This window comes from Yoonia sp. (assembly GCF_046292185.1).
Taxonomy (GTDB): Bacteria; Pseudomonadota; Alphaproteobacteria; order Rhodobacterales; family Rhodobacteraceae; genus Yoonia.
Map to the genome: position 1 here is coordinate 1 of NZ_JBKBQY010000008.1, position 56314 is coordinate 56314.

Below are 56314 nucleotides of genomic sequence, written 5' to 3' on the forward strand. Positions count from 1 at the left end.
CCAACCGCGTCCTGCACCATGCGACGCACATGGACCACGTCACCGGGGGCGAAAATATCGGCGAAATTGCCGCGCATCCATTCGATGACATTGCGCCTCACGACAAAGTGTTCTGCCTCGGTTTCGTCCACGCCTTCGATACCGATGCGTAGCTGATTTTCACCGACTTCCAGCACCACGGCAGGATGCCATTGCGCCACCAGATCGATATCGCGCGCCACCTGTGTAGATGCGAGCGCCGCGCGCCATACGGTTTCATCCGACAGCGTATCTTCGGGGATGGTCACGCTGGTGCCACGCCAGACGCCGTTACTGCGGTCGAATTCTTCCAGCGCCTGCTGCAGCGACTGCGCGGCAGTCACCTGCAATTCGGGGTCCACCGTCGCGCGGATCGACAGGCCGCCGGAAAAGAATTCATCCTGTCCGAAATCCTGGCTGAGCTGGCGACGGATTTCGTCGGTAAAATAATCCCGGTCCGGCAGGGTAGATCGGAAATCCTCATAATCGCCGCCCTGCACCGACAAAAGCGGTGCTGCGGTTTCCGCCAAAAGCGTGGCTTCGTCGATATAGCCATTCTGCGCCATCAGCCGCAAAGTGTTGTTGCGCCAGAACACCGCGATGTCGCGGTCGCGCACCGGGTGACGGTTGCTGGGGGATTTGGGTAACGACGCCAGATAAGCTGCCTCGCCCACTGTCAGTTCGGTCAGCGGCTTGTTGAAATAGGTCAGCGCAGCGGCGGTCACACCAAATGAATTCTGACCCAGAAAAATCTCATTGAGGTAAAGTTCAAGGATACGTTCCTTGGACATCGCCTGTTCGATCCGCACGGCAAGGATGATCTCTTTGATCTTGCGTTCGGCGGTGACCGACCCGTCCAGCAGGAAGTTTTTCATCACCTGCTGCGTGATTGTCGAGGCCCCGCGCAGGTCTTCGCCGCGCGATTCAATCGCGTCGACCACGGCAGACACCATGCTGGTCGCGTCAAAGCCTTGGTGGGTATAGAAATTGCGATCCTCGGCGGAAATGAACGCCTGTTTCACCAGATCGGGAATATCCTCTGCCGGGGTGAACAGACGTCGCTCGGTGGCGAATTCGTCGATGATCAGTCCTTCGCGTGAATAGACCCGGCTGATCGTCTTGGGGGTATATTGCGACAGTGTTTCATAGCTGGGCAGATCGCGGCCATAAAGATAGACGACACCGCCCAGCACGACAGCCCCCATGATCAGCGACATGGTGATAAAGGTGAAGATGCCACCAAAGAAAGAGAGGATAAAGCGCAGCACGGGGAGGGATTGTCCTTTCAGAATTCCAGCCGCTTATACGCCGTGACCTGCAAATGGTCAAAACCGCAAATCCCGCCAAAGCGCGCTATCACCAGGCAATTGATCACAATCCGCTTATCTGGCGACTGGTATCCTAGTCCCGGGCGGCGCGGTAAAGCCCCACTGCCGTCGTGATCGCTGTGACCAACTGCCCCCGGCGCAACGGGTCAGTCAGGTTTGCGCGGTCTTCAGCGTTGGACAGAAACCCCGCCTCGATCAACACACTGGGGAAATCGGCGGCAAGCAGTACCGAAAACCGGCCCGTCCGTCTCGGGTGTGAATTCAACCGCACGCCCTGTGCGCGCATCTCTGCCACGATCAGATCGGCAAAACTGGCCGCACGCGGCGCTGTGGACCGGCGCGCCATATCCATCAGCACACCGGCGACGCGGTCATCGGTCACCGAAAGATCGACCCCCGCCAGCAGATCCCCCCGTTCATGCCGTTCCACCAGCCGCCGCACGGCCAGATCGCCGCTATCCTCTGACAAGGTATAGACCGACGCGCCCCAGGCATCGTCCTCTTCCAGCGCATCGGCGTGCAGCGAGATGAACAGATCCGCCCCCGCCGCCCGCGCGATCGACATCCGCGTGTAAAGCGGCACAAAGCTGTCGTCTGACCGGGTCAGCACCACGGCCACCCCGTCCAGCGCGCGCAGGCTGCCCGCGATCTCATTGGCGAAACGCAGCATCAGATGCGCCTCGGTGATGCCGCCGCGCTGCGCGCCAGGGTCGATGCCGCCATGGCCGGGGTCAAGCACGACGACAAAGGCATCATCCGCCGCCTGCGCCAGACCTGCCAGCGCCTGTTGCGTCAGCGCGTCCCAACCTGGATCGGGCGGCGCGCCCGCGCTTTGCGAAAATTCACTGGCCGTCACGCGATGCAATCTGACCGAAAGAACAGCGCCCTGCGGCCCTCGCGTCATGCCCGCGCTTGTCAGCGTCAGCGGCTGGGCGATATCCAGCACCATCCGCGTCCAGCCGGGCTTGTAAGGCCCGAACCGCACCGCTGTCACGGCGCGCGCGCTGTTGATCGCCTCTGCGCTGATCCCGCCGGTATCAAGGCCCTGAAAATCGAGCACCAGACGACGCGGTTCATCCAGTGTGAAAATCCGGTAAGGCACAATATCGGACAGGCCAAGGTCGATCTGCAACGACCGCCAGCCATCGGAGATGGCGGAACGTTCAGGGTCGAATTGCGCCTGTCCCATGGCGCTGGTCGCCAGCATGACGAAAGCGGCTAGCCAACGGATCATGCCTGCCGTGCCTGCATGAAACGGGCAATGCGCGCCAATCCTTCAGTGATATCCGCCGTGGACCTTGCATATGAAAACCGCAGCCAGTGATGCCCGCGCGCGGCATCGAAATCCAGACCGGGTGTCACGGCGACCCCCGCCTGATCCAGAATTTCGGCGGCGAATGCGCGTGCATCATCGGTATAGGCCGACACATCGACATAGATATAGAACGCCCCGTCAGGCGGCGCGAAGGCCCCCATCCCCACCGCGCGCAGCCCATCCATCATCAAGGCGCGGTTGGCGGCATAGACAGCCTTGTTGGCGTCCAGTTCGGGCGCGCAATCCATCGCATGCAGAGCAAGGCGCTGCGCGGCATGGGGCGCGCAGATGAACATATTTTGCGCCAGCCGTTCGATCCGGCGGACATGATCTTCCGGCACCACCATCCAGCCGACGCGCCAGCCGGTCATCGAAAAATATTTGGAAAAGGAATTGACGACATAAACCTCGTCCGTGACTTCCAGCGCGGACACCGGGCGCAGATCATAATCGATCCCGTGGTAAATCTCGTCCGAGATGAAGGCCGCGTCGCGCGCGGCACAGGCATCGGCCAGCGCCTTGATCTGCGCGGCATCCAGCATCGTCCCGGTCGGGTTGGCCGGTGACGCAACGATCAGTCCGGCCAGATCATATGCCGCGACATGATGTGGCTGCGGCTGGAAACGGTCGGTCAGATCGGTGGGAATATCGACCGGCGTCAGCCCCACGGCACGCAGGATCTGGCGATAGGACGGATAGCAGGGCGTACCCAGCCCGACCCTTTCGTCATTGTCAAACAGCGCCGAAAAGGCGAGCAGAAAGGCACCGGACGCACCAGAGGTGATCACGACGCGGGCCGGATCAAGGTCAAGCCCGTACCAATCGCCGTAATGCCGCGCGATGCGCACGCGCAATTCCGGCAGGCCGAGGCCGACGGTATAACCCAAAGGCTCCGCCATATCCGCGATCAGCTTTTCACGCGCGGCGGATGGTGCGCCGGTGCCGGGCTGGCCCACCTCCATATGGATGATGTGGCGGCCTGCGGCCTCTGCCTGCCTTGCCGCTTCCATCACATCCATCACGATGAAAGGGTCCACGTCGCCGCGGTTTGCATGTCGCATCTGCTGCCTCGTTCTTGCTAGGGGCCCCGGCTTATTCAGCAGCCAGATCGTCCCTTGCGGCGATCTCTGCCGCCTTCTTCTCGACCTGTTCGACAATATGTTCGATCATATCTTCGTTGGATTGCTTATGGCTTTGCTTGCCCGCCAGATAGACCATGCCGGACCCTGCCCCGCCGCCGGTGAAACCGACATCGGTCATCAGCGCCTCACCCGGCCCATTGACCACACAGCCGATGATCGACAGCGACATCGGCGTCTTGATATGTTCCAGTCGTTTTTCCAGCGCTTCCACCGTCTTGATCACATCGAACCCTTGGCGCGCGCAGGACGGGCAAGAAATGATATTCACGCCCCGGTGGCGCAGGCCAAGGGATTTGAGGATCTCGAACCCCATCTTGACCTCTTCCACCGGATCAGCCGACAGGCTGACGCGGATCGTGTCACCGATCCCGGCCCAGAGAAGATTGCCCATCCCGATGGCGGATTTCACCGTGCCGCTGATCAGACCGCCGGCCTCGGTAATGCCCAGATGGATCGGGGCATCGGTGGCGTCGGCCAGTTGCTGATAGGCGGCGGCGGCCATGAACACATCGGATGCTTTGCAGGAAATCTTGAATTCGTGGAAATCGTTGTCCTGCAGGATCTTGATATGATCCAGCCCGCTTTCGACCATGGCATCGGGGCAAGGTTCGCCGTATTTTTCCAGCAGATGCCGTTCCAGCGACCCAGCATTCACGCCGATGCGGATCGAACAATTGTTGTCGCGCGCGGCGCGGATCACTTCCTTGACGCGTTTTTCATCGCCGATATTGCCGGGGTTGATGCGCAGGCAGGCAGCGCCCGCCTCTGCTGCCTCAATCCCGCGTTTATAGTGGAAATGAATGTCAGCAACGATCGGCACCGAGACATTGGGCACGATCTGCCGCAGCGCGCGCGACGAATCCTCATCCGGGACCGAAATCCGCACGATATCGGCCCCGGCGTCAGCGGCGGCCTGCACCTGCGCGATGGTGCCTTTGATATCGGTGGTCAGGGTGTTGGTCATCGTCTGCACCGTGATCGGCGCATCGCCCCCGACCGGCACATTGCCGACCATGATCTGACGGGATTTGCGGCGTTCGATATTCCGCCAGGGGCGGATATGGTTCAGTGACATCGGATCGCTTTCAGCAGATTGCGGTTCATGCGCAACCTAAGCCGCCGACCCGCGCGGGGCAAGCGGCGGCTTGTTATTGATCCGTCACAGCCTCGGCGACGCGGACAATGGCGGCAAGGTCATTGTCGCTGTCCAGATCGGCAATGGCATAGGATTCGGTCAGGTTATCCGCCGACAAGACAACGTTGGACGTGACCACCCCGCGCTGCCCGACAGGGCCGTAATGCACGCCGTTCACCGCGAAATACATCGCACCGCTTTCGCCGACCCGCAGGGTGGCTGGTTCTTCGGTGGCGGGCAGGACGAAATTCTGACCGGGTTCCATGATCCCTTCCAGCAGGATCACACCGTCAGCCGCCTGCACCCGCACCCATGCGGGCCGCGCTGCGACCAATTGCACCTCTGGCACCGGATCTTCGACGACCTGAATGCTCGGCATGGCCAGGTCGTCGGGGATGACAGAGGTTTCACGCGCCATGGTGACATTATCCTGCGATGTCAGCGCGCCGATCATCTGCGGCGTCAGCGTGGAAATCGGTGTATCGCGCGCGACCAGCACCGGCACATCCAGCGCCTGGGGACGGTAAAGCCTGTCCAATGCCTCTGGCGAAGGTAGCGACATGGCATCAAGGCTGGTCGCATCGCTGACGTCGATTGCATTGCTGCTGCCCGAAAGAGGGTCCAGATCGGACACAACGACGGGGGCCTGTTCGACCGGCGCGAATTGAACGCGCTGCACCTCTTGCAACACGGTCCAGCCGCCATAGCCCAGCCCGCCCATCATCGCGACCAGCACCATGGCTGATCCGATGGCGCGCAGTTCGACCTGCGCGAAAATGCTTTGCTTGGCGGGAATGAAAGGCGTGCGCGACGACAGAAAGATATCCTTGCCCGCAGGCATCCGGCTGGTATCCGCAGTGCGGTTCTTTAGCGACGATGCTTCTGCGGACATGCCATGCGCGGTGGTAAATCCGCTTTCCTTGCAAAACGCGGCAAAGGCAGTGTCAGGGTCCATCCCCAGATAGCGCGAATAGGACCGCACATAACCCGCGATAAATCCGGGCGTATCAAAAGCGGACGGATCGGCATTTTCAATCGCCGCAATATAGGCGGCCTTGATTTTCAATTCACGCTGTACATCCAAAAGGCTTTTGCCAAGCGTCGCGCGTTCGCCGCGCATAAGATCACCCAGACGCAGATCGTAGTCGTCAAACCCTTTGGTCTGAACGTCCTCAACCGCGCTGACACGCCTGAAGGTTTTACCGATCATCGACTGTCCCGTCGCTCAATGCCCCAAAAAGCGCCCCGATGTCCGAATCAACCTGAGCGGAACGCCTTTGAAAGCAATAGCATGTCAGTGCCGCGCTTGCACATCGGCAATAGGCGTTAACCCGCCAATTCGGCCCGGTTTAACGCGCAATGTGACCACAAACCGTCCAAAGCGCCGACCAGTGCATCCATTTCACGCGGCCCATGCACCGGCGACGGAGTGAACCGCAGCCGTTCGGTGCCGCGCGGCACGGTGGGAAAATTGATTGGCTGCACATAAATACCGAATTCCGAAAGCAGCATATCAGACAACTTTTTGGTGTGTTTCGGATCGCCCACGATCAGCGGCACGATATGGCTGCCATGATCGATAATCGGCAGGCCCAGTCCCTTGAGCCGCAGTTTCAGGATTTTCGCCTGCGTCTGGTGACGTTCGCGCAATAGTTGATCGGTCTTCAGATGTGCCACCGATGCCGCAGCGGCTGCCGCCACCGCCGGTGGCAGGCTGGAGGTAAAGATAAAACCGGGCGCATAAGACCGCACCGCATCGCACATCTTGGCCGATGCGGCGATATAGCCGCCCACGACGCCATACGCCTTGGCCAGCGTTCCGTTGAAGATATCGATCCGGTGCATCAGGCCGTCGCGTTCGGCCACTCCGCCGCCGCGCGGGCCATACATGCCGACGGCATGGACTTCATCGCAATAGGTCAGCGCGCCGAATTCATCTGCCAGATCGCAGATTGCCCTGATCGGGCCGAAATCGCCATCCATAGAATAGATCGATTCAAAGGCGATCAGCTTTGGCGCCGCAGGATCGTCTGCCGCCAGCAATTCGCGCAGATGCGCCACATCGTTATGCCGGAAAATCCGCTTGGCCCCGCCGTTGCGCCGCACACCTTCGATCATCGACGCGTGGTTCAGTGCATCCGAATAGATGATCAGACCCGGAAAAAGTTTCGGCAGGGTGCTGAGCGTGGCGTCATTGGCATTATAGGCGCTGGTGAACAAAAGCGCGGATTGCTTGCCGTGCAGATCGGCCAGTTCAACCTCCAGCCGCTTGTGATATACGGTCGTGCCGGAAATATTGCGCGTGCCGCCGGACCCCGCCCCTGTCGCATCAATCGCCTCGTGCATCGCGGCCAGAACCACCGGGTGCTGCCCCATGCCCAGATAGTCATTGCCGCACCAGACCGTCACCGGGGTCTCTGTTCCGTCGGGCTTGAGCCAGGTTGCATGCGGAAAATGGCCCCGTTTGCGTTCAATCTCGATAAAGGTCCGATAGCGGCCTTCGTCATGCAAGCGGTTGATTGCGGTATCCAATTGGGCGTTATAATCCACCAATTCGTCCTTTTCTTCGGTCAGAGCGCATATCCAGCCGCGCCTTGAATCGTTCTAAACTGCATATAGGGCAGATCGCGTCCGGGCAAGACGCTACAAACTGTCGCCCCTGCCCCGGACCGTCTAAACCCGGGCACGCGGGCAGGCCATGATCTGGATCAATAGATTGCAGCCATGGGCATTGACCTTGCGCCTGAACAGGTCAACCCTGCGCGCAAATTCAAATGAAAGGCCCATCCATGACCCTTGATCCCGTCCTTGCCCGTATCGATGATGACCTGACGCAATCCGTCGAAAGATTGAAAGAATTGCTGCGGATTCCGTCGATTTCCACCGATCCGGCCTATAAAGCCGATTGTGACACGGCGGCTGACTGGCTGGTGGCGGATCTGATCTCGATCGGCTTCACCGCGTCGAAACGCGAAACACCCGGCCATCCGATGGTGGTGGCGCATAGCGGCGGCGACGGTCCGCATGTGCTGTTTTACGGCCATTATGACGTGCAACCGGTTGATCCGCTGAACCTGTGGGACCGCGACCCATTCGATCCGCAGGTCGAAGAAACCGCCAACGGAAAAGTGATCCGCGGCCGTGGCACATCGGATGACAAGGGCCAACTGATGACCTTTGTCGAGGCATGCCGCGCCTGGAAAGCCGTCCACGGCACCCTGCCCGCCAATATCACGCTGTTTTTCGAGGGAGAAGAGGAATCAGGGTCCCCATCACTGGTCCCTTTCATGAAGGACAATATCAAGGAACTGACCGCCGATCTCGCGCTGATCTGCGATACAGGGCTTTATGGCGACGCAACGCCTGCGATCATCACCCAGTTGCGCGGCCTTCTGGGCGAGGAAATCACCATCACCGGCCCGAAGAAAGATCTGCATTCGGGGATGTATGGCGGATTGGCGATGAACCCGGCCCGCGTTCTGGCCCGCGTGATTGCCGCGCTGCATGATGATGACGGGCGGATCACGGTGCCCGGTTTCTATGACGGCGTGCCAGAATTGTCGAATGAGCTTGCCGCCGCCTGGGACGATCTGAAATTCGACGAAAAGGCATTTCTGGGCGAGGTCGGCCTGTCTGTCCCTGCCGGCGAAAAGGGTCGTCGCCCACTGGAAATGATCTGGTCGCGCCCGACCTGCGAGGTCAATGGCATATGGTCCGGCTATACCGGCGATGGGTTCAAGACTGTGCTGCCATCAGAAGCACATGCCAAGATTTCGTTCCGCCTTGTCGGCACGCAGGACCCGCTGGCGATCCGCGACGCGTTCCGCAAGATGGTGCAGGATATGATCCCCGCCGATTGCAGCGTATCGTTCCATCCGCATGGGGCCAGTGCCGCCGGACAGATGAGCACGACCCACCCCGCCTTCGACCAAGCGCGCAAGGCACTGTCGGATGAATGGCCCAATGCGGCGGCCTATGTTGGTTGCGGCGGGTCGATCCCGATTGCGGCGTATTTCAAGGATATCCTCGGGATGGATGCGATGCTGATCGGGTTCGGCAAGGATGACGACCAAATCCATTCACCAAATGAGAAATATGACTTGGCGTCGTTTCACAAAGGCATCAGGTCATGGGCGCGAATCTTGCATGAGATGACGATTTGAATCGAAGGGGGTGCGTGCGGGCACGCACCTTACATCCGTACCGTCCGGATGATGCCGGAACCAACGCGTAGGGTGCGTGCGAGCACGCACCGCACAAAAAACAATCTTCCTGAATCAAATGGCGCGGTTGACGGGGCTCGAACCCGCGACCCCCGGCGTGACAGGCCGGTACTCTAACCAACTGAGCTACAACCGCGCGTGAGGGGCGGGATAATCGCGCAAGCATGGGGCGTCAATTGCAAAAAGACGAAATGCCGCGCTTTTTGGCGCGGCATGTTCTTGTCGTCTTTGGTGGGAATGCAGTGGCGCGGTTGACGGGGCTCGAACCCGCGACCCCCGGCGTGACAGGCCGGTACTCTAACCAACTGAGCTACAACCGCGCATCTGCTTTGCCAGCGTTTCGGCTGGTGTGGTGCTTCTATGCATGGGCGCGAGTGGCGTCAAGCGGCTACCTGTCCGGCAGCGGAATAAATTCCGCATCATCGCCGGGCGGCAGTTGAAAGCGCCCATTTTCCCAGTCGCCCGCGCGCCAGGCTTCTTTTGCCTCGTTGATCCTTTCGCGGGAAGAGGCCACAAAATTCCACCAAATATAGCGCGGCCCTTCCATCGTGGCCCCGCCCAGCAGCATCACCCGCGCCCCTTGATCGCCTGCTTTCATGCTGACCCTGTCGCCGGGGCGAAAGATCATCATCCTGCCCGCAGGGAAGGTTTGCCCCGCAATCCTGACGGCACCTTCCAGCACATAGGCACCGCGATCCTCATGGTTGTCCGGCAATGGAATCGCGGCGCCCGGTTGCAGGATCGCATCAAGGTAGAACATGTCAGACGGCGTCGCGACGGGCGCGCGTTCGCCGTAGGCATCGCCCAGAATCAGGCGCACCTCCTTGCCCTCGCCCAGCAGCACCGGCAGATCGGCGGCCGGTGCATGGATAAAGGCGGCTGCACCATCCTCGGCCCCTTTGGGCAGGGCGATCCAGCTTTGGATGCCGAACAGGGTGTGGTCGGCCGCCCCGTCGGTGCGTTCGGAATGCGTGATGCCGTGCCCGGCCTGCATCAGGTTCACGGCACCGGGGTTGATCCATTGATCGGTGCCCAGGCTGTCGCGGTGGTGGATCGTGCCGCTGTGCAGATAGGTCACTGTCGCCAGCCCGATATGCGGGTGCGGACGCACGTCAATCCCCTGCCCGGTCACGAATTCCGCCGGACCCATCTGGTCAAAAAATATGAACGGCCCAACCATCTGCCGGCGGGGTGCTGGCAAAGCGCGGCGGACCTCGAACCCGCCGATATCGCGGGCGCGCGGGACGATGACGGTTTCGATCGCGTCAACGGCGTCGCCTGTGGGGCAATCGGGATCAAGGGCGGGGTTCCAGCTCATGTCATCTCTCCTGCGGTGATGTCGCGAGACTAGCTGCAAAAGAGATATATGAAACCATACATTGCGGACAGTGTCTGTGCATGGATGAGCAGGATGGTGGGTGATGAGAGGCTCGAACTCCCGACATCTTCCGTGTAAAGGAAGCGCTCTACCAACTGAGCTAATCACCCGCTTGCGCCGCTTTAGAGGATCGTGTCGCGCGATGCAAGGGGCCGCATATCCAGCGCACCGCCCTGATATGTCCGCAGGCAGGATGACAGGGGCGCGCTATTCCAGCAATGTCTGCTGGCCGTCCTTGAGGTGATAGATGCAGCCCTGCCCGCCATGTGCGGTGACCTCTGCCAAGGCGGCATCGCCGATGACGATGCGGCGCAGCACGCGGCTGGTGATGCCATGGGTGACCAGCACGGCGGGTCCTGTCAATTCCGCCAGAAAGGCGCGCGCGCGGATTTCCACCGCGTTCAGCCCTTCGCCATTGGGGGCCATGTCATATTGCAGCGCATAGGGATCGGGGCCGTCGGGCATGGGCAGCGTATCGCGCAGCAGGCCCGACCAGTCGCCGACCTTGATTTCACGCAGACGGTCGTCGGTGTGGATATCATCTGCGATCCGGGCCAGCGCGATGCCGGCGGTCTGGATCGCGCGGCCCTGCGGGCTGGTCCAGAACCGGAAACCGGTCAGATCGCGGCTGGCGAGGATGGCGGCCTGCCGCGCGGCATCCGCTTCGCCCTTGGCTGTCAGCGGCGAATTCAGCGCGCCTTGCATCCGGTTCTCGGCGTTCCATTCGGTTTCGCCATGGCGCAGGATGTAAAGCTCTGGAAAGGGCATCGGGGCTCCGGCGTCATGTGACATATCCCGCCCCGATAACCCGAGCCGCCGACCCGGTCTAGGGTCATGGGTGATCGGCGATGCGAATTCCGTCGGCCCCAGCATCTGTGCGACAATACGCCTTCGCTTCTGATCAAGTCTCCTAGGCATGAAGATAGACGTATTCGTATCTCAGCGTTCGCGATAGCCGCTCGATGAAGATGTTGTCGAGAAAGCGACCCTTGCCATCCATCCACTGCCCGGCAGTGAATGTTTACATTCATGCGAGCGGAGATGCGCGCTGATCTGCATTTTCCTAATTCTTGAATACAGCGTGGTTGGCTGCATGCCCAGCAACTGCGCCGCGCCGTCTTTGCCTGCGACCTTTCCATTTGTGCGACGTAATGCCGAGATCAAGTTAGCGCGCTGCGCAGCTGTCATTGCCGGGAAATGCAAGGCCATCCGCTTCTGACCTCGTGCCGCGAAAGCGACGTTGTTGCACTGGCCGAACGATGTGGTCAGGCAAAAGCGGAGAACAACATCCGGTTCGATGTAACGAACAGAAAGACTGCAAATGCCCGCTTGATCCAGACAGGTTCCAACGCATGGGCCAGCCGCGCGCCAAGTGGTGCACAGGCAACCGACAAAGGCAGGATCAGGGCGACTGCTACAAGATTGACATAGCCCAGCGACAATGGCGGTCTGCGGTCAACGTCCCAACCCGCAACTATCATTGCCAGTGATGCTGGCACGCCAATCACCAGGCCCAAGGCTGCAGCCGTGCCAACCGCCCGATGCACCGGCACCGAAAATGCGGTCAGCAACGGCACGCCCAAGGTGCCGGACCCTATCCCCATCATTGCTGATATCAAGCCGACGCTGCCGGCCATCGCCGGTTGCACGCCGGTCTTTGCGGGCAGCGCGGTTGCAAGGATGCGGGTTCTGGGCCGCGCCATGTTCCACGCAACCAACAGCGCGATGGTGCCGAACAAGGCAAGCAATGCCCGCCCCGACACGATCCCCGCCAGCGCACCGCCTGCCAAAGCACCTGCGGCCATGAAAGGTGCCCAAAGCTTGAGGATGCCGATATCGACAGAACCGCGCTTGTGATACGCACGTGCAGACGAATAGGCCGTCACCGCCACAGTCACCAGTGATGTGGCGACCGCCACCTGCATGCCCAGTCCGGCGGGCAAGCCGATAAACCCGAAGACCCAGAACAGCACCGGCACTACAACGATGCCGCCGCCTACGCCCAGCAATCCCGACAGGATACCTGCTAAAGCACCGGTTGCCATGATCCCCGCGATCAGTGGGATTAGCTCTGCCCAATTCAGATCCATCCTCAAAACCCGAGCGCTGCACCGTCAGAACGGGGATCGGCAGCAACCTCAATCTGGCCATCGGGCCAAACCGCGACGCCGCCGGCATGACCGGCGAGATCGCTGTATGCGGGGATGATCTCGACCTCATGGCCCGCTGCTCGCAGATCAGCGACCAAGGTGGGGTCAAAACGATCTTCCAGCTTCAGGCTGGTCGTCGCATCGCCCCATGTCTTGCCCAGCAACCAACGCGGCGCTGTGATCGCTTGCTGCAAATCCTGCCCGAACATCGCGTAGCGGCTAAAGATTGCCGCCTGCGTCTGTGGCTGACCTTCGCCCCCCATCGTGCCGTAGGCCAGCACGCGCCCGTCGTCCAAATGCGCCAAGGCGGGGTTCAGCGTGTGGAAAGGCCGCGCATGTGGGCGCAATTGGTTCGGACCTGCGGTCAGGCTGAAACCTGCACCACGGTTCTGGAAGAACACGCCGGTATCGGGGCAAACAAGGCCAGACCCAAATTCCCAGAACACCGATTGGATAAAACTGACGACGCAGCCATCTTTATCTGCGGCACCCATCCAGATCGTGTCACCGGGTTTGGCCACTTCTGGCCAAGGCCGTGCTTTTGCGGTGTCGATCTGCCCCGCCAGCACACCGAGTTTCGCAGGGTCCAGCCAGTCCTGTGCAGGGCCTGCCATGTAATTGGGATCGCCCAGTTCAGCGTTGCGTTGTATAAACGCGAGTTTGGTGGCTTCAATCAAACCGTGCAAATGGTCAAAGCGGTCAGCCTTTGTCACGCCCAGCCGGTCAAACAGCGCGAGGATCATCAGCGACGACACGCCTTGTGTCGGAGGGTTGCTGTTGAACAACCGGCCTGCGCTAATCTGCGTGGTCAACGGCGCGGCAACCCCTGCTGCAAAGCGCGTGAAGTCATCAACGCGCAGCGGGCTGCCCGCGCTTTCCAGAAACGCCGCATGGGTCTGCGCCAGATCACCACGGTAATAATCATCCAATCCCGCCTCGGCCAGTTGCGCCAACGTCTGGCCAAGGGCGGCCTGCACCAGACGGTGGCCCGCCTTTGGCACCGCACCATCATGCAAGAACGTATCCGCAAAGCCCGGCACATCGCGCAGACCGTCCAGTTTTTCATGCGTCGTGCTTGCTTGGTTCTCTGTCACGGCCACGCCGTCACGCGCCAGCGCAATCGCAGGGGCCAGCAGATCGGCCAGTGGCAAGCGGTTTCCCTTGGGGCAAAGCTTCAACGCCTCTGTCCAGCCAGCAATCGTGCCCGGCACGGTCAAGGCGGCCAGCGGTCCGCGTGCAGGCAACGCATCGGTGATACCTTGTCCCGCATACCAATCGACAGACGCCAACCCAGCGGCACGCCCGCAGCCGGACACAGCGACAGGCGCTTGGCCGGGGCGGTGGATGATCCAGAACCCGTCCCCGCCAATGCCGTTCATATGCGGATAGGCGACCGCGATTGTGGCGGCGGCGGCGACCATCGCCTCGACAGCACTGCCACCTGCGGCAAGAATATCGCGTCCGGCCAAGGATGCGGCACGGTGCGGTGCGGAAAACCCGCCGTTAAATCCATAAGCAGAGCTGCGCATATTACCATCCTATCGCATTGGGTAACCAAGTCGCGAGACCGGGCATGAAGAACACCATCGTCAATGCAACGAATTGCAGGCCGATGAAAGGGATCGCGCCTTTGTAGATATCCATCGTGGTCACACCGGGCGGTGCCACACCTTTGAGAAAGAAGAGCGACCAGCCGAAAGGTGGCGTCAGGAAACTGGTCTGCAGGTTCAGACAGATCAGAATGCCCAACCAGACGGGATCAACCCCTGCCTGCATGAAAAACGGCAGGAATAGGGGCAACGCGATATAGCTGATCTCGATCCATTCAAGGAAAAAGCCCAGCACGAAGATCAGCAGCATCAAGAACACCAGCGCCCCCGTCACACCGCCCGGCACCCAGTCAAACATGCGTTCTACCAGATGTTCCCCGCCCAATCCGCGAAAGGCGAGGCCGAAGACCTGCGCGCAGATCAGGATGAAAAATACCATCGCGGATATTAGCAAGGTGGACCGCGCCACCGCAAACAGCATTGCGCCCGTCAGCCTGCCGGACAAAGCGACAAAGGCCAAGGCACCGACAGCGCCCATTGATGCGGCTTCAGTCGGGGCGGCGATACCGCCGATGATGCTGCCCAGCACTGCGACGACCAAGCCTACAGGCGGGCCGACGACCAGCACCACCTTGCGCAGCAGTGCCAGACGCGACAGCGCGCGGCGTTCCTCGATCGGAATTGGCGGCATCGACCCCGGCACCCACCACGCATAGGCAAGGATCGCGACGATATACACTCCGGCAAGCGTCAGGCCCGGCACCATCGCGGCAGCAAACATCGTGCCTACGGATTCCTGCAAGATATCAGCCAGCAGGATCAGCACCAGCGATGGCGGGATGATCTGCCCCAACGTGCCCGAGGCGGCGATCATCCCCGTGGCCACGGTCTTGGGATAACCGCGCCGCAGCAGGGTCGGCAAGGTCAGCAACCCCAGCGTGACAATTGTCGCCCCCACGATCCCCGTCGCGGCACCCAGCAACACGCCGACAAAGATGATCGCGACGCCCATGCCGCCCTGGATATTGCCAAACAGATGCCCGACCACATCAATCAATTCTTCAGCTAATCGGGACTTCTCAAGCATCACCCCCATGAACACGAACAGCGGTATCGCCATCAGCGTGTAGTTCGTCACCACACCATAGACTCGCGACGGCAGCAGGCTGAACAGCGATGAACCAAAGCCAAGATAGCCAAAGAAAAACGCCGAACCGGCCAGCGCGATCCCGACCGGGATGCCGATGATCAGCAGCACGAAAAAGGCGGCGATCATCGAAATCGCCAGAAGTTCCATAGGTGACATGGGTATTTACCTTGAAAGGGGGCGTTTAAGCAGCGTCGCGAGGTGGCAAGGCAAAGGCATGGCGCAGCACATGCGCCACGCCTTGCAGCGCCAGTAAGGCAAACCCGAGCGGGATCATCGCCTTGAGCACGTAGCGAAATGGCAGTCCGCCCGGATTGGGCGATCCTTCGCCGCGCGCATAAGACATGCCGACCCAACCCCAAGAGAGTTTGACCAGCAACATGCCAAGAACGATGATCAACACCCCGCCAATAACCTCGATCACTTGCTGGACGCGGGGCGGGAAGCGTTCGTAAAGCACATCCACCCGCACCTGTTCACCCGCAAACAGCGCATAGGACATGCCGAACAACGCGATGGGTGAAATCAGGTGCCATTGCAGCTCTTGCGCCCAGACAGCACCGGTGTTGAACAGGTAGCGCGCGAAAACATCGCCCGCGACCAAAAGCACCAGCACCAGACAAAGCCAGGCCGCGATGATACCAAACAGCCTGACTGTGGCCTCAAGCCCCAGAACAATGCGCAAGAGTGCCGGTTGCATCGGGGTCAAAACTCCAGAATGTCTTTGAACCAGGACACTTCGCTGATCTGCGCCCAGCCGTCGTGATCGGCTTTGAAGGCGAAATAGCTGTCATGGACCTTTTTGGTGATCTCGGAAGCGGCCGCTTCGGTTTCCAACGTGTCCAGCGTGGCTTCGCGCAGGGCGGCGATCACCTCAGCAGGGAGCGGGGCAGCCGTGACGCCGTGATTGGTGACCAGATCGGTCAAGGCGGCACCATTTACCGATTCCGACCACAGCAGGCTGTCCAGACAGGCGGCTTGGCTCGCGAGGCGCACCATCATTTGCAAATCTTCGGGCAGGCTGTCCCACGCGGTTTTGGAAATCAGCAATTCACCCGTTGTCGCAGGTTCGTGCCAACCAGAGGTGTGATAGAATTTAGCCGCCTGATGCAGACCCAGTGCGCGGTCCTGATAGGGGCCGACGAATTCCGCTGCGTCAATCACGCCGCGTTCAAGCGCCGGGAAAATCTCGCCCCCCGGAAGCAGGCGGGTATCAACACCAAGCGATGCATAAACGCGGCCAGCAAGGCCCGGAATACGCATCCGCAGCCCGTTCAACTGGCTGAGCGTTTCAACAGGTTCGCGGAACCATCCCGTCATCTGCACGCCAGTCGAGTTCATCGGGAAAGCGACAAGGCCGAAGGGTTCATAGACTTCCTGCCACAATTCCAAGCCACCGCCATGAAACAGCCACGCCATATGACCCATATAGGACATGCCGAACGGCACGGTCGTGAAATATTGCGCGGCAAAGACGTTGCCGGACCAGAAATAGCTGTTCGATGCATTCATCTCGACCACGCCCTGCTGGACGGCGTCGAACCCTTCAAACGCGGGGATCAATTCGCCAGCGGCGTAATGCTCGATATTCAACCTACCACCCGACATGATGCGGATCTTTTCGATCATATCGGTCGGGCTGCCGGGACCCACTGCATAGAACGGCGCGGTGGGGCCATAGCTATTGGTCATGCGCCAGTTGAAACTATCCTGCGCGCGGGCAATCGTCGGGGCGGCCATACCAGCACCTGCAGCGAGGGCGGTGGCGGAAAGAAACTTGCGTCGGTCCACGGTATCTTCCTTTCGAAGGTTAAGACGGTCTGCTGCGATGTAGCGCCGTGTCTGACAGGTAAGGCTTTTAATGATTAATGTCCTTGAGAGAGCCAAATGGTCTGGTGGCTTTTATAGATATTTGTATACAATTTGGGCAGCCAAGTTCATTCTTGGATACATTATAAGCGTAAATAGTGCACCGTTCTGCAGGTTGCTCCACAGCTTGTCCAAGGTGGGCTTTGCTTTCGATGCCTCCCACTTGGTGTTCAACACTCAGCGGAGTGAACCGCTGCCGAATCTGCTGTTCTCTGAATTCGCAATGGCTTTCCCATATCCGCGAGCAGGACATGGTCCTGCGCCGACTCGCAACACGCAGGGCGGTCGGCATGATCGGTGCAAGTCCAAGGCCGACAAGGAAATCGCCCATCAGCGCAACCTGGTGACCCGTCGCGAAACCTGCGATCAGGTATCCAAATGCGCCCTACCCCGCTCCCGCGAGCATCACCGTGCTGTCGCCCATTCGCCGCGTCAAGCCATCACCAAAGAACCGCACTACGGCCATCGCACCTGCGAATGCGGCCACACACAAGCTGCCGACGGAGGGCGGCGCTTCCAAAACGTTGCTCAGAGTTCCTGAGCCGTTGGCCGGAAAAGGATCTCGTTGATGTCCACGTCCTCGGGCTGGCTGATGGCGAAATCGACCAGGCGTGCGAATGTCTCGGCTGGAACACCGATTTCGCCGACATAGTCCTGGTTGGCCTTTTGCACATCCTGCTCGGTGATATGGTCAAGCAGTTCTGTCTTCACCGCACCGGGCGAGATGATCGTCGTGCGGATGTTATAGGGTTTTACCTCCTGCCGAAGCCCCTCGCTGATGGCCCGCACGCCGAACTTCGTCGCGGAATAGACTGCGGACCCGCCAAAGAGCTTGTGACCCGCGACCGACGACAGGTTGATGATGTGACCCGCCATTTGTTCCTTCATGTGAGGCAGCGCAGCTGCGATGCCGTAGAGAACGCCTTTCAGATTGACGTCGATCATCTGGTCCCATTCGTCGACCTTCAGGCGTTCAAGCGGTGACAGCGGCATCACGCCGGCATTGTTGATGAGCACATCGATCCGACCATAGGTCTCGACCGCCGTGTCCACCAGTTTCTGCACGTCCGCCCGTTTGGTAACGTCGGTGGCGACGGCTGTTGCCTTACCGCCGGCGCTGGTGATTTCAGAGACAAGCGCATTCAGCCGCTCTGCGCGCCGCGCACCAAGCACGACGCTTGCGCCCTTCGCTGCAAGATGCCGCGCTGCGGCTTCGCCCATGCCGCTGGACGCGCCTGTGATGACGATGACTTTTCCGGTGATGTTGTCATTCATTTCTCATTTCCTTTGTAAATCTTTGGACTGCTGATTGCTGTCGAGACCTGCGCTTGCAATATGTCTGCGGTAAGCCGCTGAGAACAGCAACGGAATGATGCCGCCCGCCGTCATGCTAATCGAGACGCGTAAGTTCGACGGTGATGGTGCCAGGCCGATCAAAAATCGAAACATCGCCGGTCACCTCGCCGAGGATGATAATCCCCGGATTTGGGACGCTGCCTGAACTGTAGTAGATCACGAAATGATTGGAGCTCCAGAGGCCGAGCGTGCCCGTCTCGAAACCGCGCTGCCGGGGTAGTTCCGGCAATGACGAAGGCAGGAACCCTGTCTTCTCCTGACGCAGATGGTCGCGCATGTCGATGGTCAGCGGCAGCATCTCCAGCAGCGCATCGGCAGCATCGTTATCGGCAAGCGTGGCGGTCACCTCGCCCCACTCGGACGAAATGAGAATCTTTTCTTGTGCCATCGCAGCAGCTCCAGATATGCCAAGGGCGAGACTGGCAGCGCCCAATATTGATTTCCACATGTGACGTTCCTCCGTTCACTGTCTTCTGGTGGTCAGTGGCCTGCACTTGCGCACAGGCCACCATAGCACCGCTTAAGCGGCGAGATGTTCGCCAAAGAATTCGTCCAGCCGGTCGAAGGGGATCACATCCATCCGATCATACAGATCGACATGGTCCGCGCCGTCGATGATCATCAGCTCTTTCGGCTCGGCGGCGGCGGCATAGGCATCCTCGCTGAAGTAAAGCGAATGCGCCTCGGACCCCGCGATCACCAGCATGGGCCGCGGCGAGATTTCCGCAATGTTGGTCAGCAGCGGCATGTTCATGAACGACAGCGGATTGGTCACTGTCCAGCCGCTGTTTGAATTGACCGAGCGCGGGTGATAGCCACGATCTGTCTTGTAATAGGCGTGATACATGCTGATAATGGGATTATCGATGCCATCAAGGCTGTCGGGCAGCCCGCCTGCCATAGCGGGGTCGCCAGCCTCGGCATCCGTCCAGCGCTGACGGCTCATCTGGGCAAGGCCTTCGGCGCGCTCTTCGTCAGTCATGCTGCCATAATAGCCCTCCGCCATGACGCGCGACATATCGTACATGCTGGTAACGGCGACTGCCCTGACGCGTTTGTCTGCGGCCACGGCGTTCAGCGCCATGCCGCCAAAGCCACATATGCCGATGACGCCGACCCGCTCGCGGTCCACTGCGTCATGGACGCCAAGGAAGTCAACGGCAGCCATGAAATCCTCGGTGTTGATGTCGGGCGACGCCACGTCGCGCGCGTCGCCACCACTTTCACCGACAAAGGAGGGGTCGAAGGCAAGCGTGACATAGCCACGCTCCGCCATTGTCTGGGCATAAAGACCTGCCGACTGCTCTTTGACGGCGCCGAACGGCCCGGCGACGGCAAGCGCTGGCAAGCTGGCGTCATCGCGATCAGCCGGAATATAGAGATCGCCGCTCAGCGTGATGCCGTAGCGGTTGGTGAATGTGACCTTTTTATGGGTCACATTTTCGCTAAGGGGAAATGTCTTGTCCCATTCACCGCTGGCTTGCGCCTTAGCGGGCGCGCTGCTCATTGAGACCAGTCCTGTGGCGGCAATGCTCGCCCCGGTCATCATCAGCAGCGTCCGGCGGCCCGCATCGGGCTGGTCGATCGATGTGTGAGTCTTTTCTTCAGTCATGTCATTTGCTCCTTCAAGTGGGTGTCGACAGGTGGTTGTGGTTGGCCGCGCAGCAGATATGCGCGTAGACTGACGCCAGTCATTGCAGGCTCCTCTGGTGGAACCAGGCCAGTAGGGCGCATACCGATGAGCCACCCAGCAGCATGACGGACAGGCCAAAGGTGAATTGCCAGCCAAGCGCATCGAAAAGCAGACCGCCGATGGCTGCGCCAGCCATAATGGCCAGCTGGATCACCGCGACCTGAAGACCGCCGCCCGCCTCGGCTTCGGGACCGAGCGTCCGGGCCAGCCAGGTGCCCCAACCGACAGGGGCTGCCGTCGCGAAGAACCCCCAAAGGAGGATCAGCGCGCCGACACCTGCCGGTAGTTGCGCTGAGACAATCATCAGGAGCGCAAGCCCCGCCATGACCGCCGGGATCGCGATCAACAGGCCATAGAGGTGGGTTCGCAGCAGGCGGCTGATTACCCAGGTTCCGGCAAGACCGGCAAGCCCGAGAACCAGAAAGCCGCCGGTGAGCATGGGGACGGAAAAGCCTGCCACGCCCTCCAGGTATGGCCGTAGATAGGTAAAGAGCGCGAACTGGCCCATGAACAGCAGAAAGATCGACGCCATGCCGAGTGCCACCTGAGGCTGGAAAAGCAAACCAAGCGGACTGGTGCGGCGGATACCGCGCGGCGGGAGAGACGGCATGTGAACCCGTTGCCAGGCAAGCGCCAGCACCGCGACCGGAACGATAAGCGCGAAGGCACCGCGCCAGCCGATGATATCGCCGAGCCAAGCGCCAAGGGGTGCCGAGATTGTCGCCGCAATCGCATTGCCCGCATTCAGCGCGGCAAGCCCTTGCGGCACCTGCTCCGCTGGCAAAAGGCGCATGACGATAGCGGTCGACATCGACCAGAACCCGCCGATGGCGATGCCCAGCAGCGCACGACCGATCATCAGAACGTTATAGGTCGGCGCAAATGCTACAATCAGGGCGGAGACGATCAGGAGCACCGAGAAAGAGGACAACACCAGTTTGCGGTCCAGACGCCGGGTCAATCCGGCAATCGTGAGGCTGGTGATGACGGCGAACAGCCCGGAGATCGAGATCATCTGCCCAGCTTGACCCTCGCTGACACCAAGCTCGGCTGCAATCGGGGTCAGCAGACTCACCGGCATGAATTCGGATGCGATGAGGACTGCAACGCAGAGCGCCATCGACATGACCGCACCCCAGGCGGAGCGCGTGTCGGTCGTAGCGGTTGAAACTGTTGTGGACATTCTGCGCCTCGCTTCCGGCTAACGCGCCAGCTTTTGATGAGGCAGAGATAGCAGCAACCGCACAGATAGATTAGACGCGCAAATACGATTGCATTAATCGATCAGACGCATGAATATGGTCTTGATCAGGGAGTCCCGCACATGGCGAGAGGACAGTTCAACCATCTGCTGTGGTTCCTCGCTGTTGCCGAGGAGCGTAGCTTCACGCGCGCTGCGGCCAAGCTCGGCATTGCCCAGTCCACGCTCAGCCATACCATCAAGCGCCTCGAAACGCAGATGGGCATCCGGCTCCTGACCCGGACGACACGGAACGTCGCGCCGACCGAGGCCGGAGAGCGCCTGCGTCAATCACTCGCACCGCGCGTGCAAGAGATCGAAACAGAGATTGCCTCGCTCATGGAGTTTCGGGACAAGCCTGCGGGAACGATCCGCATCACATTGTCCGATCACGCGTTCGACAGTGTGGTTTGGCCAAAGTTGCGCCCTGTGCTGATCGATTATCCCGACATCAAGCTCGAACTGAACGTCGACAACGGCTTTCGCAATATCATCGAGGACGGTTTCGATGCTGGCATCCGCCTTGGCGAAAGCGTCGAAAAGGACATGATTGCCGTCAGGATAAATCCTGATTGGCGATTGGTCGCAGTCGCGTCTTCCGGATACCTGAAGATGCATCCTGCGCCCGTTCACCCAGAGGAACTGATCGGCCACAATTGCATCAACCACCGGCATCTCAGCGCAGGCGGGCTCTATGCTTGGGAGTTCGAAAAAGATGGGCAGGAGCTTCGCGTCCGGGTCGAAGGCCAGCTTGCCTTAAACTCGTCGCATGCGATGATCGATGCCGCTCTGAACAATTATGGCATCGCCTACATTCCCGAAAATACGGTTGAGCAGCACATCGCAACGGGGGACCTCGTGCAAGTTCTCGACGACTGGTCGCCCTTCTTCTCAGGCTACTACATCTATTATCCCAGTCGGAGGCAAAACCTCCCAGCTTTCAAGGTAATCGTCGACGCCCTGCGATACTCGGGAAACTGACCGATTTGCGAGGTCAAAGATGTTGCAGATGTCACCAAGCGCTTCAAACAGGGCTTCTGGCCCCGATCCGTCGCAAATGGGCGTTGAGTTTTGAGAAGGCTATCTCGATAGGGTTAAGGTCGGGGAAGTAGGCTAGCAGGAACAAAAAGCAGCAATCGCCCTTTCAGGGCCTGTGCAGCGCGGGGCTTGTGGGTGTGGAAGATTGTCAAGGATGACGACAGTGCCGGTTCTAGCACCGGCGCAGTACTGTTGCGATGTAGGTGTCAAACGCCGCCGCGTTCATTGCGCCCGTGATGACCCAAGGAGTGCATTTACGTCAGCCCGGCGATGAATGTCTGGTGCCTGGCTTACCAAACGGTGCCGTAGAGCCGCTTCGCCACCGGCGGGCGCGCCCGAAGGCGGGTGAGGTTGGTTTTGACGTAATCCTACGGTGAGGGCGACCTGATGAACAGGCGGTGGAAAATGATGGCGGCGAACAGGCGGAGGGACACGAAACCAGAAATGCTTGTTCGCAAATATCTCCACGCGCGGGGGTGTCGCTTCGCCACGACACCGAAGGCGGAGATGGCCTTCTGAAAGGAGAAATTTGCTCAGAATGTCGAACGCGATAGGAGGTCGACGTCGAACCTTCTGGCTAGCACTCCGCGTGGGGGTGGTGTGGGAGTGCGCGCTGAGAGATCAGTTTCTTGCCGACAACCTACTGCTCTTGCAGTCTTGGATTCACGACACCGAAGCCCTCTTGGAGTTGCCCGATCCGAGTAAAAGGAATCCGAAAATAGAGTGGCTTTCCAGCAGCATCCAATCCTTGGGCGCAAAAGCGTCATTGAACGCATCGCGGCAAAGCTATTGCGTTTGGTCGCCACGTTTGATGAGGGGTTGGGTTGATTTAATATCGAAGTGTAACATTGGATAACTGCGAAACTACAATCCAACTCAAGAACTGTAGGCTGTTGATTTGAAGTAATTAAATGGTGGGTGATAAGAGATTTGAACTCCTGACATCTTCGATGTGAACGAAGCGCTCTACCACTGAGCTAATCACCCGCTGGGCTGGGATTTAATCGTCTGCGTCAGGACTTGCAAGAGCGGTTTGGTCACTTTGCCCCGCATCTTTCGCCGCATCCTTCATCGTGCGCAGTTTCAGCGTCAGCGCCTGTGCGCCCTCGCCCAGATCCTTGGTTTTGATCACCCGTATCTTGCCAAGCGGTGGCAGCACCAGGTCTTCACCACGCGCCAGCGCTTCACCGATAACGGCCAATGCGGCCTCTACCGCGGGTTTGACATCGCGCTTTTTGAGGTTGCTGCGCGCGACCACCTGATCGAACAGGTCCGCCTTTATGAGTTGGACCACCTCGGCGGCGGTTTCTTCCGTATCGTTAACCATAGCACATTCCTGAATTAAGCTGCCATGATCCTAACAGCTTTCCCGCGCAGGGAAAGCAAAAGGCGCGCCCCGAGGGACGCGCCTTGGTATCGATGGCACACGCTTAATGTGCGCGCGCCGCTTCCTGGGTGCTGCCAGATTTCAGGGCGGCGGCGGCGGCTTCTTCTGCGGCCTCGTCCCATTCGATGGGTTCAGGTTTACGCACAAGGGCGTGTTCCAACACCTCTGATACATGGCTGACGGGGATGATCGTCAGCCCTGCCTTCACATTGTCGGGGATATCAGGCAGATCGCGTGCGTTTTCCTGCGGGATCAGCACGGTCTTGATACCGCCACGCAACGCGGCAAGCAGTTTTTCCTTCAGCCCGCCGATGGGCATCGCATTGCCGCGCAACGACACCTCGCCAGTCATGGCGATATCCTTGCGCACCGGGATCTGGGTCAGCACCGATACGATCGAAGTGACCATGGCAAGGCCTGCCGATGGCCCGTCCTTGGGTGTTGCCCCATCCGGCACGTGGACGTGGATATCGATGGTGTCGAATTTCGGGGGTTTCACCCCGATTTCCGGCGCAATCGACCGCACATAGCTGGAGGCCGCATCAATCGATTCCTTCATCACATCGCCCAGCTTGCCGGTGGTTTTCATCCGGCCCTTGCCGGGCAGGCGCAATGCTTCGATGTTCAGCAATTCGCCGCCCACCGATGTCCATGCCAGCCCCGTGACAACACCGATCTGGTCCTTTTCCTCGGCCAGACCGAAACGGTGTTTTTCCACGCCAAGGAAATCGTTGAGGTTCGCCGCATTCACGGTGATGACCTCAGCCTCTTTCTTGACGATCTTGGTGACGGCTTTCCGTGCAACCTTGGCCAGTTCACGTTCCAGATTCCGCACGCCCGCTTCACGGGTATAGACCCGCACCATCGCCAACAGCGCATCATCGGCCACGCTGAATTCCTTGGCACGCAGCCCGTGGTTTTTCATGACCTTGGGCAGCAGATGCTGTTTGGCGATCTCGACCTTTTCATCCTCGGTGTAGCCCGACAGGGTGATGATCTCCATCCGGTCCAACAGAGGCCCGGGCATGTTATAGCTGTTGGCCGTCGTCAGGAACATCACGTTCGACAGGTCGTACTCCACTTCGAGATAGTGGTCCACGAATGTCGCGTTCTGTTCGGGATCAAGCACCTCCAGCATGGCAGATGCGGGATCGCCACGGAAATCCTGTCCCATCTTGTCGATTTCATCGAGCAGGATCAGCGGGTTGGTGGTTTTCGCCTTTTTCAGCGCTTGAATGATCTTCCCAGGCATAGAGCCGATATAGGTCCGGCGGTGGCCACGGATTTCGCTCTCATCGCGCACGCCGCCAAGGCTGATACGGATGAATTCGCGCCCCGTGGCTTTGGCCACCGATTTGCCAAGGCTGGTTTTCCCCACGCCGGGAGGGCCGACCAGACACATGATCGGGCCTTTCAGCTTGGCAGATCGTTGCTGCACGGCGAGATATTCGACGATGCGTTCCTTGACCCGTTCCAGACCATAGTGATCGGCGTCCAGCACGGCCTGCGCCTTGTGCAGGTCTTTCTTGGTGCGCGATTTCACGTTCCATGGCAGGCCCAGAATCCAATCCATGTAGTTGCGCACCACGGTCGCCTCGGCGGACATGGGGGACATGGATTTGAGTTTCTTCAGCTCTGCGTCGACCTTTTCGCGGGCCTCTTTGCTCAGCTTGGTTTCCGCGATGCGCGCTTCGAGTTCGGCGACCTCGTTCTGGCCGTCTTCGCCGTCGCCCAATTCCTTCTGGATCGCCTTCATCTGTTCGTTCAGATAATATTCGCGCTGAGTGCGTTCCATCTGCGATTTGACGCGGGTCTTGATCTTGCGTTCAACCTGCAGCACGGACATTTCGCCCTGCATCAGGCCGTAAACCTTTTCCAGCCGTTCCGCGACGGACAGCGTTTCCAGCAAGCCCTGTTTCTGGCCCACTTCGATGCCAAGATGTCCAGCCACCAGATCGGCCAGTTTCGCAGGCTCGGTCGCGTCGCTGACAGCGGCCATGGCTTCTTCGGGGATGTTCTTCTTGACCTTGGCGTAGCGTTCGAATTCGGACGCAACATTGCGCACCAGGGCTTCGACCTCGGTCGCGTCACCGGGTTCTTCGGTCAGGTATTCGGCGGTGGCTTCAAAAAACGACTCGTTCGGCAGAAAGCCGGTGATCTGCACACGGCTGCGCCCTTCGACCAGCACCTTGACGGTGCCGTCGGGCAGTTTCAGCAATTGCAACACATTGGCCAGCACACCGGACTTATAGATACCGTCCTGATCGGGGTCATCCTGACCGGGGTCGATCTGGCTCGACAGCAGGATCTGCTTGTCGTCCTGCATCACCTCTTCCAGCGCGCGGACAGATTTGTCGCGGCCCACAAAAAGCGGCACGATCATGTGGGGGAAAACCACGATATCGCGCAGCGGCAGGACGGGGTAGGATGCACTCAATTGGTCTTGCATGGATTTTTTCCTTTACTGGCAGAACGCCCCTGCCCCGAGATATCGGCAGCGTGGCGCGTCCCCTCTTAGATGTAACAAATGGGGCTGACATAGTGGGGTGTCAACCTGCGCCGCGTTCAGAGCGGATCAATATCCCCTTGGGCGCGGGTGGCGTGAAAATCCGCCTCCCAGGCGGCAAAGGTGCCGGCGGCGATGGCGTCGCGCATCCCGGCCATGATTTCCTGAAAGTAATGCAGGTTGTGCCAGGTCAGCAGCATGCCCGATATCATTTCCTGCGACCGGAACACGTGATGCAGATAGGCGCGCGAATAATTGGCGCAAGCCGGGCAAGTGCAGTTTTCGTCCAAGGGCCGCGGGTCATCGGCATGGCGGGCGTTCTTGATATTCACAACACCGTGCCGGGTAAACACCTGCCCTGTCCGGCCAGAGCGGGAAGGCAGCACGCAATCCATCATATCAATGCCTCGTTTGACAGCACCGACGATATCGTCCGGCTTGCCCACGCCCATCAGATAGCGGGGTTTGTCGGTTGGTAATTGATCGGGGGCGAAATCCAGCACATTGAACATCGCCTCCTGCCCCTCACCTACGGCGAGGCCGCCGACAGCATAGCCGTCAAATTCGATGGCGCGCAGGGCTTGGGCGGATTCGTCGCGCAGGTCCTGTTCAAGGCCCCCTTGCTGGATACCGAACAATGCATGGCCAGGACGGTCACCAAAGGCATCGCGCGACCGCCTCGCCCATCGCATCGACAAATCCATGCTTGATTTGATCCGGTCCCGGTCGGCGGGCAAGGCCGGGCATTCATCGAAACACATCACGATGTCTGACCCCAGCAGCGCCTGAATTTCCATCGACCGTTCCGGCGTCAGGTGGTGGCTGGACCCGTCGATATGGCTTTTGAAGGTCACGCCTTGTTCGGTCAGTTTGCGCAGCCCTGCCAGGGACATGACCTGAAATCCGCCGCTGTCGGTCAGGATCGGCTTGTCCCAGTTCATGAATTTATGCAGCCCACCAAGACGCGCGATCCGTTCCGCCGTGGGCCGCAGCATCAGATGATAGGTATTGCCCAGCAGGATATCCGCACCCGTCGCCGCCACGCTTTCGGGCAACATCGCCTTGACGGTAGCGGCCGTGCCGACGGGCATGAAGGCCGGTGTGCGGATCACGCCACGCGGCGTGCTGATCGCACCTGTGCGGGCCTTGCCGTCTGTGGCGGCCAGTTGAAATGAAAAGCGGTCTGTCATCGCATGGTCCTTTTACTGGCAAGTCCTATGCCGCAAGGGCGCGGCTTTGGAAAGCCCGCCCCTTTACGCGCGTGGCTGCAAACCCTATATGTTTGCTCAGGAATACGAGGGGAATTCGATGACCAACGCCAATGCCCAGCTTGAAGGTACACCGCTGATCGTGCCATCGACCACGGATCATCCGCTATACGAGGATATCGTGCAGGCCTGCCGTTCGGTCTATGACCCTGAAATCCCTGTGAATATCTTTGATCTTGGGCTGATCTACACGATTGACATCAAGGAAGACAACGCCGTCAGCGTGATCATGACCCTGACAGCGCCCGGCTGTCCTGTCGCGGGGGAAATGCCCGGCTGGGTCGCCGATGCGATCGAGCCCCTGCCCGGCGTCAAGCAGGTCGATGTCGAAATGACGTTCGAACCGCAATGGGGCATGGAAATGATGTCCGACGAGGCACGGCTGGAACTGGGCTTCATGTAAATAGCAAATAAATTCCTTTGCTGTGGTGCATAGCAAAGAAATATAATTGCTTTAGTCCAAGGCAAAGCCTATTCTTTGCTTATGCCCAATCTCATCGCCGCCCTGACCGGGGATATCATCAAATCCCGCAAAGCACCGCCACAGGCGCTGGAACAGACCTTTGCCCTGTTGCAGCAAGCGGCGGCCGATTTCGGCGGGCAACGCGGGCTTGACCTGCGCTTTACCCGCAATCGCGGCGATGGCTGGCAGGTGGTGCTGACCGACCCGACCCAATGTTTCGACGCCATCCTGTTTGTTATCGCTAGCCTGCGCGCCGGGCGCACCGGGCTCGACACGCGGATATCTGCGGCGATTGCGCCGGTGGATACGCTGGGTACCCGAGATCTGGCCGATGCCAGCGGGGATGCGTTCTTTATCGCCGGGGATCAGCTTGATCAGATGCCGCGCGCAGATCAGATCGCGCTGGCAGGTGTCAGCGACGCGCATAGCGCCCTTGTCGATCTGGCCGTGCAGATCGCCTCGCGCTGGACCGCCGCACAGGCGCAGGCCGTGGCCATGGCGCTGCTGGACCCGGCCAAAACCCATGACGATATCGCCGCACGTCTTGGCATTACGCGGCAAGCGGTGCAAAACCGTCTGGCGAGTGCCGGTTTCGGCACCTTTAACAAAGCCCGCGCCGCGATGCGCAACCTGACCCCGGATACCACGCCATGATGGAAACCTTCGCCGCCTTGCTGTTCGCCCATATGCTGGCCGATTTCGTGATCCAGACCAAATGGATGGTCGAAAACAAACGCAAACCGCAGGTTCTGCTGCTGCATGGATTGATCGTGCTGATCACGCTGCAACTGGCGACGGGAAATGTGACCGCTTGGCCGCTGCTGGTACTGGCGCTTGCGCATATCGTGATCGACGCGACCAAGACCTATCTGCGGCATGGCGACGGGCTGGCCCCGTTCCTGATCGACCAGGGCGCCCATGTCATCACGCTGATCATCGCGGCAACCGCTGTGCCGGGGCTTTGGGCCACGGGAATCTGGTCCGATCTTCCTTGGCTGCCCGCACTGATGGTTATCGCGTCTGGCCTGATCCTGACCACCCGCGCCGGTGGCTTTGCTATCGGTTTGTTGATGAAGCCCTGGGCTGACAGCGATCTGCCGAAAGGCCTGCAAAACGGCGGTGCCTTGATCGGCATTCTGGAACGCGGGCTGATCTTTCTGCTGCTGCTGGTCGGCCAGCCAAGCGGCGTCGGCTTTCTGATCGCAGCGAAATCCATTCTCCGCTTTGACACCACGGCAAAGGACCAAAGCGCTGGCGAATATGTGATCATCGGGACTTTGGCCTCTTTCGGCTGGGCCTTGTTGTTCTCCTACGCGACTATCGCGCTGCTTGGCACGCTGCCGGCGCTTGGAATCCTGCCGCAAAGCCCCTAGGTTAGGGATACAGACCAAAGAGGTATCCCCATGTTCGGCATTCCCGGCAAGCAAGCTGTCAGCATCACCGATAAGGCCGCGACCCAGATCGCCCGGCTGATGACCAAGGACGGCCACCACGGCCTGCGGATCGGCATCAAGAAGGGCGGCTGCGCAGGTATGGAATATACCATGGAATATGTGACAGAGGTCGATCCGCTGGACGAAGTCGTCGAACAGAACGGTGCAAGGGTGATGATCGCGCCCATGGCGCAGATGTTCCTGTTCGGCACCGAAATCGACTATGAAACATCATTGCTGGAATCGGGATTCAAATTCCGCAATCCCAATGTGGTCGATGCCTGCGGTTGCGGGGAATCGATCAAATTTGCTGACGATATCGCGCAGCGCTGATTTCAACGACAAGACAGGAAGATCGTATGCGCCGCAAAATCGCCGCCGGAAACTGGAAGATGAACGGGCTGCGCGCCGATCTGGCAGAGCTTGAAAACCTGTCCACCGATCCGGGCGTCGATGTGTTGATCTGCCTGCCTGCGACGCTGATCGCGGCGGCGCGGGATCTGCCCATCGCCATCGGCGGACAGGATTGCCATGACGCGACCAATGGCGCGCATACCGGTGATATCTCAGCCCCGATGCTCGTGGATGCGGGCGCGTCCTATGTGCTGACCGGCCATTCCGAACGGCGCAGCGACCATGCCGAGACTGACGCGGATATCGCGGCCAAGTCGCGCGCCGCCCATGATGCCGGTCTGACGACGATCATCTGTATCGGCGAAACGCTTGCGATCCGCGCGGCCGGCACCACGCTGGATATCATCGACGGTCAGCTGGCAGGGTCGATCCCCGATTGCGCCACTGCAGACAACACGATCATCGCCTATGAACCTGTCTGGGCCATCGGCACCGGCAAGGTGCCAAGCACCGAACAGATCGCCGAAGTTCACGCCCATATCCATGCCAGACTGAAGGAACGGTTCAGCGATGGCGCCGATTTCGGTATTCTTTATGGCGGATCAGTCAAGGCCAGCAATGCGGCGGATATTTTCGCCGTGCCGCATGTCACCGGCGCATTGGTCGGCGGTGCCAGCCTGACAGCGGCGGATTTCAGCCCGATCATCACCGCGCTTGCCGCAAGCTAGGGCGTTTCTGGAAAAACCCTGAAACCTTCTCCGTGGGAAGATATTTTGGTTTTCTTCAGGATACGCCCGCCGGAGGCGTCACGTCTTCCACGGGACAACGTGACCTCAAGCTATATCGCCGCAGGCCCCAGAAGTTCGCGTAATGTCGCCGCAGCGGTTTCAATATCCGGCATCGCTGCCTCTGCCCCGACCAGATGCAGGATATCGGGGTGATGGTCCAGAATACTGCCCGCCACGATGATATGCGCCAACGGCTGTGTGATGCGTAAGGCAAGGCTGAGTCGGGTTAACGGCTGCATCATCCTGTCGGAATTGGCGACCAGCACGATCGCCTGATAATGCCGTTGATCGGCCTTGCTGATCAGCATGTCATGATCCAGCCCGACCAGCATATCCACCTCCCAGCCGTCGCGGCGGAAATGATCCGTCGCGATCTCGATCCCTAATGTGTGCGTCTCTCCCGGGACCAGCGCGAACAGCGCGGGCCGGACTTCGCGCCCTGCGGTAAAGGTCGGTGCCAGCACATGGCGCAGGCCCCGGATGATACTGTAAAGTTTGCCGCAGGCCAACGTCACGTCGACGAATGAAATCCGGTCGGCGTCCCACATCTCGCCCAGTTTGCGCGCCGCACCGGCGACATAACCGCTGCTGATGGCAGAGGCTTTCACCCCGTCGCGCCGGGCGGCCTGAATGAACTTGTCGGCAGCCTTTTCATCGGCGGACAGCAAGGCCGCGCAGAGCAATTCGATCTCGCTTGGATTTGGCAGAGTATCAGGCGCTTCGCTGCGCGGCATCCGAAAGGCGAGCCGCCTGACCACCTCTCGGGCTAGCACGGAAACTGCATCCTGTGGCAGGCCCTGCTTGACCAGTTGCATTTGCCGATTTGCATTGTCATATGCGGAACGGTCAAAATATTCCTCGTTCATAGACGTTTTGGCCATGAACTCCCCTCCCCGTTGGCTGATCAGACACCGTTTGCGCGACCGATCTCGAGGCCATCCGCGGTATCCGACTGCATGCAACGTAGCATAGGGATGCTACTTTACCGTGCGTCAGAACGTCGCGCTTTCGTGATCAGGGTCGGTGCCGCCGGAATTCATATAACTTGCGATTCACGGCGTAGCGCCTCTTGCATCGACACGCAGGGCGCGGCATTTCTGCGCCATGCAAAGATATGAACAATCCCCGACAGATCCCGCCTTTGTGCAGAATCCCTATCCATTTTACAACCGCGCACGCGGGTCCGGCGATTTCTTCTGGTGGGAAGATTACGCCATGGCCTGTGCCGTGTCGCACAAGGCCGTCCATGCCGTGCTGCGTGACCGCCGGATGGGCCGGGAATGCCCCCCGGAACTTGCCCCCACCATCCCCGATGCGCTGCGTCCGTTTTACGATATCGAGGCGCATTCGATGCTGGAGCTTGAGCCGCCCCGCCATACCCGGCTGCGGGGTCTGGTGCTGCGCGCCTTTACCAGCCGCACGATTGCAGCGCTCGCGCCGACGATCACGCAGCTTTGCCACGATCTGATCGACGATTTTCCCGCAGAGCCGTTCGATCTGCTGACAGCCTATGCCCAGCCAGTGCCGGTGATCACCATCGCCCGGCTACTGGGTGTGCCAGAGGAACGCGCCGACGATCTGCTGCGCTGGTCCAATGCGATGGTCGCGATGTATCAGGCGCGCCGCACCTCTGAAATCGAGGCTGCGGCCATCGCCGCCTCTGCCGATTTTGCAGACTTCATGCGCAGCTATATATCGGAGCGGCGCAAAACGCCCCGCGATGACCTGATCTCGACCCTGATCGCGGCAGAGGAAGGCGGAGAAAAGCTGAGCACGGATGAGCTGATTACCACCTGTATTCTGTTGCTGAATGCCGGGCACGAGGCGACGGTGCATACGCTGGGGAACGGCACAAAGACCCTGCTGGAACGGAATATCCGCGACATCAGCGATGCCAGTGTCGAGGAAATCATCCGCCACGACCCGCCGCTGCATATGTTCACGCGCTGGGTTTACGAAGACGTGGAAATCTGCGGGCAGACATTCAGACGCGGGGATCAGATCGCCTGTCTTTTGGGGGCGGCGAACCGTGATCCTGTCGCCTATCCCGATCCTGACGCCTTTAATCCCGCCCGCAAGGGCCCGCAGAACACCAGCTTTGGCGGTGGCATCCATTTCTGCGTCGGCGCGCCGCTGGCACGGCTGGAACTGAAGATCGCGCTGGAGGTGCTGTTTGACCGCTGCCCAGATCTGGCGCTGACCGCGCCACCGGAATACGGCGATGTGTATCATTTTCACGGGCTGACACGGCTGATGGTGTCGACGCGCTAGGCGGAATTATGACTGTCCCACATCAGTTTACGTTGTCAAACCGGGGGCACTGGCCTAATTCAAAGTTATGAATAAAAAAACTCTCGCCTCTGCGACCCGCGCGCCGGCGCTGCTGACCTTCGTGTCGGCGGCATTTTTTGCATTCGCCGCCGGTGTCACTGCCCAGGCCGAAGAGGCCCCGCAAAGCTGGGTGCCAGCGGTCCTGCACATGCCCGATGATATCGACGTCCTGACAGACCGCGAAATCGGGTCATCCCTGCGGATGTTTTCGTTCAGCACCGGTGTCGATGTAGATGAGCTGCTGAGCGAATGGGAAGCAGCCCTGCGCGAGGCCGGTTATACGATCATTCTGGCCGAAGTCGAAACGCTGGACCGCGTGATCGAATTTTCGGGCCAGGACATCAGCAATGCGAAAATCGCGGTGACACCGTCCATGGTTGAAGACCGCCATGTGATCGAATTTGACGCGACGCTGCCATAGGCATCTGGTTCCAGACAAAAAAACAGCCCGCCCCGGATCATCCGCGGCGGGCTTTTTCATGCTGTCAGCGAGGGCTGATTACTGTTCCAGACGCGCCACGATCTGCGCGGTCAGTTCGGGGTCGGCCTGCGCCATGGTCAGAATTTCGACATACCGATCAACGGAAATCCCATCGGTCGTTTCCACCACATTGGCTTTGGCGATCTGGGCCTCTTCCAACAGCAACTGGCGCGCCTCTGGCTCTGCGGCTTGTTCCAGTTGCGGGGCATATTCCGCATCGATCGCGATCACACTTTCATATGCGACGGCGAATGCGTCGATCTCGGCATCTGTCACCTCTTGGGCCATCGGTGCTGCGGGTTCCTGCACCGGCGGCACTGCCGGTTCGGCCTGCGCCAACACTGCGACAGGGGATGCTGCGAACAAGGCGGCAAGGGCAGTCGCGGTGATCTGAGTTGCACGTTTCATGTGGGTCTCCTTCAGGTTTCTTCTATCAGGCCACGCGGTGTTCTGCGCGGTCAGCAAACACCTAAGAGGTCGCGGCGCCATGTGCAAAGCCCTGCGCGAATACCCGCTGGAATGGAAAAATCCTTCGGCGTTTTCATGCCTTTACAGCGGCAGGGCGACGGTGGATTTGATTTCTTCCATCGACAGCAACGCTGTGACGTTATGGACCTTCACCTCGGAAATCAGGGCTTGGTAGAAAGTGTCATAGGCGCGGGCGTTTTTCACCCGGACCTTCAGGATATAATCGATATCACCGGCCAGCCTGTGCGCCTCTTGCACCTCTGGTCGTGATTTCAGCGCCGCAAGGAACCGTGCCTGCCAGTCCTTGTCATGTTCGGATGTACGGATCAGGACGAAGAAACACGCCTCGAACCCCAGCTTTTCGGCGTCCAGAATGACGGTCTGCTGGCCGATCACCCCCGCCTCGCGCAGCTTGCGGATTCGGTTCCAGACAGGCGTTTTCGACGACCCCACCGTCTTGGCGATATCATCAAGCGATTGGGCCGCATCCGCCTGCAATGCCGCCAAAATTTTCCGGTCTGTCGCGTCGATCCGCAAGGCCATTCCTGTTTCTCCGATATTGTAGGACGCATGGTCCAAATTTCACGCCACGCGGAACATATGTCCTTTACTGTCGCCTGGGGGCAGCAAATAGCAGAATAATGTTCTATGTTGAAGACAAGAAATCGAAGGACCCGCCATGCAGCACTTTCCCATCTTCCTTGCCGTCGCCGGTCGCCGGATCGTTCTGTCCGGTGGTGGCGATGCGGCCTTGGCCAAGCTACGCCTGCTGATGAAGACCGAGGCGCATCTGACGGTGATCGCGCCCGAAGTCGCTCCCGAGATTACCGCCTGGGCCGCCGCAGGCAAGCTGCGCGTCATCCCCCGCGCGATGGAGGCTGGTGACACGCTCTGCGCCGCGCTGTTTTATGCCGCGAACGAAGATGACGCCGAGGATGCCCGCGTCGCCGCCATCGCCCATGCGGATGGGGCCTTGGTCAATATCGTGGATAACCTTGCCGACAGCCAGTTCATCACCCCCGCCATCGTGGACCGCGACCCTGTCGTCGTCGCCATCGGGACAGAAGGTGCCGCCCCCGTGCTGGCCCGTGCGATCAAGGCGGATATCGAAGAACGCCTGCCGGTGTCTCTGGGTATCCTTGCGCGGATCGGCAAGACATTCCGCCATGCTGTCGATGTGCTGCCGATGGGCCGCAAGCGGCGTGATTTCTGGGCTGATTTCTATTTTCAGCGCGGACCAAAGGCGATGTCTGTTCAGGGCGAAACCGGCGTGATCCCCGCGTTGGAAACGCTGCTGGACGATCATATTACCGCGCGCACCAAGGCGGGCCATGTCGATCTGGTCGGCGCTGGCCCCGGTGACCCCGAACTCTTGACGCTGAAGGCGCGCAAGGCGCTGGATAAGGCCGATGTGGTGATCCACGATAATCTGGTCACGGGCGAGATTCTGGAACTCGCGCGGCGCGAAGCGATCATCATTGATGCGGGTAAACAAGGGTTTGGCCGCGCGATGGCGCAGGACGATATCAACGCGCTGATCGTACAACATGCGCTGAACGGGCATCATGTCGTGCGGCTCAAGGCCGGGGACCCGACTGTCTTTGGCCGGCTGGATGAAGAAATCGAGGCGATCAATGACGCCGGGATCAGCTATACCATTGTGCCGGGGATCACCGCTGCGTCGGCTGCTGTGGCTGGCATCGGGCAGAGCCTGACCAAGCGGGGACGCAATTCATCCGTCCGGTTCATCACCGGCCATGACACGAAAGGTTACGCCGATCACGATTGGCGCGCACTGGCTGCGCCGGGTGAGGTTGCGGCGATCTATATGGGCAAGAAAGCTGCGCGTTTCATTCAGGGCCGTCTGCTGATGCATGGCGCTGATCCGGCGACCCCGGTGACGATCATCGAAAACGTCAGCCGTGGCGATCAGCGCGTGATCGCCACCTGTCTGGCCGAGCTGGAACCCACATTGACCCGCGCCGCACTGACCGGCCCTGTCGTCACCTTTTACGGCCTTGCCCCGCGTGACGCGGCGGCAGCGGCCCTAGAGATCAAGGAATTTGCCTGATGCCCCGTTTCACCCCCAAAGTCGTCACCGCCAACGCCTTGCTGGCAGGCGACGCCGTCTGGCTGACCGAGGATGACCGCTGGTCGCCGCTGATGTCCGAGGCGGAATTCATCACCGATGAAGCCCATGCCGATCTGCGCCTGTTGCAGGCCAAGGCGCGCGCATCGGAAATCGCAGGCCCCTATCTGGCCGATGCCCGCATGGGCGATGACGGGCCGGAGCCTGTGCATTTCCGCGAGGCGTTCCGCACACGCGGCCCGTCCAATTACCCCCACGGCAAACAGGTCGAGGTCTGAGCTATGTATATCTACAACGATTTTGACGAAACCTTCGTACGCACCCGCGTCGCGCAATTCCGTGGTCAGGTGGAACGCCGCATTGACGGGTCGCTGACCGAGGATGAATTCAAGCCTTTGCGCCTGATGAACGGCCTCTATCTGCAATTGCATGCCTATATGCTGCGGGTCGCGGTGCCATATGGCACGCTGAACCCGGCACAGATGCGCCAGCTAGCGATGATCGCAGAACGCTGGGACAAAGGTTACGGGCATTTCACCACGCGGCAGAACATCCAGTACAACTGGCCGAAACTGGGCGATGTGCCCGATATGCTGGAAGCGTTGGCCGATGTCGGCATGCATGCGATCCAGACCAGCGGCAACACGATCCGCAACGTAACGGCGGACCATTTCGCCGGTGCCGCCGCGGATGAGATCGAAGACCCGCGCGCCATCGCCGAATTACTGCGCCAATGGTCCACCGATCACCCCGAATTCCAGTTCCTGCCGCGCAAGTTCAAGATCGCCGTGACAGGGGCAAAAGCCGACCGCGCCGTCACCCGCGCGCATGACATCGGGCTGGTCGTGGTGCGCAATGATGCGGGCGAGGTTGGTTATCAGGTCATTGTCGGCGGCGGCCTTGGCCGCACGCCGATGGTGGGCAAGGTGCTGCGCGATTTCGTGTCCAAGCCTGACCTGCCGGCCTATGTCGAAGCCATCGTCAGCGTCTATAACCTGCTGGGCCGCCGCGACAACAAATACAAAGCGCGTATCAAGATCACCCTGCATGAGAACGGGATCGAGACGATCCGCGATCTGGTCGAAGACCGCTTTGTCGCGATCCGCGAGGGTTTCAACGGCTATGATCAGGAACTGCTGGCGCAGATTGAACAATCATTCGCCCCGCCCGCCTTTGTCACCAAATCCACCGATGGATATGCTGCGGCACGTCTGGCCAACCCGGCCTTCCGGTCATGGACCGACACCAACTTGACCGCGCATAAAGCGGACGGTTATGCCATCGTGTCGATCAGCATCAAGAAACATGGCGCGACGCCAGGCGATGCGACATCCGATCAGATGCGGGTGATGGCTGACTTGGCTGAACAATACGGCCATGGTGAATTGCGCATCAGCCACGAACAGAACGTGATCCTGCCGCATGTGCATCAATCCGATCTGCCCGCGGTCTATGCCGCCCTGCGCAAGGCGGATCTGGCGACGGCGAATATCGGGCTGGCGTCCGATATCATCGCCTGCCCCGGCATGGATTACTGCGCGCTGGCCACGGCCCGTTCGATCCCCATCGCCCAGCAGATTGCCACGCGGTTCGACGAGTTGAAGATCGAACATGACGTCGGCCCGCTCAAGATAAAGATTTCCGGCTGCATCAATGCCTGCGGACATCACCATGTCGGACATATCGGGATTCTGGGCCTCGACCGGGCGGGTGTGGAAAACTACCAGATCACGCTTGGCGGCGACGGGACCGAGACGACGACCATCGGCGAACGCGCCGGCCCCGGTTTCAGCGCGGAAGAGATCGTGCCAGCGGTGGAACGGCTGGTGACGGGCTATCTCGACCTGCGCTCCGGCCCGGAAGAGTCGTTCTTGCAGACCTATCGCCGTCTGGGCCTCGCCCCATTCAAAGCTGTTCTTTACCCAAGTGAGGATAAAGCCAATGCCGCTTAAGGAACTGGCCGAGCGCCGCAACACATTGCACCGCAAATCCGATGCCGACACAATCCTGCGCCACGCGCTGGAAGATGTGCAGATCGGGCCGGTGGCCTTGGTATCCTCCTTCGGCGCGGAAAGTGTCGTGCTTTTACATCTGGCCGCGCAAGTGGACCCGGCCGTGCCGGTGATCTTTCTGGATACCGAAATGCTGTTCCCCGAAACGCTGGATTATCAGCGGCAGATCGCCACAACCCTTGGCCTGACCGATGTCCGTGTGATCACGCCCAACCGCAACGATGTGCTGCGCGAGGATGTCGATGGCCTGCTGCATCAGGCCGACCCTGACGCCTGCTGCGATCTGCGCAAGGCGCGTCCGTTAGAAAAGGCATTGCAAGGCTTTGGTGGCTGGATCACAGGGCGCAAGCAGTTCCAGAACGGCCAGCGCGCGGCCCTGCCCTTGTTCGAAAAGGACGGTGCACGGATCAAGATCAACCCGCTGGCGCATTGGTCATCGGATGATCTGCGCGGATACATGGAAGATCACAACCTGCCCCGGCATCCGCTTGTAGCGCGCGGCTATCCATCCATCGGCTGCATGCCTTGCACCACACGCGTCAGCGCAGGCGAAGATCCCCGCGCAGGCCGTTGGCGTGACAGTGAAAAAACCGAATGCGGTATCCATTTTGAAAACGGACGGATCGTCCGGGAAGGCCAGGCAGCATGAGCATTATCGTCACCGACACCGGTTTTGCCAAGGATGACTGGACCGGCCCGTTTCACGATGCGCAGCAGGCCGTTGCCAATGATTGTGCCTATGCGGTCGATCTGGCGCCTGACACGGACCCGGCCACCTTGGCACGGCTGATCAATGCGCCGATGATCCGGGTTGATTTCCCCAGCTTTGCTGACGGGCGCGGCTTTAGCCTTGCCGCAATCCTGCGCCGTGCAGGATACAAGGGCCGGTTGCGCGCGCGTGGCCATGTGCTGGCCGACCAATATGCGATGGCACGCCGGTCCGGTTTCGACGAAGTCGAGATTGACGATGCCATGGCCGCGCGTCAACCGCAGGACCAATGGCTGGCCCGTGCGGATTGGCAACAGAACCATTATCAGGCCCGTTTGCGCGGCTGACCCTTTCCCTGACCCAGATCAATGACTAGACAGAGGGTGGCCCTATATGGGTCACAGATGAACCTATGACAGAGCAGAGCCCCGTGAACCACGCCAGCGCCAAAATCGTCCCGCAATTGCCCGATATGCAGACCGTGACCGAGGTCAAGCATTACACCGATCGGCTGTTTTCGTTCCGCATCACCCGGCCCACGACGATGCGGTTCCGGTCGGGTGAATTCGTGATGATCGGCCTGATGGGTGACGAAGACGAACAGACAGGTAAACGCAAACCGATCATGCGGGCATATTCCATTGCCTCCCCTTCGTGGGATGAGGAGCTGGAGTTCTATTCGATCAAAGTGCAGGACGGTCCGCTGACATCGAAACTGCAGCATATCCAGCCCGGTGATGGGTTGATCCTGCGGCCCAAGCCGGTGGGAACCTTGGTGCATGACGCCCTGCTGCCCGGCAAGCGGCTGTGGTTTTTTGCCACCGGCACCGGCTTTGCGCCTTTCGCCAGCCTGCTGCGCGAACCGCAGACCTATGAAGATTATGACGAGATCATTATCACCCATACTTGCCGCGAAGCCGGAGAGCTGACCTATGGCCGCGATCTGATCGAAGGTTTGAAAACCGATGAATTGCTGAATGAAGTCATCGGCGAGGGCTTCTGGAAGAAGATCAAATATTACCCAACCACCACCCGCGAAAACAGCCCCAAGATGGGCCGGATCACCGATCTGATGCGCAGCGGAGAGGCGTTCACAGATCTGGACGTGCCGGTGATTTCGCTCGAACATGACCGCGCGATGATCTGCGGCAATCTGGCGTTCAATCTGGAACTCAAGGAAATGCTGGAAAGCTATGGGTTGAACGAAGGCGCCAATTCCAACCCGCAGCAATATGTGGTGGAAAAGGCGTTTCTTGACTAAACCCTTGCCTTGAAACGCAAAAGGCCGCCCTAATCACAGGGCGGCCTTTGTCGTTTTGGGCACAATCAGTCGACCAGCAACTGACGCGCGCGTTCCAGAACGGGCTGCAACAACGTCGGGCTGTTCTGCGCGGCAGTCACGGCAGAGATCAGCGTAGACTTTTCCTGATCGGGCAGGTTGGACCCTTGGATCACCGCGATCACCTGATCGGCATCGAACCCGTCAACCGTCAGCAATTCATCCACAGAAGCGGCAATATCAGCGCCCGTGTCTTCCAGCGCGGCAGAGGTGTTTTCAGCCGCTTCTTCGGTTGCGGCAGTGGCCTCTTCGATGGCTTCGGCGACAGCGGCTTCTGCTTCGGCAGCGGCCTGGGCTTCGGCAGCGGCGCGAGCCTCTGCTTCAGCGGCGGCGGCAGCAGCGGCCTGGGCTTCTGCTTCGGCAGCGGCGGCTTCTTCGGCGGCAGCAGCTTCGGCGGCGGCCTGTTCAGCGGCTGCCTGTTCTGCGGCGGCAGTCGCCCCTGTCAGCACACCGATGGCGGCATTCGGGCCACGCCCCTCGACCGCATATTGGTAGCCAAAGAAGCCAGCAACGGCGACGATAATCAAGATTGCAAGCGCTCTCATGGAGTCAGTCCTTCACATTTCACAAAAAGGGACCGAACCGGCCCCGCCGCGGCATATGTCAGAAGTCGCGGAAAAGTGAAAGAGGCATCGTTCCCGCAAAATAGGCGGTCAAACGGCAAAATGGCGGGTTGAAGCGCGCTCAAAGCAGGTTTAGTTTGCCCTGCAACATTGCGGAACAACCAAAGGATCAAGACCATAGGACGCAGACCCCACAACGCGCCACCACAGCGCGAAACAGGCCCCCGGATCAATGAACGGATCAGGGCAGCCGAAATCCGGCTTATCGGCGCGGATGGCGAAAACGTGGGCGTTGTGACGCCCGAACGCGCCATGCAGATGGCGGAAGAAGCCGGGCTGGACCTGGTCGAGATTTCACCCAACGCGGCGCCGCCGGTCTGCAAGATCATGGACTTTGGCAAGTTCAAATACGAGACCCAGAAAAAAGAAGCCGAAGCGCGCAAAAAGCAGAAGATCATCGAGATCAAGGAAATTAAGTTCCGTCCGAACACCGATTCCCATGATTACGAAGTCAAGATGCGCAATGTGTTCAAGTTTCTTGAAAACGGCGACAAGGTGAAGATTACCTTGCGGTTCCGTGGCCGTGAAATGGCGCATCAGGAACTGGGCCGTCAGTTGCTGGAACGCGTGGCCGAAGACACCAAAGAGACCGGCAAGGTCGAAAACTTTCCCAAAATGGAAGGCCGCCAGATGGTTATGCTGATCGGGCCACTGTCGAAGTAAGACGTGCGGGGAGGTGCGTGAGATCACGCACCGTACATATGCAAATCTCTACATACGCAATAAGGGGCGGCTTGTCGGGTCGCCCTTTGTCGTTTCGGTCGATGCCTGGTGCGTGAAATCACGCACCGTACATATGCAAAAAAGGGCGGCTCAATGAGCCGCCCTTTATCGTTACGCCAAGGTAGGGTGCGTGATCTCACGCACCCCCCAAACGCGGCCTACCGCAACAACGTCGTGATATTGCGGATCGCCACGCGCCGGTTCGTGCGTTCGGCAGCCAATGTCGGCACTTTCAGGAAGCTTTCGCCATAACCCTGCGTGATCAGGTTTTCCGGCGGCACGCCAAAGAACTCGGTCAGGGCAAGCGCCACGGTTTCCGCACGCCGGTCAGACAGCGCCAGGTTCAGTGATGCAGGACCCGTCGCATCGGTATGACCTTCGACAAGGAAAACCTGTGTCGGGTCGTTTTGCACGATCCCTGCAATCGCTGTGCCCAGATCAGTCAGACCAGAGGCCTGATCAGGATCAATCGCTGCCGAACCCGTCGCGAAGGTCAGTGTATCAAGCTCGACCACAGGTGCCAGACGGCGGACTTCCTGGATCGTGCGTACCTGATTGAGCGAGAAAGTCCGGTCAAAACCAGCCGGCCTTTCGCGCGCGGCCAAAGCCTCACGCAGGGTGGTGACGTTGATGCGCGCAGGGTCGGTTTCGACGAAATACACCGGCGCTGGCGGCAGTTGCGACACGACAACCGGCGCGGAACCGGCGGTATCGTTGAACAATTCCACCTGCGTGCCATCCGGCATCAGACGCGCACGGCGCTGAACGGTGCCATCGGCACCGCGGATCGTGACAATCCGGCTGCCATCTTCACGCACCACGATCGTGCGGGTCGACCCGTCGTTGAACGTTTGGGTTTCGACCTGATTGCCGGGCTGGCGCAGCAGCACGTCATCATCTTTCAGCACAACGAAATTGTCGCCCCGCTGCACGACAACGCGGTCACCGGAGTTGGATACAACCCGGTCACCATTGCGCAGCACCGTGCCGACAACCGCCGCACCCAGTCCGACCAGCAATGCTTTCTGGAAGGTAGACAGACCTTCGCGGTCGTTGTTGCCGGCAACGACTGGCGCTGCTTCGGCGGACACGCTGTTGGCAAAATCTTCCGTGCTGGACCGAACATTGTCTTCGGTCACAATTTCGGTTTCGACTTCGGCATCTTCCGGCACGGTATCGGTGTCGAGATCAGCAGTCGCCGCGGCAGAAGCAACGGGCGCCTCTTCTGCGGTTTCTTCAGGGGTTTGCGGCTGTGCGGCCATTTGTTCTTCGACTGTTGTCGGCTCTACCAGCGGTTCGGCGGCTTCGGCGGCGTCCATCGCATCGGCATCTACTTCTGCCTCGGCGGTTGTTTCGCCTTCTGCGGCTTCTTCAGCGGCAGCAGCAGCTTCTGCCTCCATCGCCTCTTCAGCGGCAATTGCCTCTTCAGCAGCAGCGGCGTCTGCAGCGGCTTCAGCATCGGCCTCTGCGGCTTCAGTTTCGGCGGTCATCTCTGCTTCTGCCTCGACTTCGGCCTCCAACTCAGCGGCGGCGGCAGCTTCGGCCTCTTCCAGAGCGGCGGCTTCAGCGGCAGCATCTGCTTCTGCCTGGGCTGCATCTTCTGCGGCTGCGGCATCAGCAGCAGCTTGGTCTGCGGCAGCTTGATCCGCAGCAGCCTGTGCCTCGGCCTGAGCGGCAGCCTCGGCCTCTGCAGCTGCTTCTGCAGCGAGTGCAGCCTCCAGCTCAGCTTCCGCAGCGTCGGCAACGGCCTCGTCGGCAGCGGCCTGTGCCTCTGCATTCGTGGCATCATTGGCAGCCGCTTCGGCGGCGGCAGCTTCTGCCTCGGCCGCTGCTGCGGCGGCGGCTTCGGCTTCGGCGGCAGCGGCGGCGGTCGCCTCAGCTTCGGCGGCAAGTTCGGCCTCTATCGCGGCCTGAGCGGCAGCAGCCTCCTGCAATTCGTCATAAGCGGAGCGATCCTCGATCAGGTCGCCATCAACGCTCAGACAGGGAAATTCGGGAGTCTCGCCACATTCGGGCAGACCTGCGTCCTGCGCAAACATGGGCGTGGTGACCATGGCCAGACTGACCACCAAGGATGTGGTGGATTTGAGTTTAGAATATCGCATTGTAACCTCATGAATATAGCAGCCTAACGGAGCCGCCCGCCTGAACATAACATCCCGCAGGCTGGTTGGTTCCGCCCAACAGCGATGTCGGGCGGAAAGACGCCGATGACGTCAGGCGGCGGTCACGGCCCTGCCGGTCATGATCCCGACCAGATGCGCGCGATATTCAGGCGACCCGTGCAAGTCACCGATCATGTTATCCGCCGGAACGGACAGACCGCCGAGCGCCTTGGCAGAGAAATCAGCGCCCAGCGCTGTTTCGGCATCATGCCAGCGGAACACCCCTTCTTCCGAGGCACCTGTGACGGCGACGCGCACCCCATCCGCGTATTTCGCAACGAAGACGCCCACCAGCGCGAAACGCGACGCGGGTTGGACAAATTTCTGGTAATGCGATTTTTGAGGAATGGGAAAGCGGACCTCTGTGATGATCTCACCCTCTTCCAGTGCAGTGGTGAACATGCCCTGAAAGTAATCATCCGCCGCGATCCGGCGTTTGTCGGTGATGATCGTGGCCCCTGTTCCCAGCACCGCCGCCGGGTAACAGGCCGCTGGGTCGTTGTTCGCCAGCGATCCGCCCAAAGTGCCACGATTGCGCACCGCAGGATCGCCGATATGAGACGCCATCGCGGCAAGCCCCGGAAAATGCTTGGCCGCTTCGCGCGCGACTGTCGCATGGGTGGTCCCTGCCCCGATGCAAAGCGCGCCATCGTCGGACAGGCAGACGCCCTGTATCTCGGAAATGGCGGTGAGGCTGATCAACACCTCAGGCGCGGCGAGCCGTGCCTTGAGCGTGGGGATCAGCGTCTGCCCGCCGCCCAGCGCCTGCGCGCCTTCCGATTGCAGGGCAGCGACAGCATCCTTGATCGTGCTGGGCCGTTCGATCTCAAAAGCATACATATCTGCTCTCCTTCACGCGGTTTGCATGGCGTCCCAGACGCGCAGGGGCGTCAGGGGCATGTCGATATGGGTGACGTTCTTGCCTGCCGATTGCAAAGCATCCACCACGGCATTGACGATAGTGGGCGGTGATCCGATGGCACCCGCCTCGCCACAGCCTTTTACGCCAAGCGGGTTGTGGGTGCAGGGCGTGCCATTGGCGTGATCCACCGTGTAGAACGGCAGATCATCGGCGCGCGGCATGGTGTAATCCATGTAGCTGGCCGACAGAAGCTGCCCGTCATCATCATAACGCGCGCCTTCCAGCAGCGCCTGACCAATCCCTTGACCGAGGCCCCCATGCACCTGCCCCGTCACAATCATCGGGTTCATGATATTGCCGAAATCATCGACCGCGATAAAACGGTCCACGCGCACCTTGCCGGTGTCGGGGTCCACCTCGACCTCGCAGGCATAGGCGCCGGATGGATAGGTGAAATTGGCCGGATCGTAGAAGGCCGTCTCCTCCAGCCCCGGTTCGATGTCTTCGATGGGGAAGTTATGCGGGATATAGGCTTTCAACGCGACCTCGCCAAAGCTGACGGATTTGTCGGTGCCTTTGATCGTGAACTGCCCATCCTTGAAATCCACGTCATCGGCAGAGGCTTCCAACATATGCGCGGCGATCTTCTTGGCCTTGGCGATAATCTTTTCGGTTGCTCGCACCATGGCTGACCCGCAGACCGCAAGGCTGCGTGATCCATAGGTGCCCATCCCAAAGGGGATTTTCGACGTATCACCATGCACGATATCGATACTTTGCGGATCAATCCCCAGCATTTCACCGACGATCTGGGGAAACACGGTTTCATGCCCCTGCCCGTGGCTATGCGCACCGACCATGACCGACAGGTTGCCGGTGGCATTCACCCGCACGGTCGCGGCATCATAAAGGCCAACACGGCTGCCCAGTACACCGACAAGGTTCGACGGCGCGATCCCACACGCCTCGATATAGGCATTGAGGCCCAGACCGCGGAGCATCCCCTTGGCCTCGCTTTCCTTGCGACGCGCTTTGAACCCTTCACGGTCGATATGCTTTTCCAACGTATCCATCAGCGCGTCATAGTTGCCGGAATCGTATTCCAGACCAGCGGCACTGGTGAACGGGTATTGATCCGGCTTGACGAAATTCTTGCGCCGGATCGCAATCGGGTCGATCCCCAGTTCGCGCGCCGCCTTGTCAATGACGCGTTCGATGGAATAGGTCGCCTCTGGCCGCCCGGCCCCGCGATAGGCATCGACGGGGGCGGTATTTGTGAACACGGCTTTCACGTTCACATAGACGTTGGGAACAGTGTAATTGCCCGCCATCAGCGTGCCATGCAGGAAGGTCGGCGTCGCGGTCGAGAAGTTCGAGAGATACGCGCCGACATTGGCCATTGTCTCGGTGCGAAAGGCAATAAAGGTGCCGTCCTTTTCGCAGGCGAGTTCGATCTTGGTCACATGGTCGCGGCCATGCGCGTCGGTCAGAAACGCCTCGGTCCGGTCGGCGGTCCATTTCACCGGGCGGCCGATCTTGCGCGCAGCGGCGAGGACCAAGGCTTCTTCGCCGTAGTGATAGATCTTCGATCCGAAACCGCCGCCCACATCAGGTGCGATCACGGTCAGCTTGTTTTCGGGAATACCCATGACAAAGGCGGAAATCAGCAGCCGCGTCAGATGCGGGTTCTGCGATGTGGTTTGCAGAACGTAGCTGTCATTGCCCGCGTCATAGCTGCCGATGGAACAGCGCGGTTCCATCGCATTGGGGACCAGACGGTTATTGACCAGTTCTAGGGTCGTCACATGCGGTGCCGCCGTGATCGCGGCATCGGTGGCGGCGCGGTTATCCTCGATCCAGCCCCAGTCGAAACATTGGTTAGTTACGATCTCGTCATGCACATAGGTGTCACCGGCAAGGGCGGCGGCCATATCCACAATGGCGGGTAATTCTTCGATCTCGGCGACGATGGCTTCGGCGGCATTACGCGCCTGCAATTCGGTTTCCGCGATCACGGCGGCATAGGCGTCACCCACGTGGCGCACCTTGCCATGCGCCAGCACCGGGCGTTTTGGTTCTTTCATCGGCTCGCCATTGCGGCTGTTGATCAGCCAGCCTGCGGGGTTGCCGCCCACATCGGCGAAATCCGCGCCGGTGAAGATCGCGAGAACGCCGGACATCCCCTCTGCCTCTGACGTGTCGATGGATTTGATGATCCCATGCGCGACGGTCGAACGGCAGAACACAGCCGTGGTCGCGCCGTAATCTTTGATATCATCGGTGTAATGGCCTGCGCCCGTCAGAAAGCGGACGTCTTCGCGCCGCTTGTCGCTGGCGCCGATTCCATGATCTTTTGGCATTGAAATTCCTCCCGGATGGGACGGCGGCAGGATAGCCGGGTCCCGGTTTCTTCCTCTTCTTTATTCGGCGGCGATGGCGGCCACGTCCTGACCGGATGCTGCCATGATCGCCTTGACGATGTTGTGGTATCCCGTGCAGCGGCAGATATTCCCCTCCAGATAGCTGCGCACCTCGGCCTCGGACGGTTTGGGATTCTCTTTCAGCAGGGCCGCTGCCGTCATCACCATGCCCGGCGTGCAGAAACCGCATTGCAGCCCGTGATGATCCTGAAACGCCTGCTGGATCACGTTGAGCGATCCGTCGGCATTTGCCTGCCCTTCGATAGTGGCGACCTCGGCCCCGTCGGCCTCTATCGCGAAGATCGCGCAGGCCTTGACCGACTGGCCGTTCACATGCACCACGCAAGCGCCGCATTGCGACGTGTCACAGCCGACATGGGTGCCTGTCAGCCGCAGGTCATTGCGCAGGAAATCCACGAGAAGGGTACGGCCTTCCACCTCTTTCGTGACGGGTTTGCCGTTCACGACCATTGCTACAGATGCCATTGGTTCCTCCCGATACATCGTTGCTACGGGGTGAGTTAAACACGGCAACGCTGATCTGAGAACAACGATCTTCCGCCGCAGTGCCGCATCAGCCGATATCGCGGCGCGGTTGCGGGCGGTCGGGAATTTCCTTGAGCAGGCCACCGACACCCATCGCAGCGAAATCCTGCGGTGTCGGCGGGCGCCCGCAGATGACGCGTTCCAGCACCCAATCCGCACCATTCAGCGCGGGTGAACGTGCGCAGCCCGGCAAACCAATGACAGGCCTGCCGCGCAGATCACCCAGGAACAGCAGGTTGCCGGGATCGACAGGCATGCCGAACTGGGTCAGCGTCCCACCCACAGCGCGCAGGGCGGCGGGACCAATGTCGTCGATGTCGGATGTGGCAGAGGCGGTAAGGATGAAAATCACCTCACCCGCGGCGCGATCAAGAGCGCGAGACAATTCTTTGATTTTATGAGGTATAATCACCCGATCATCCAGCGACGCATCAAACCGCGACAGCCGCTTGCCCAGCGCCGCACGCCCCTTGTCGCCGGGGTCCCGCGCAAGGCGGGTCTCGATCAATGTGGCACGGCGATACAGCGGTGGCAGCAGGCTGATCTCCTGACCGACCGCTGCGGCCTGATCGACATCCGCGCCCGGCACGGCATAGGAAATGATCTTGATCGTCGCCACCATATTGCCCGCCGCGACGCGGGTATATTGCGGCAGCGTCGCCACCGTGATCATCGGATTGACGGCATTGACGCGGTGGATCGCATCCACGTCCAGCGCCACGATCCCTGCTGCATCTGCAAACAGGTTGACGCGACCTGTCGCCGCAGCGCTGGCGGTGATGCCGTCCCCGGCCAGCGCAAGGGCGAGTTTTGCCGCCGCCGCATTCTCATCCAGATCGCCGGGGGCGAGGCGAGCGACGATCACCTGACTGATCCCCGCCGATTGCAGGACAGCGATATCCGGGGCTGCAAGCAGCTTGCCCTTGGGTAAACGGCGTGTCCCGGCCTGCGTGGCATGCGCAAGGATTGCGCCCTCTGCCTGCGTCACCGGGGCGGGGCCGAATTTCATTTCGCTTGCCGCAGGGTTTGGGTGATCTGCGCCATGATGCTGACCGCGATCTCTGCCGGGTGCCGCCCGCCCAGATCAAGGCCGACAGGCGCGTGTATCCGTGCGATATCCGCGTCGGTGAACCCCGCTGCCTGCAGACGCGCGACACGTTTGGCATGGGTGCGGGTCGACCCCAGACAACCCAGATAAAACACATCCGACCGCAAGGCCGCCATGATCGCGGGATCGTCAAGTTTCGGATCATGCGTCAGGGTGATGATCGCGGTGCGGCTGTCGGGTTCAAGGGTGGCGAGCGCGTCATCCGGCCACTCATCAATGATCGTCTCACCGGGGAACCGCGCGGCAGAGCCAAAGGCACCGCGCGGATCGATCAGCAGCGGCGCATAGCCACAGGCGTGCGCCATCATCACAAGCGGTTGCGCGATATGCACCGCGCCCACGATGATCATCCGCAGGGGCGGGTTCTGAATTGTGATGAATGTGCCGTCTTGTTCCAATCCCGACTGGTCAAGCCGGAAACGCGCGGGCGCATCTGCGGGTCCGATGATCCGGCTGACCCCTGTGGCCAGGTCGGTGGCAAGGCCGATAGGTTGCGCCTTATCGCGCGCATCGGCCAGCGCCTGCAAGATATCCAGCGTCAGACCATCGCCTATCGGCTGGACCAGCACACGGATCTGCCCGCCGCAGGCCAGGCCGACGGCAAAGGCCTCGTCATCGCTGACCCCGAATTCCAGAATTTCAGCTCGGCCCGTGGCGATGGCGTCAATCGCTGCCGTGACCACAGCGCCTTCAACGCAACCGCCGGAGACTGATCCTTCCATCGCGCCATCCGCGCCGATGACAAGCTGACTGCCGACAGGGCGCGGTGCCGACCCCCATGTCGCGATCACGGTGGCAAGCGCGGTTTTGCGGCCCTGTTGCGCCCAATGCAGGGCAAATTTGGCTGGATCGTCGGTCATTCTTGCCCCTCCCTGCGGCGCGGGTTGCATGGGTCAGGACCCATGCAACGCCGCCAGCATCCGCCGTTTTTCGCCCGCGTCATCCGGGCGCATCAGTGCCTGCGCCAGATCAGCCAAGGATGCCACATTATGCGCCGCGCGGAAACTGGTGCAATGGGGCAGCATCTGCGCGATGCCGCGCGCCAGCGGTGCAAAGCCATCCCAGCGCAACAGCGGGTTCAGCCAGATGACCTGTGCGAAGGTCAGCTTCAGCCGCTCCATCTCTCGCCCCAGATCATGACTGGTGTCACGGTCCAGCCCATCGGTGATCAACAGCACCACAGCCCCCTGCCCGGCAACACGGCGCGCCCAGTCGCGGTTGAAATCATGCAGGCAAGCGCCGATTCTAGTACCACCTTCCCAGTCCTGCGCCTGTGCCCCGGCGGCGGCCAATGCGGCATCGACATCACGGCGGCGCATTTGGCGGGTGATATTGGTCAACGATGTGCCAAAGGTAAAGGCGTGGACCTGCGCCCAGCCCTGGCCTTCGCGGTTCGCCACCGCATGGACGAAATGCAGCACGGCGCGGGAGTAGGCGGACATGGACCCCGATATGTCACAGAGCACCACGAGGTTGGGATAGCGCTGGCGCCGGCGCGCGGTGGCGAGCCTGGTGATTTCGCCACCCTGCCGCGCGGCCCGGCGCATGGTCTGTTGCCAGTCCACCAAAGGGCCGGGCAAGGCTTGCCTGCGCCGCGTCAGCACGGGCGCCACCGGCAGACGCAATTGCGCCAGCATCCGCGTGGCGGTGGCCATTTCTGCCGTGCTCATCTGTTCGAAATCCAACTGGCGCAGCCGTTCCTCGGCGGATGCGCTGTGGCTGGCGTCGATGTCGATCTCGATCTCATCTTCGCTGTCGGGCGTGTCGGGGCGGTCCGGTTCCTGCCCGTCCAGCAGCGCCTCTGCCGCGCGTTTTTCAGCGGCCTGCGCCGTGCGGTCCTCCTGCACGCCGCGCACCATGGGTGTCAGCAGCGACATCATATGGTCGAGATATTGCGGATCACGCCAGTAAAGCCGGAACAACTGCGCGAACACGGCGCTGTCTTCCGGTCTGGACACAAAACAGGCATGCAAGGTCCAGTAGAAATCCCCCCGTTGCGTAAATCCCACCGCCTGCACCGCGTTGATCGCATCGATCACCCGACCGGGGCCGAGTTTCAGCCCCGCCTTGCGCAGCGCACGGGCGAAATGGGTGATATTGCCCGCCAGCTTGGGGTCATCCGGCAGGTCCAGTGGGGCGTAGGTGTTTCCGGGCTTCGGACGCGGAGTCATTGTGGCGGCAGGCTGGCGCGGGCCTCATCCAGCAGACGGGTGGCGGCGTGGTTCTGCAATTTCTGAATGTCGTCCTGATATTTCAGGATCGCCCCCAAAGTATCGCTGATCACCGCCGGAGACAGGTTCACCACATCCAGCGCAAGAAGGCATTTCGCCCAGTCGATGGTTTCGGCGACGCCGGGTTTTTTATACAGATCCTCTTGCCGCAGGCGCTGCACAAAGGCCACGACCTGGGCTGAAAGGGCGACACTGGCCTCAGGTGCGCGGGCCTGCAGGATGTCCATCTCGCGGGCGTAATCGGGATAATCGACCCAATGGTACAGGCAGCGCCGCTTGAGCGCGTCATGCACTTCGCGGGTGCGGTTCGAGGTCAGGATCACGATGGGCGGCTCCGCCGCCTTGACCGTGCCGAGTTCGGGGATAGTGACCTGAAAATCAGACAAAGCCTCCAGCAGAAACGCCTCGAACGGGGCGTCGGCGCGGTCGAGCTCGTCGATCAGCAGGATCGGCGCGCCGCCCGGCTGCGGGCGCATCGCTTGCAGCAGGGGGCGTTCGATCAAATAATCCTCACTGAACAGTTCCGTTTTCAACGCGGCGCGGTCGGCACCGCCTGTCGCCTCTGCTGTGCGGATCGCGATCATCTGTTCGGCAAAATTCCATTCATAAACGGCACTGGACGCATCCAGCCCTTCGTAACATTGCAACCGGATCAAGCGCCGGCCCAGCGACAGCGCCAGCGCCTTGGCGATTTCGGTCTTGCCGGTGCCTGCCTCACCCTCCAGAAACAAGGGCCGGCCAAGGCGCAGCGCAAGAAATACCACCGTCGCCAGAGGGCGCCCGCAGATATAGCCCTGATCCCCCAAACCGGCCTGCACCGCGTCGATATCCGTGAATGTCATCTGGTCCCCCCTGCAGACTATAGCTGCATCGCTGCGCGCTTGCGTCAACCCATCCATTGCCCCACCACGCAGGGCAGCATATGCTTTGCCCGACGAGGAGAATAATCATGAATCACGCCGCCCCCATCACCGCCGCCGGGTTTGGCCCCGATCTGGGACCATTCGACTGGGCCGATCCGCTGCGTCTGGAGGACCAGCTGACAGAAGATGAACGCATGCTGCGCGATGCCGCGCGCCAGTTTGCGCAGGACAAACTGCAGCCACGCGTGACGGCGGCCTATCGCGATGCGCTGGTGGAGCCTGAGATTTTCACCATGATGGGTGAGGCAGGTTTGCTGGGCATCACCATCCCAGAGGAATTCGGCGGGTTGGATGCGGGCTATGTCACCTATGGTCTGGTCGCGCGCGAGATTGAGCGCGTGGACAGCGGTTACCGGTCGATGATGTCGGTCCAGTCATCGCTGGTGATGTATCCGATCCATGCCTATGGGTCCGATGCGCAGCGCGCGAAATACCTGCCGGGGCTGGCAGCGGGGACACTGATCGGCTGTTTCGGCCTGACCGAACCGGATGCCGGGTCCGACCCTGCCGGGATGAAGACCACCGCGAAAAAGACCGCAGATGGCTATGTACTGAACGGGTCCAAGATGTGGATCAGCAACGCGCCGATTGCTGATGTCTTCGTGATCTGGGCAAAGTCAGAGGCGCACGGCGGCAAAATCCGTGGTTTTGTGCTGGAAAAGGGCATGAAGGGGCTGAGCGCACCCAAGGTTGGCGGCAAGCTGAGCCTGCGGGCCTCTGTCACCGGTGAGATCGTGATGGACAATGTCGAAGTCGGCGAGGAGGCCTTGTTGCCCGGCGTCGAGGGGCTGAAAGGCCCGTTCGGATGTCTGAACCGGGCGCGTTACGGTATCGCCTGGGGTGTCATGGGCGCGGCAGAGGCCTGTTGGCATGCCGCGCGCCAATATGGCCTGGATCGCAAGCAATTTGGCAAGCCTTTGGCGCAGACGCAGCTTTTCCAGAAAAAACTGGCCGATATGCAGACCGAGATCGCGCTTGGCACGCAGGCCGCCCTGCAACTGGGTCGGCTGATGGAAACCGGGCGCGCCGCGCCCGAGATGATCAGCCTGATGAAACGCAACAATTGCGGCAAGGCGCTGGATATCGCGCGCGCATCGCGTGACATGCACGGCGGCAACGGGATTTCCGAGGATTTCCAGATCATGCGCCATATGGTCAATCTGGAAACGGTGAATACCTATGAAGGCACCCATGATGTTCATGCGCTGATCCTGGGCCGCGCGCAGACCGGATTGCAGGCGTTCTTTTAACATCGCGACGCGACATGAAAGGTATGGTCACCGCAATCACAAACGTGTAATTGCGGGTCCATGCCTGACAAAGACATTACAAGCCTGACGATCCGCCGGCCCGATGACTGGCATCTGCATCTGCGCGATGGCGCGATGCTGCAAGCGGTGCTGCCGGAAACGGCGCGCCATTTCGGCCGGGCGATCATCATGCCCAATCTTGTGCCGCCTGTCGTGACGGGCGCGCAGGCCACAGCCTATCGCGACCGGATCATGGCGGTCTTGCCCGCGGGAATGACCTTCACGCCGCTGATGACGCTGTACCTGACCGAAGCCACCGATCCCGAAGACGTGCGCGCAGCCCATGCGGCAGGAATTGCCACGGCGGTGAAATTATATCCGGCGGGCGCGACGACCAATTCCGCATCGGGCGTGCGCGATTTCGAAAAGGTCCGGCCTGTTCTGGATGTCATGGCCGAAATCGGCATGCCCCTGTGCGTGCATGGTGAGGTCACGGATTCCGACATCGATATTTTTGACCGCGAGGCGGCATTCATCGACAAGATCCTGAAACCGCTGCGCAAGAAGGTGCCGGATCTGAGGGTCGTGATGGAACATGTCACCACCCAGGATGCCGTGGATTATGTGCGCGACAATCCGAAAAATCTGGCGGCGACGATCACGACGCATCACCTGATCATCAACCGCAATCATATTCTGGCAGGCGGCATCAGGCCGCATTTCTATTGCCTGCCCGTCGCCAAGCGCGAGGCGCACAGGATCGCGCTGGTGCAGGCGGCGATTTCGGGGGATAAACGGTTTTTCCTCGGCACCGACAGCGCGCCGCATACCGATGGCGCCAAATTGCAAAGCTGCGGCTGCGCGGGTATTTTCACCGCAACCAACACGATGTCCTGTCTGGCAGAGGTCTTTGCCGTCGCGGGCCAATTGAGCAAGCTTGAAGCCTTCACGTCGTTGAACGGGCCATTGTTTTACGGGCTGCCGCCGAATGAAGACACGATCACCCTGACCAAGGGCGATCCCGTGCCCTATCCCGACCGGATCGACACGCCTGACGGGCCGGTGACCATTTTCAACCCCGGTTTTCCACTGCACTGGCGTGTGACGGGCTAACGCCCGGCGCGGGGATATTTCAACTTTGACGATGTGAAAGACGAACGATGATCCCCTCTTCCTATCCTGACAAATCCGAAATGGCCCGCCTGACTGCCGGCATGCTGATCGAGATCGGCGCGATTGATTTCAACGCGCGCGACCCTTTCACCCATGCCTCGGGCAAACAGGCGCCGACCTATGTGGATTGTCGCAAGCTGATTTCATATCCCCGCATCCGGTCCACATTGATGGATTTCCTGTCCGTCACCATCATGCGTGAGGCTGGTTTCGAAGCCTTCGACAATATCGCCGGTGGCGAGACCGCGGGCATTCCCTTTGCCGCCCTAGTCGCAGAGCGGCTGGCCCTGCCGATGACTTATGTGCGCAAGAAACCCAAAGGGTATGGGCGCAATGCCCGTATCGAAGGGGTGATGACAGAAGGCCAGCGTGTGTTGCTGGTTGAGGATCTGACGACGGATGGTGGATCAAAACTGTCTTTTGTTGATGCCATCCGCGACACGGGTGCCACCTGCGCTGCCACGGCCGTAATCTTTTACTACGGCATTTTCGAAGGCGTCGAAAAATCGCTGGCCGATCATGGTGTGCAATTGCTGCATCTGTGCACCTGGTGGGATGTGCTGGCCGAGGCCAAGGCGCGCGGAGCCTATGACCCCGAAACGCTGGCGGCAGTCGAAGATTACCTGCGCGATCCCGCCGGTTGGCGGCCTTCCGCCTGAGGCGGCAAGACTTATCCACAGCGCGGGTCGGACGAATCGTAAACTTTGCTGTTCGATAGATGCGGTATGACAGGCAGCTACCAGATGTGGTAGAATGAAGCGCGAAGCCAACGATATCCACAGGGTTTTCCCGGCGCCATCCACAGTTTTATACATTTGGCTTTTGCCCCTGTCTCGCTGCTAAAGAAGCCCGATTAAAGAGGGACAAGATGAACGAGATTTCCACCTTCAACGCATCCGGCACGCCTGATGCCACGGTTGATCTGATGCCGCATTCGATCGAGGCGGAACAGCAATTGCTGGGCGCGATCCTGACGAACAACGATATCTTCGATCGTGTTGCGTCGATCATCGGGCCGAAACATTTCTATGATCCCGTGCATGCCCGGATTTTTGAAACCGCCGCGACCCGGATTTCCAAGAATGCGCTGGCAAGCCCTGTCACGCTGAAAACCTTTCTCGAAGATGATGAAGGGCTCAAGGAACTGGGCGGGCCTGCCTATCTTGCGCGTCTGGCGGGGGCGGCGATTTCCGCCTTTGCCGCGCGTGATTATGCGCAGATGATTTATGATCTGGCCGTCCGCCGCGAATTGATTCAGGTGGGCCGAAACATTTCCGACAAGGCCGCCAAGGTCGATGTCGACAGCGAACCCAGGGACCAGATCGTCGAAGCCGAACAGGCGCTTTATGCGCTGGCCGAACAGGGCACGACCGATCAGGGGTTCCAATCGTTCCTGCGCGCCGTCACGGATGCAGTGAATGTCGCCAATGCCGCCTATCAGCGCGACGGCGGCATGGCGGGTGTCTCCACCGGCCTGATTGATCTGGACAAGAAACTGGGCGGTCTGCATAAATCCGACCTTTTGATCCTGGCCGGGCGTCCGTCGATGGGGAAAACCTCGCTTGCCACCAATATCGCGTTCAATATCGCCAAGGCCTATAAAAAGGGCATGTTGCCCGATGGGACCGAAGGGGCGGTGGATGGCGGCGTCGTCGGTTTCTATTCATTGGAGATGAGCGCCGAACAGCTTGCCGCACGTATCCTGTCCGAGGCGGCAGAGGTGCCGTCCGAACAGATCCGCCGTGGTGACATGACCGAAACCGAATTCCGCCGTTTCGTCGATGCGGCCAAATCGCTGGAATCCTGCCCTCTGTTCATCGATGACACCCCGGCACTGCCGATTTCGCAACTGGCCGCGCGTGCACGGCGGTTGAAGCGGACGCATGGGCTGGACGTGCTGATGGTGGATTATCTGCAACTTGTGCGCGGCACCGGACGGTCGGAAAACCGCGTGAACGAGATTTCCGAGATCACCATGGGCCTCAAGGCCATCGCCAAGGAACTCAACATCCCGGTGATCGCCCTGTCGCAGCTGTCGCGTCAGGTCGAAAGCCGCGAAGACAAGCGCCCGCAATTGTCC

Annotated in this window: 54 protein-coding genes and 4 tRNA genes; 21 read left to right on the forward strand and 37 right to left on the reverse strand. The window is 60.2% G+C overall.

Features of this window, described 5'->3' with window-relative positions; genetic code table 11:
• The 6 genes from ACK4TM_RS02790 to hemA all read right to left on the reverse strand — a co-directional run.
• A partial coding sequence (locus tag ACK4TM_RS02790; RefSeq protein WP_409696390.1) for a transglycosylase domain-containing protein occupies nt 1-1286 on the reverse strand: 1286 nt, incomplete at its 3' end.
• A 133-nt stretch (nt 1287-1419) separates the two neighbouring features.
• Entirely contained in the window at nt 1420-2580 is a 1161-nt protein-coding gene (locus ACK4TM_RS02795) for an N-acetylmuramoyl-L-alanine amidase (protein ID WP_409696393.1), read from the reverse strand.
• Nucleotides 2577-3722 (reverse strand): pyridoxal phosphate-dependent aminotransferase, encoded by a 1146-nt coding sequence (locus ACK4TM_RS02800; RefSeq protein ID WP_409696396.1) that lies wholly within the window; start codon nt 3720-3722, stop codon nt 2577-2579. Before ACK4TM_RS02800 ends, ACK4TM_RS02795 begins: the two co-directional genes overlap by 4 nt.
• A gap of 31 nt (nt 3723-3753) precedes the next feature.
• Nucleotides 3754-4878 (reverse strand): flavodoxin-dependent (E)-4-hydroxy-3-methylbut-2-enyl-diphosphate synthase, encoded by a 1125-nt coding sequence (ispG, locus tag ACK4TM_RS02805; protein ID WP_409696399.1) that lies wholly within the window; start codon nt 4876-4878, stop codon nt 3754-3756.
• 73 nt (nt 4879-4951) lie between these two features.
• On the reverse strand, nt 4952-6148 hold the full coding sequence (locus ACK4TM_RS02810) for a helix-turn-helix domain-containing protein (protein WP_409696402.1): 1197 nt from the start codon (nt 6146-6148) through the stop codon (nt 4952-4954).
• Between the two features lie 116 nt (nt 6149-6264).
• Nucleotides 6265-7488, reverse strand: a complete 1224-nt coding sequence (hemA, locus tag ACK4TM_RS02815; RefSeq protein WP_409696405.1) for a 5-aminolevulinate synthase — start codon at nt 7486-7488, stop codon at nt 6265-6267.
• 239 nt (nt 7489-7727) lie between these two features.
• Between hemA and ACK4TM_RS02820 the strand changes: the two genes are divergently transcribed.
• Nucleotides 7728-9101: a M20/M25/M40 family metallo-hydrolase gene (locus ACK4TM_RS02820; RefSeq protein WP_409696408.1), complete on the forward strand. Its 1374-nt coding sequence runs from the start codon at nt 7728-7730 to the stop codon at nt 9099-9101.
• Nucleotides 9102-9220: 119 nt separating this feature from the next.
• Here ACK4TM_RS02820 and ACK4TM_RS02825 read toward each other — a convergent pair.
• From ACK4TM_RS02825 to ACK4TM_RS02895, 15 genes are all read right to left on the reverse strand, one after another.
• Nucleotides 9221-9297 (reverse strand) — tRNA-Asp (locus tag ACK4TM_RS02825).
• Between the two features lie 107 nt (nt 9298-9404).
• Nucleotides 9405-9481: transfer RNA gene (locus ACK4TM_RS02830), tRNA-Asp, on the reverse strand.
• A gap of 68 nt (nt 9482-9549) precedes the next feature.
• On the reverse strand, nt 9550-10479 hold the full coding sequence (locus ACK4TM_RS02835; protein WP_409696411.1) for a pirin family protein: 930 nt from the start codon (nt 10477-10479) through the stop codon (nt 9550-9552).
• A 94-nt stretch (nt 10480-10573) separates the two neighbouring features.
• Nucleotides 10574-10649: transfer RNA gene (locus tag ACK4TM_RS02840), tRNA-Val, on the reverse strand.
• A gap of 97 nt (nt 10650-10746) precedes the next feature.
• A complete protein-coding gene (locus tag ACK4TM_RS02845) occupies nt 10747-11307 on the reverse strand; it encodes a histidine phosphatase family protein (RefSeq protein ID WP_409696537.1) in 561 nt (186 codons plus the stop codon).
• A gap of 171 nt (nt 11308-11478) precedes the next feature.
• On the reverse strand, nt 11479-11748 hold the full coding sequence (locus ACK4TM_RS02850; RefSeq protein WP_409696546.1) for a helix-turn-helix domain-containing protein: 270 nt from the start codon (nt 11746-11748) through the stop codon (nt 11479-11481).
• A 56-nt stretch (nt 11749-11804) separates the two neighbouring features.
• Nucleotides 11805-12629 carry a sulfite exporter TauE/SafE family protein gene (locus ACK4TM_RS02855; RefSeq protein ID WP_409696414.1) on the reverse strand — a complete coding sequence of 275 codons (825 nt, stop codon included), beginning with the start codon at nt 12627-12629 and terminating at the stop codon, nt 11805-11807.
• A gap of 2 nt (nt 12630-12631) precedes the next feature.
• Nucleotides 12632-14218: a gamma-glutamyltransferase family protein gene (locus ACK4TM_RS02860; protein ID WP_409696417.1), complete on the reverse strand. Its 1587-nt coding sequence runs from the start codon at nt 14216-14218 to the stop codon at nt 12632-12634.
• A gap of 1 nt (nt 14219) precedes the next feature.
• Nucleotides 14220-15545 (reverse strand): TRAP transporter large permease subunit, encoded by a 1326-nt coding sequence (locus tag ACK4TM_RS02865; protein WP_409696420.1) that lies wholly within the window; start codon nt 15543-15545, stop codon nt 14220-14222.
• Between the two features lie 25 nt (nt 15546-15570).
• Nucleotides 15571-16086, reverse strand: coding sequence for a TRAP transporter small permease subunit (locus tag ACK4TM_RS02870; protein ID WP_409696423.1), 516 nt, complete (start codon nt 16084-16086; stop codon nt 15571-15573).
• 5 nt (nt 16087-16091) lie between these two features.
• Nucleotides 16092-17177 (reverse strand): TRAP transporter substrate-binding protein, encoded by a 1086-nt coding sequence (locus tag ACK4TM_RS02875; protein ID WP_409696426.1) that lies wholly within the window; start codon nt 17175-17177, stop codon nt 16092-16094.
• 606 nt (nt 17178-17783) lie between these two features.
• Nucleotides 17784-18530, reverse strand: a complete 747-nt coding sequence (locus ACK4TM_RS02880) for an SDR family oxidoreductase (RefSeq protein WP_409696428.1) — start codon at nt 18528-18530, stop codon at nt 17784-17786.
• 115 nt (nt 18531-18645) lie between these two features.
• Entirely contained in the window at nt 18646-19059 is a 414-nt protein-coding gene (locus ACK4TM_RS02885; RefSeq protein ID WP_409696431.1) for a cyclophilin-like fold protein, read from the reverse strand.
• Between the two features lie 72 nt (nt 19060-19131).
• On the reverse strand, nt 19132-20223 hold the full coding sequence (locus ACK4TM_RS02890) for an alpha/beta hydrolase (protein ID WP_409696434.1): 1092 nt from the start codon (nt 20221-20223) through the stop codon (nt 19132-19134).
• A gap of 79 nt (nt 20224-20302) precedes the next feature.
• Nucleotides 20303-21487: an MFS transporter gene (locus ACK4TM_RS02895; RefSeq protein WP_409696437.1), complete on the reverse strand. Its 1185-nt coding sequence runs from the start codon at nt 21485-21487 to the stop codon at nt 20303-20305.
• Nucleotides 21488-21628: 141 nt separating this feature from the next.
• Between ACK4TM_RS02895 and ACK4TM_RS02900 the strand changes: the two genes are divergently transcribed.
• A complete protein-coding gene (locus ACK4TM_RS02900; protein WP_409696440.1) occupies nt 21629-22525 on the forward strand; it encodes a LysR family transcriptional regulator in 897 nt (298 codons plus the stop codon).
• A 444-nt stretch (nt 22526-22969) separates the two neighbouring features.
• Complete coding sequence (locus ACK4TM_RS02905; RefSeq protein WP_409696443.1) at nt 22970-23101, forward strand: hypothetical protein; 132 nt, start codon at nt 22970-22972, stop codon at nt 23099-23101.
• Nucleotides 23102-23494: 393 nt separating this feature from the next.
• Here the strand turns inward: ACK4TM_RS02905 and ACK4TM_RS02910 are convergent.
• From ACK4TM_RS02910 to tgt, 4 genes are all read right to left on the reverse strand, one after another.
• Nucleotides 23495-23569: transfer RNA gene (locus ACK4TM_RS02910), tRNA-Val, on the reverse strand.
• A 13-nt stretch (nt 23570-23582) separates the two neighbouring features.
• A complete protein-coding gene (locus tag ACK4TM_RS02915) occupies nt 23583-23909 on the reverse strand; it encodes an HU family DNA-binding protein (protein ID WP_409696446.1) in 327 nt (108 codons plus the stop codon).
• Nucleotides 23910-24012: 103 nt separating this feature from the next.
• Entirely contained in the window at nt 24013-26418 is a 2406-nt protein-coding gene (lon, locus tag ACK4TM_RS02920; RefSeq protein ID WP_409696449.1) for an endopeptidase La, read from the reverse strand.
• Between the two features lie 116 nt (nt 26419-26534).
• Complete coding sequence (gene tgt, locus ACK4TM_RS02925; RefSeq protein WP_409696452.1) at nt 26535-27665, reverse strand: tRNA guanosine(34) transglycosylase Tgt; 1131 nt, start codon at nt 27663-27665, stop codon at nt 26535-26537.
• A gap of 118 nt (nt 27666-27783) precedes the next feature.
• Here tgt and ACK4TM_RS02930 point away from each other — a divergent pair, with 118 nt between their 5' ends.
• From ACK4TM_RS02930 to tpiA, 5 genes are all read left to right on the forward strand, one after another.
• A complete protein-coding gene (locus ACK4TM_RS02930; RefSeq protein ID WP_409696540.1) occupies nt 27784-28146 on the forward strand; it encodes an SUF system Fe-S cluster assembly protein in 363 nt (120 codons plus the stop codon).
• A gap of 81 nt (nt 28147-28227) precedes the next feature.
• A complete protein-coding gene (locus ACK4TM_RS02935) occupies nt 28228-28860 on the forward strand; it encodes a hypothetical protein (protein WP_409696455.1) in 633 nt (210 codons plus the stop codon).
• Nucleotides 28857-29579, forward strand: a complete 723-nt coding sequence (locus ACK4TM_RS02940) for a DUF3307 domain-containing protein (RefSeq protein WP_409696458.1) — start codon at nt 28857-28859, stop codon at nt 29577-29579. The genes ACK4TM_RS02935 and ACK4TM_RS02940 overlap by 4 nt, the downstream gene beginning before the upstream one ends.
• Before the next feature lie 30 nt (nt 29580-29609).
• Nucleotides 29610-29972 carry a HesB/IscA family protein gene (locus tag ACK4TM_RS02945; protein ID WP_409696461.1) on the forward strand — a complete coding sequence of 121 codons (363 nt, stop codon included), beginning with the start codon at nt 29610-29612 and terminating at the stop codon, nt 29970-29972.
• A 26-nt stretch (nt 29973-29998) separates the two neighbouring features.
• Entirely contained in the window at nt 29999-30721 is a 723-nt protein-coding gene (tpiA, locus tag ACK4TM_RS02950; protein WP_409696464.1) for a triose-phosphate isomerase, read from the forward strand.
• A gap of 110 nt (nt 30722-30831) precedes the next feature.
• Here the strand turns inward: tpiA and ACK4TM_RS02955 are convergent, their stop codons facing one another.
• Nucleotides 30832-31662: a B12-binding domain-containing protein gene (locus ACK4TM_RS02955; RefSeq protein WP_409696467.1), complete on the reverse strand. Its 831-nt coding sequence runs from the start codon at nt 31660-31662 to the stop codon at nt 30832-30834.
• Nucleotides 31663-31885: 223 nt separating this feature from the next.
• On the opposite strand from ACK4TM_RS02955, the gene ACK4TM_RS02960 reads away from it, so the two are divergent.
• Both ACK4TM_RS02960 and ACK4TM_RS02965 read left to right on the forward strand, forming a co-directional pair.
• Nucleotides 31886-33052, forward strand: a complete 1167-nt coding sequence (locus tag ACK4TM_RS02960; RefSeq protein WP_409696470.1) for a cytochrome P450 — start codon at nt 31886-31888, stop codon at nt 33050-33052.
• Nucleotides 33053-33119: 67 nt separating this feature from the next.
• Entirely contained in the window at nt 33120-33533 is a 414-nt protein-coding gene (locus tag ACK4TM_RS02965) for a hypothetical protein (protein WP_409696473.1), read from the forward strand.
• A gap of 78 nt (nt 33534-33611) precedes the next feature.
• Here the strand turns inward: ACK4TM_RS02965 and ACK4TM_RS02970 are convergent, their stop codons facing one another.
• Together ACK4TM_RS02970 and ACK4TM_RS02975 are read right to left on the reverse strand one after the other, a co-directional pair.
• A complete protein-coding gene (locus tag ACK4TM_RS02970) occupies nt 33612-34001 on the reverse strand; it encodes a DUF4168 domain-containing protein (protein ID WP_409696476.1) in 390 nt (129 codons plus the stop codon).
• A gap of 141 nt (nt 34002-34142) precedes the next feature.
• Nucleotides 34143-34604 carry an Lrp/AsnC family transcriptional regulator gene (locus ACK4TM_RS02975; protein WP_040482762.1) on the reverse strand — a complete coding sequence of 154 codons (462 nt, stop codon included), beginning with the start codon at nt 34602-34604 and terminating at the stop codon, nt 34143-34145.
• Between the two features lie 136 nt (nt 34605-34740).
• Here ACK4TM_RS02975 and cysG point away from each other — a divergent pair, with 136 nt between their 5' ends.
• The 6 genes from cysG (at nt 34741) to ACK4TM_RS03005 (ending at nt 40132) form a co-directional block, all read left to right on the forward strand.
• Entirely contained in the window at nt 34741-36132 is a 1392-nt protein-coding gene (gene cysG / locus ACK4TM_RS02980; RefSeq protein WP_409696480.1) for a siroheme synthase CysG, read from the forward strand.
• Nucleotides 36132-36428, forward strand: a complete 297-nt coding sequence (locus tag ACK4TM_RS02985) for a DUF2849 domain-containing protein (RefSeq protein ID WP_409696483.1) — start codon at nt 36132-36134, stop codon at nt 36426-36428. Before cysG ends, ACK4TM_RS02985 begins: the two co-directional genes overlap by 1 nt.
• 3 nt (nt 36429-36431) lie before the next feature.
• Nucleotides 36432-38102 (forward strand): nitrite/sulfite reductase, encoded by a 1671-nt coding sequence (locus ACK4TM_RS02990; RefSeq protein ID WP_409696486.1) that lies wholly within the window; start codon nt 36432-36434, stop codon nt 38100-38102.
• Nucleotides 38092-38811 carry a phosphoadenylyl-sulfate reductase gene (locus ACK4TM_RS02995; protein ID WP_409696489.1) on the forward strand — a complete coding sequence of 240 codons (720 nt, stop codon included), beginning with the start codon at nt 38092-38094 and terminating at the stop codon, nt 38809-38811. The genes ACK4TM_RS02990 and ACK4TM_RS02995 overlap by 11 nt, the downstream gene beginning before the upstream one ends.
• On the forward strand, nt 38808-39218 hold the full coding sequence (locus tag ACK4TM_RS03000) for a DUF934 domain-containing protein (protein ID WP_409696492.1): 411 nt from the start codon (nt 38808-38810) through the stop codon (nt 39216-39218). The genes ACK4TM_RS02995 and ACK4TM_RS03000 overlap by 4 nt, the downstream gene beginning before the upstream one ends.
• A gap of 65 nt (nt 39219-39283) precedes the next feature.
• Nucleotides 39284-40132: a ferredoxin--NADP reductase gene (locus ACK4TM_RS03005; protein ID WP_409696495.1), complete on the forward strand. Its 849-nt coding sequence runs from the start codon at nt 39284-39286 to the stop codon at nt 40130-40132.
• Between the two features lie 65 nt (nt 40133-40197).
• Here the strand turns inward: ACK4TM_RS03005 and ACK4TM_RS03010 are convergent, their stop codons facing one another.
• A complete protein-coding gene (locus tag ACK4TM_RS03010) occupies nt 40198-40755 on the reverse strand; it encodes a hypothetical protein (protein WP_409696498.1) in 558 nt (185 codons plus the stop codon).
• 195 nt (nt 40756-40950) lie between these two features.
• Between ACK4TM_RS03010 and infC the strand changes: the two genes are divergently transcribed.
• Entirely contained in the window at nt 40951-41496 is a 546-nt protein-coding gene (infC, locus tag ACK4TM_RS03015; RefSeq protein ID WP_409696543.1) for a translation initiation factor IF-3, read from the forward strand.
• Between the two features lie 218 nt (nt 41497-41714).
• Here the strand turns inward: infC and ACK4TM_RS03020 are convergent, their stop codons facing one another.
• The 8 genes from ACK4TM_RS03020 to ACK4TM_RS03055 form a co-directional block, all read right to left on the reverse strand.
• Nucleotides 41715-43661, reverse strand: coding sequence for an OmpA family protein (locus tag ACK4TM_RS03020; RefSeq protein ID WP_409696501.1), 1947 nt, complete (start codon nt 43659-43661; stop codon nt 41715-41717).
• Nucleotides 43662-43772: 111 nt separating this feature from the next.
• Nucleotides 43773-44561, reverse strand: coding sequence for an FAD binding domain-containing protein (locus ACK4TM_RS03025; RefSeq protein WP_409696504.1), 789 nt, complete (start codon nt 44559-44561; stop codon nt 43773-43775).
• A gap of 12 nt (nt 44562-44573) precedes the next feature.
• Nucleotides 44574-46943, reverse strand: a complete 2370-nt coding sequence (locus ACK4TM_RS03030) for a xanthine dehydrogenase family protein molybdopterin-binding subunit (RefSeq protein ID WP_409696507.1) — start codon at nt 46941-46943, stop codon at nt 44574-44576.
• A 60-nt stretch (nt 46944-47003) separates the two neighbouring features.
• Complete coding sequence (locus tag ACK4TM_RS03035; protein ID WP_409696510.1) at nt 47004-47489, reverse strand: (2Fe-2S)-binding protein; 486 nt, start codon at nt 47487-47489, stop codon at nt 47004-47006.
• An 88-nt stretch (nt 47490-47577) separates the two neighbouring features.
• Complete coding sequence (locus ACK4TM_RS03040; protein WP_409696513.1) at nt 47578-48558, reverse strand: molybdopterin-binding protein; 981 nt, start codon at nt 48556-48558, stop codon at nt 47578-47580.
• Nucleotides 48555-49517 carry an XdhC family protein gene (locus ACK4TM_RS03045; RefSeq protein ID WP_409696516.1) on the reverse strand — a complete coding sequence of 321 codons (963 nt, stop codon included), beginning with the start codon at nt 49515-49517 and terminating at the stop codon, nt 48555-48557. Before ACK4TM_RS03045 ends, ACK4TM_RS03040 begins: the two co-directional genes overlap by 4 nt.
• A 33-nt stretch (nt 49518-49550) precedes the next feature.
• Complete coding sequence (locus tag ACK4TM_RS03050; protein ID WP_409696519.1) at nt 49551-50828, reverse strand: vWA domain-containing protein; 1278 nt, start codon at nt 50826-50828, stop codon at nt 49551-49553.
• On the reverse strand, nt 50825-51730 hold the full coding sequence (locus ACK4TM_RS03055) for an AAA family ATPase (protein WP_409696522.1): 906 nt from the start codon (nt 51728-51730) through the stop codon (nt 50825-50827). Before ACK4TM_RS03055 ends, ACK4TM_RS03050 begins: the two co-directional genes overlap by 4 nt.
• A gap of 107 nt (nt 51731-51837) precedes the next feature.
• Between ACK4TM_RS03055 and ACK4TM_RS03060 the strand changes: the two genes are divergently transcribed.
• From ACK4TM_RS03060 to ACK4TM_RS03075, 4 genes are all read left to right on the forward strand, one after another.
• Nucleotides 51838-53061: an acyl-CoA dehydrogenase gene (locus tag ACK4TM_RS03060; protein ID WP_409696525.1), complete on the forward strand. Its 1224-nt coding sequence runs from the start codon at nt 51838-51840 to the stop codon at nt 53059-53061.
• A 60-nt stretch (nt 53062-53121) separates the two neighbouring features.
• Complete coding sequence (pyrC, locus tag ACK4TM_RS03065) at nt 53122-54174, forward strand: dihydroorotase (RefSeq protein ID WP_409696528.1); 1053 nt, start codon at nt 53122-53124, stop codon at nt 54172-54174.
• Between the two features lie 47 nt (nt 54175-54221).
• Nucleotides 54222-54893 (forward strand): orotate phosphoribosyltransferase, encoded by a 672-nt coding sequence (locus ACK4TM_RS03070; RefSeq protein ID WP_409696531.1) that lies wholly within the window; start codon nt 54222-54224, stop codon nt 54891-54893.
• Between the two features lie 209 nt (nt 54894-55102).
• Nucleotides 55103-56314, forward strand: a 1212-nt coding sequence (locus ACK4TM_RS03075; RefSeq protein ID WP_409696534.1) for a replicative DNA helicase, incomplete at its 3' end; no start/stop codon positions are given.

Excerpts from the sequence above, each read along its gene's own strand:
- ACK4TM_RS02795 (WP_409696393.1), bottom strand. The coding sequence starts at position 2,580 with ATGATCCGTTGGCTAGCCGCTTTCGTCATGCTGGCGACCAGCGCCATG.
- ACK4TM_RS02800 (WP_409696396.1), bottom strand. The coding sequence starts at position 3,722 with ATGCGACATGCAAACCGCGGCGACGTGGACCCTTTCATCGTGATGGAT.
- ispG (WP_409696399.1), bottom strand. The coding sequence starts at position 4,878 with ATGTCACTGAACCATATCCGCCCCTGGCGGAATATCGAACGCCGCAAA.
- ACK4TM_RS02810 (WP_409696402.1), bottom strand. The coding sequence starts at position 6,148 with ATGATCGGTAAAACCTTCAGGCGTGTCAGCGCGGTTGAGGACGTTCAG.
- ACK4TM_RS02820 (WP_409696408.1), top strand. The coding sequence starts at position 7,728 with ATGACCCTTGATCCCGTCCTTGCCCGTATCGATGATGACCTGACGCAA.
- ACK4TM_RS02835 (WP_409696411.1), bottom strand. The coding sequence starts at position 10,479 with ATGAGCTGGAACCCCGCCCTTGATCCCGATTGCCCCACAGGCGACGCC.
- ACK4TM_RS02845 (WP_409696537.1), bottom strand. The coding sequence starts at position 11,307 with ATGCCCTTTCCAGAGCTTTACATCCTGCGCCATGGCGAAACCGAATGG.
- ACK4TM_RS02850 (WP_409696546.1), bottom strand. The coding sequence starts at position 11,748 with ATGGCCTTGCATTTCCCGGCAATGACAGCTGCGCAGCGCGCTAACTTG.
- ACK4TM_RS02855 (WP_409696414.1), bottom strand. The coding sequence starts at position 12,629 with ATGGATCTGAATTGGGCAGAGCTAATCCCACTGATCGCGGGGATCATG.
- ACK4TM_RS02860 (WP_409696417.1), bottom strand. The coding sequence starts at position 14,218 with ATGCGCAGCTCTGCTTATGGATTTAACGGCGGGTTTTCCGCACCGCAC.
- ACK4TM_RS02865 (WP_409696420.1), bottom strand. The coding sequence starts at position 15,545 with ATGTCACCTATGGAACTTCTGGCGATTTCGATGATCGCCGCCTTTTTC.
- ACK4TM_RS02870 (WP_409696423.1), bottom strand. The coding sequence starts at position 16,086 with ATGCAACCGGCACTCTTGCGCATTGTTCTGGGGCTTGAGGCCACAGTC.
- ACK4TM_RS02880 (WP_409696428.1), bottom strand. The coding sequence starts at position 18,530 with ATGAATGACAACATCACCGGAAAAGTCATCGTCATCACAGGCGCGTCC.
- ACK4TM_RS02885 (WP_409696431.1), bottom strand. The coding sequence starts at position 19,059 with ATGTGGAAATCAATATTGGGCGCTGCCAGTCTCGCCCTTGGCATATCT.
- ACK4TM_RS02890 (WP_409696434.1), bottom strand. The coding sequence starts at position 20,223 with ATGACTGAAGAAAAGACTCACACATCGATCGACCAGCCCGATGCGGGC.
- ACK4TM_RS02895 (WP_409696437.1), bottom strand. The coding sequence starts at position 21,487 with ATGTCCACAACAGTTTCAACCGCTACGACCGACACGCGCTCCGCCTGG.
- ACK4TM_RS02900 (WP_409696440.1), top strand. The coding sequence starts at position 21,629 with ATGGCGAGAGGACAGTTCAACCATCTGCTGTGGTTCCTCGCTGTTGCC.
- ACK4TM_RS02905 (WP_409696443.1), top strand. The coding sequence starts at position 22,970 with ATGAACAGGCGGTGGAAAATGATGGCGGCGAACAGGCGGAGGGACACG.
- ACK4TM_RS02915 (WP_409696446.1), bottom strand. The coding sequence starts at position 23,909 with ATGGTTAACGATACGGAAGAAACCGCCGCCGAGGTGGTCCAACTCATA.
- lon (WP_409696449.1), bottom strand. The coding sequence starts at position 26,418 with ATGCAAGACCAATTGAGTGCATCCTACCCCGTCCTGCCGCTGCGCGAT.
- tgt (WP_409696452.1), bottom strand. The coding sequence starts at position 27,665 with ATGACAGACCGCTTTTCATTTCAACTGGCCGCCACAGACGGCAAGGCC.
- ACK4TM_RS02930 (WP_409696540.1), top strand. The coding sequence starts at position 27,784 with ATGACCAACGCCAATGCCCAGCTTGAAGGTACACCGCTGATCGTGCCA.
- ACK4TM_RS02935 (WP_409696455.1), top strand. The coding sequence starts at position 28,228 with ATGCCCAATCTCATCGCCGCCCTGACCGGGGATATCATCAAATCCCGC.
- ACK4TM_RS02940 (WP_409696458.1), top strand. The coding sequence starts at position 28,857 with ATGATGGAAACCTTCGCCGCCTTGCTGTTCGCCCATATGCTGGCCGAT.
- ACK4TM_RS02945 (WP_409696461.1), top strand. The coding sequence starts at position 29,610 with ATGTTCGGCATTCCCGGCAAGCAAGCTGTCAGCATCACCGATAAGGCC.
- tpiA (WP_409696464.1), top strand. The coding sequence starts at position 29,999 with ATGCGCCGCAAAATCGCCGCCGGAAACTGGAAGATGAACGGGCTGCGC.
- ACK4TM_RS02955 (WP_409696467.1), bottom strand. The coding sequence starts at position 31,662 with ATGGCCAAAACGTCTATGAACGAGGAATATTTTGACCGTTCCGCATAT.
- ACK4TM_RS02960 (WP_409696470.1), top strand. The coding sequence starts at position 31,886 with ATGCAAAGATATGAACAATCCCCGACAGATCCCGCCTTTGTGCAGAAT.
- ACK4TM_RS02965 (WP_409696473.1), top strand. The coding sequence starts at position 33,120 with ATGAATAAAAAAACTCTCGCCTCTGCGACCCGCGCGCCGGCGCTGCTG.
- ACK4TM_RS02970 (WP_409696476.1), bottom strand. The coding sequence starts at position 34,001 with ATGAAACGTGCAACTCAGATCACCGCGACTGCCCTTGCCGCCTTGTTC.
- ACK4TM_RS02975 (WP_040482762.1), bottom strand. The coding sequence starts at position 34,604 with ATGGCCTTGCGGATCGACGCGACAGACCGGAAAATTTTGGCGGCATTG.
- cysG (WP_409696480.1), top strand. The coding sequence starts at position 34,741 with ATGCAGCACTTTCCCATCTTCCTTGCCGTCGCCGGTCGCCGGATCGTT.
- ACK4TM_RS02985 (WP_409696483.1), top strand. The coding sequence starts at position 36,132 with ATGCCCCGTTTCACCCCCAAAGTCGTCACCGCCAACGCCTTGCTGGCA.
- ACK4TM_RS02990 (WP_409696486.1), top strand. The coding sequence starts at position 36,432 with ATGTATATCTACAACGATTTTGACGAAACCTTCGTACGCACCCGCGTC.
- ACK4TM_RS02995 (WP_409696489.1), top strand. The coding sequence starts at position 38,092 with ATGCCGCTTAAGGAACTGGCCGAGCGCCGCAACACATTGCACCGCAAA.
- ACK4TM_RS03000 (WP_409696492.1), top strand. The coding sequence starts at position 38,808 with ATGAGCATTATCGTCACCGACACCGGTTTTGCCAAGGATGACTGGACC.
- ACK4TM_RS03005 (WP_409696495.1), top strand. The coding sequence starts at position 39,284 with ATGACAGAGCAGAGCCCCGTGAACCACGCCAGCGCCAAAATCGTCCCG.
- ACK4TM_RS03010 (WP_409696498.1), bottom strand. The coding sequence starts at position 40,755 with ATGAGAGCGCTTGCAATCTTGATTATCGTCGCCGTTGCTGGCTTCTTT.
- ACK4TM_RS03020 (WP_409696501.1), bottom strand. The coding sequence starts at position 43,661 with ATGCGATATTCTAAACTCAAATCCACCACATCCTTGGTGGTCAGTCTG.
- ACK4TM_RS03025 (WP_409696504.1), bottom strand. The coding sequence starts at position 44,561 with ATGTATGCTTTTGAGATCGAACGGCCCAGCACGATCAAGGATGCTGTC.
- ACK4TM_RS03030 (WP_409696507.1), bottom strand. The coding sequence starts at position 46,943 with ATGCCAAAAGATCATGGAATCGGCGCCAGCGACAAGCGGCGCGAAGAC.
- ACK4TM_RS03035 (WP_409696510.1), bottom strand. The coding sequence starts at position 47,489 with ATGGCATCTGTAGCAATGGTCGTGAACGGCAAACCCGTCACGAAAGAG.
- ACK4TM_RS03040 (WP_409696513.1), bottom strand. The coding sequence starts at position 48,558 with ATGAAATTCGGCCCCGCCCCGGTGACGCAGGCAGAGGGCGCAATCCTT.
- ACK4TM_RS03045 (WP_409696516.1), bottom strand. The coding sequence starts at position 49,517 with ATGACCGACGATCCAGCCAAATTTGCCCTGCATTGGGCGCAACAGGGC.
- ACK4TM_RS03050 (WP_409696519.1), bottom strand. The coding sequence starts at position 50,828 with ATGACTCCGCGTCCGAAGCCCGGAAACACCTACGCCCCACTGGACCTG.
- ACK4TM_RS03055 (WP_409696522.1), bottom strand. The coding sequence starts at position 51,730 with ATGACATTCACGGATATCGACGCGGTGCAGGCCGGTTTGGGGGATCAG.
- ACK4TM_RS03060 (WP_409696525.1), top strand. The coding sequence starts at position 51,838 with ATGAATCACGCCGCCCCCATCACCGCCGCCGGGTTTGGCCCCGATCTG.
- pyrC (WP_409696528.1), top strand. The coding sequence starts at position 53,122 with ATGCCTGACAAAGACATTACAAGCCTGACGATCCGCCGGCCCGATGAC.
- ACK4TM_RS03070 (WP_409696531.1), top strand. The coding sequence starts at position 54,222 with ATGATCCCCTCTTCCTATCCTGACAAATCCGAAATGGCCCGCCTGACT.